This is a genomic window from Streptomyces sp. CC208A (assembly GCF_030010625.1).
Classification (GTDB): Bacteria; Actinomycetota; Actinomycetes; order Streptomycetales; family Streptomycetaceae; genus Streptomyces.
The window spans coordinates 1-56,582 of the sequence record NZ_JASCXN010000017.1 but is presented as its reverse complement, the minus strand read 5'-3'; the positions used below and the strand labels follow the sequence as shown (position 1 = coordinate 56,582).

Genomic DNA, 56,582 nt, shown 5'->3' with positions numbered 1-56,582 from the left:
CGAACCCCTCAGGGATGCCCTCCAGGACCGCCTCGCCGTCCCCGTCATGGTGGACAACGACGCCAACACCGCCGCCTGGGCCGAGTGGCGCTTCGGCGCAGGACGCGGCGAGGACCACCTCGTCATGATCACCCTCGGTACGGGGATCGGCGGCGCCATCCTGGAGGACGGCAGGGTCAAGCGGGGCAAGTACGGCGTCGCCGGCGAGTTCGGCCACATGCAGGTCGTCCCCGGCGGCCACCGCTGCCCCTGCGGCAACCGCGGCTGCTGGGAGCAGTACAGCTCCGGCAACGCCCTGGTCCGCGAGGCCCGCGAACTGGCCGCCGCCGACTCCCCGGTGGCGTACAACATCATCGAGCGGGTGAAGGGGAACGTCCCCGAGATCACCGGCCCCCTCATCACCGAACTGGCCCGCGAGGGCGACGCCATGTGCGTCGAACTCCTCCAGGACATCGGCCAGTGGCTCGGCGTCGGCATCGCCAACCTCGCCGCCGCCCTCGACCCCTCCTGCTTCGTCATCGGCGGCGGCGTCTCCGCCGCCGACGACCTGCTCATCGGACCCGCCCGGGACGCCTTCCGCCGCCACCTCACCGGCCGCGGCTACCGCCCCGAGGCCCGCATCACCCGCGCCCAGCTCGGCCCCGAGGCCGGCATGGTCGGCGCCGCCGACCTCGCCCGGCTCGTCGCCCGCCGCTTCCGCCGCGCCAACCGGCGCCGGGTGGAGCGCTACGAGCGGTACGAGCGCTACGCGCAGGCCTTCCGCGCCGGGACGCACGGGCGCGCCTCCCGCACCCCGGAGGACCCCGCGACGTGACCGTGCACCACCCACCCGCGACCCCGCCCGAGGAGCGCCGACCGGACAAGCTCCTGCCCGGGCAGCGGATGCCGGAGGACCGGGGCCGCATGCTCCGCCGCCGCTGGCTGACGGCGGTCATCATCGTCCTGCTCGTCGGCATCCCCGCCGGCTATCTGGTGATCTCCGCCGCGCAGAGCCGGGAGAGCGGCATCGACAAGGAGCGCGAGTCCTCCGTCGTCGGCCTCCAGGACAACTGGCCCTCGCTGATGAAGCGCCGGATCTTCGAGGTGCCCATCCCGGCGGGCGCCTCCGGCGTCGCCTACTACGAGACCAGCAACTGGAAGACCAGCCGGCTCTACGTCCGGTTCACCACCACGGCGACCGGCCTCGACACCTTCCTCGCCGAGTCGGGCACCGGCCGCTCCGCGCTCACCCCGGGCCGGATCACGGTCTCCGACCGGGACGCGGACATCGTCGGCTGGACCTTCCCCGACGGCCTGTCCTGGTCGGGCACGACCGTCGACCGCGAGGAACCCCGCCCGTCCACCGACATCACCGTCGACCTCACGGACCCGGCCTTCCCGCGCGTCTTCGCGGTCTCCACCACCAGCCCCTGAAACGGACCCCATGAACAGCTCCCCCCGCCCCACCGCCCCGGCCCTTCCCGCCGTCGCGTCCTTCGACGAGCTCGGCCTGCCCACCGGGGTACGGGAGCTGCTCACCGAGCAGGGGATCGAGACGCCCTTCCCGATCCAGGCGGCCACCCTGCCGAACGCCCTCGCCGGGCGGGACGCCCTGGGCCGGGCGCGGACCGGCTCGGGGAAGACGCTCGCCTTCGGGCTGCCGCTCCTCGTGCGGACCGCGGGCCGCCGGGCCGAGACCCGCAGGCCCCGGGCGCTCGTCCTCGTCCCCACGCGCGAGCTGGCCCAGCAGGTCACCGACGTGCTCACGCCGTACGCCCGGGTGCTGGGGCTGCGGACGGCCACCGTGGTCGGCGGCCTGCCGATCGGCCGGCAGGCCGCCGCGCTGCGCGAGGGCGCCGAGGTCGTGGTCGCCACCCCCGGCCGCCTCATGGACCTCGTCGAGCGCAAGGACGTCCGGCTGGACCGGGTGGAGACCACCGTCCTCGACGAGGCCGACCAGATGGCCGACATGGGCTTCACGGACCAGGTCACCGGGCTGCTCGACCTCGTACGCGACGGGGGCCAGCGCATGCTGTTCTCCGCCACCCTCGACGGTGACGTCGACCTCCTGGTCCGGCGCTACCTCCACGACCCGGTGGTCCACTCGGCCGACCCCTCGGCCGCCGCCGTCACCACCATGGAGCACCACGTCCTCCAGGTGCACGGCGCCGACAAGTTCGCCACCGCCACGGAGATCGCGGCCCGCGACGGGCGCGTGATCATGTTCCTGGCCACCAAGGCCTCCGTCGACCGCTTCACCGCGCACCTCCTGGGCAGCGGCGTACGGGCCGCGGCCCTGCACGGCGACAAGTCCCAGCCGGTCCGCACCCGCACCCTGGAGCGGTTCCGCACCGGCGAGGTGACGGTCCTGGTGGCCACGAACGTCGCCGCGCGCGGCATCCACGTCGACGACGTCGACCTCGTCGTGAACGTCGACCCGCCGGCCGACCACAAGGACTACCTCCACCGCGGCGGCCGCACCGCCCGCGCCGGCGGCTCCGGCAGCGTCGTCACCCTGGTCCTGCCCGACCAGCGCCGCGACGTCCTCCGCCTCATGGCGGACGCGGGACTCCGCCCCCAGGTCACCCAGGTCCGGTCCGGCGGGCCGGAACTCCGCCGCCTCACCGGCGCCAAGGCCCCCTCCGGCGTCCCCGTCGACGGCAGCGCGCCCAGCACCGAGCGCCCCAAGCGCGGCGGCGCGGTCTTCCGGGGCATCGGCACCGTCCCCGGCAGGCCCGGCCGCGCCAAGAACGAGTCCCGGCGCTCGGCCGAGGAACGAAAACTGGCCGAGGCCCGCAAGGCCGCCCGCGTCCGCCGGGGCCGCTGACCCTGGCGTGCCGGGGCGGGATCGGGGCCGGTGACCCCGGCGTACCGGCGCGGGTCCGGGGCCGCTGACTCGGCGTACCGAGGCGGGTTCGGGGCCGGTGACCCCGGCGCGCCGGCGCGGGATCGGGGCTGCCGACTCGGCGTACCGAGGCGGGTTCGGGGCCGGTACATCCGGCGCACCGGCCCGGGGCAGGGGCCGGTGACCCCCGGCGTACCGGCCCAGGCCAAGGGCCGGCGCCCCCCGGCGTACCGGTGGTGTCCGTCCCCTCTCCGCCACCCCGGCCGCCGGGGGCGTCAGGGGAGATGAGAGGCTCGGGCGAGTGAGTGAGACACTGACGAACACCCTGCAACACCGAGTCGACGGGCCCGAGGACGCGCCCGTCCTGGTCCTGGGCCCCTCGTTGGGCACCACCTTCCACAGGTTGTAAGGACCGTCCAGAGGCGTACAAGCGGTCCATCTCAGAGACGAAAAGCCAGGTCGAAGCCCTGTGTCCAGTGGCGTCCGCCCTATCGGTGAGACCTGTGTGAGAGCACGTGAGATCCAGAAGCCCTGCCGGGTCGACCTCGGCGGGGCTTCTGTGTTCGGATAGAAGACATCGTGGCGCCCCCAGGAGACACGGCAGGGAGAAGCCCCCGCGGGAGCGGCCCGGCCCGCACGGGGCTTAGGGACAGTCTCCTTGAAGTGGTGGTGAGCTGGTGGCGAGCAATGCTCAAGACCTGTGGATCAACGTCGGGTTGGACGCGAAGGGCGTACCTTCCCGATTGATCCTGTGATGGTCACCGAGTAGGCCCGCGTTCGCAGCGCGGGTCGGGAAGGCACGCCCGTGCTCAGCGTAGTCAATGCCGACGGCAGTACCCCGAACGGCTCCCTGATCGACGAGATCGTCCGTGAAGGGGCGAGGCGGATGCTCGCCGCCGCCCTGGAAGCCGAAGTCAACGCCTACATAGCCGAGTTGGCTGATCAACGCGACGGCCAGGGCCGTCGTCTGGTGGTGCGCAACGGCTATCACCAGCCCCGGTCGGTGACCACGGCCGCCGGGCCGGTGGAGGTGAAAGTCCCGCGGGTGAACGACAAGCGCATCGACGAGACCACCGGGGAGCGCAAGCGGTTCTCCTCGGCGATTCTGCCGCCGTGGTGCCGCAAGTCCCCGAAGATCAGCGAGGTGCTGCCGCTGCTCTATCTGCACGGCCTGTCCTCCGGCGACTTCGTGCCCGCGCTGGAGCAGTTCCTGGGCAGCTCAGCCGGTCTCTCGCCGGCCACCGTCACCCGCCTCACCACCCAGTGGCAGGCCGACCACAAGGCATTCGGGGAGCGTGACCTGGCCGGATCCGACTACGTCTACGTCTGGGCCGACGGCATCCACCTGCGCATCCGCCTGGCCGAGGCGAAGTCCTGCGTCCTGGTGCTGATGGGTGTGCGCGCGGACGGCACCAAGGAGCTGATCGCGATGGCCGACGGCTACCGCGAGTCCGCCGAGTCCTGGGCCGACCTGCTGCGTGACTGCGCCCGCCGCGGCATGCGCGCGCCCGTCCTCGCGGTCGGCGACGGCGCGCTCGGCTTCTGGAAGGCCCTCGCAGAGGTCTTCCCGGCCGCCCGGCATCAGAGGTGCTGGGTTCACAAAACAGCCAATGTGGTCAATGCCCTGCCGAAGTCGGCCCAGCCCGGGGCCCGCAAGGCCCTGCAGGACATCTACAACGCCGAGGACCGCGACCACGCGCTCAAGGCGGTCACCGCCTTCGAGCATGCCTACGGCACGAAGTGGCCCAAGGCGGTCAAGAAGATCAGCGACGACGTCGAGGAACTGCTGGCGTTCTACGACTTCCCCGCCGAGCACTGGATCCACCTGCGCACGACCAACCCGATCGAGTCGACGTTCGCGACGGTCCGGCTGCGGACCAAGGTCACCCGGGGAGCCGGCAGCGCGGCCGCCGCCCTCGCGATGGTCTTCAAGCTCGTCGAGTCCGCCCAGGCCCGCTGGCGGGCCGTGAACGCACCCCACCTCGTCGCCCTCGTTCGCGCCGGAGCCCGCTTCGAACGCGGCCACCTCGTCGAACGCCCCGAGGCTCACGCAGCCTGAACAACCTCAACCGATCCACAGGAATTGACAATTACTCGCTGGTGGCACCGGCGGAGGTGAAGCAGCTTGTGAGTGCACCACGAGAACGACCAGCACGCGGAAGTGCAACCCTGCAGCAGCGCCGAGTCTCGTCCGGCCAGCTGGTCGTTGGAACGTTCCTGGTCCTCTATGGCACCGCGCTGGCGTTGAACTTCCGCGACATGGCAGTGAAAGCGATCAAGGGCCGCGCGACCGCAGCCGACAATGAGCCAGGCCGCCCCATGGTCTTTCGGGTCGCCGGAGGGATCGGGGCCATCATCGGAGTGTCGATGGTCCTGCGGTTCGCCTTCGCCTAACTTGATCTTTAACCTGTGCGACGAGGTCGTGGGGTCGCTGACTTCTTGTTCCGGGACGTGGCGGTGTCGGTTTTGCGGACTGTGTGGACGTCGTGTCGTGGGGTGGGCCGGGTGTTCTTGTGGCCTGGTGGCCTGCCGGGGCCGGGGCGGGAGGGTTTCGGTGCGCTGGCCGGACAGGTGACTGTCGGGCGGATGTGCCGGAAGTCGCGGCGGACGCGGGCGGGCGTGAGGCGTTCGACAGGCTCGGGTTTCTCCCAGGGGCGACGCCGGTCGGCTGCGAGTGGCCGGGCCAGTCGCAGTTGGGTGTAGGCCGTGAGGATCAGCCAGGTCCAGCGGTCCGCCGCCTCGGGGGTACGGATCTTCGGACGGGTCCAGCCGAGAGTCTGCTTGAACAGACGGAAGGTGTGCTCGATGTCGAAGCGCCGCAGGTATGCCTGCCAGAGTCGGTCGCTGTCCGCTTCGGTGGCGTCGGTGCCTGACCACCACAGCCAGACCGGCTTCGGGGTGGCTCCGCTGGGCAGATGATCGATGTCCAGGCGGATCACGGTCCCCTCGACGATCGGGAGGGTGCCGTCGGCCGCGGCCCAGGAAGAACGGTGGGTGAGCTTGGGGGCTGCCTTGAGGCCACCAGGTGGGGAATTATGTGAACTTCCCCCTGGGGAATTACGAGAGCGTCCACAACTGTCGATCAGCCGTGTGTCGACCCATCGAAGCCTCGGTTGAGGCCAGGGCATCCCGCGAGGCACTTATCGCAGATGAGCCTCACTCCCGGCCGGAAATTGGGCCCAAGAGCAGCACGCAGCTCGGTAGATGTGCCGAGCTGCAGGCTGCCGAAGCGCGCGTCTCGGAACCTCGGGTTGGCTACGAGGGCCGCCGCCAGGATCTGGGCCTTCGTGATGAGGATGAGGCACTCACGGCCTTCGTACGACTCACCGGGGATGTGATCGCATTCGTCAGGATCAAGTCCACAAATCGAGCACTCCGACTCGTCCACGCGTGTCTCCACGCTAAACCCGACCCGAAGATGCCCAAGGTCGACTGGACACTCCCGGTAGTAGACGCCGTCGCGGTAGGCCATGGTGCAAGCCTTCGGATAAGTCCGCCTCAGAAACCCGCCTACCTTGTCCAGCAGCTCATGAGCTCGGTCGAAGAGGGCAAGGTCGTACCCTTCGGAACGGTCCATCACCCGCCGCAGCTCCCCCCTCAGCCGCCGCAGGATCTCTAGCGCAGCTGGATCGGGGTGGCGCGCAGCTTTGGCCTGCTCAAGGTCGACCTGGCACTGCTGGAAGACCTCGTTCTCATCCCTCGGGGAGCTGACGGCGCTCATCCTCAGAACCCCACCTCTCGATCCTGGTGATCGCTTCGAGGACCGAGTCGGCCGGGCCGTCCAGCACCAGCTTGGTGGTCAGGTCACCCTGCCGGGCTACCTCTGAGCTGCACTGTGTTTCGTGGAGTCCCTGATGCCAGGGTTACGATCCTGGCGAAGGAGATCCACGAGCACCATGCCTGCACCACGTAAGTACCCGGACGAACTCCGGGAGCGCGCGATCCGCGAGGTCCGCAGCACCGGCCGTCCGATCGCGCACGTTGCGAAGGACCTCGGCATCCACAAGGAGGCCCTGCGCGGCTGGGTCCGCCAGGCCGAGGCCGACCGGGGCGAACGCGACGACCGGCTGACCTCCGCCGAGCAGGACGAACTCAGGCAGCTTCGCAAAGAGAATGCCGAGTTGAGGCGGGCGAACGAGATCCTCAAGGCCGCGTCGGTGTTTTTTGCCCAGGAGATCGACCGTCCCCGGACGAGGCCGAGCAGGTGATAGACCACCTGCGCCAGAAGGGTCTCGGGGTCGATCCCGTCTGCCGGGTGCTCGAGCTGTCGCCGTCGACGTACTTCGCCCGCAAGAAGCGGCCGAAGTCGGCCCGCCGGCTCCGCGACGAGCAGCTCATGCCGCTGATCGAGGAGATCCACGCGGAGTCGGGCGGCACCTATGGCGCCCGCCGGATCACCCGCGCGCTTCGGCGCAAAGGCGTCGTCGTGGCCCGCTGCACGGTCGAGCGGCTGATGGCCGAACTGGGTCTGGAGGGCGTCATCCGTGGCCGGCGCCGTCGCACCACGGTGCCGGAGCCGTCGGCACCCCGGCCGCCGGACCTGGTCGACCGCGACTTCACCGCCTCGCGGCCCGATCAGCTGTGGGTGGCGGACATGACGTATGTCCGCACCTGGTCCGGGTGGGCGTATGTGGCGTTTGTCCTGGACGTGTACTCGCGGATGATCGTCGGCTGGCAGGTCGCGAACCACATGCGAACCGAGCTCCCTCTGGACGCACTGGAGATGGGGTTGTGGAGGCGGAGGATCAAGAAGGACTCCGGCCTCATCCATCACAGCGACCGCGGGCCCAATACGTGTCAATTCGGTATACCGACCGGCTCGCGGACATCGGCGCCTCCGCCTCCGTCGGGTCGGTCGCCGACTCGTATGACAACGCGATGGCCGAGGCCCTGAACGGCACCTTCAAGGCCGAACTCATCGAAATGCAGGGCCCCTGGAAGGACGTCGAGCAGGTCGAACGGGCGATCTTCCAATGGATCACCTGGTACAACGAAGAACGCCTTCACTCCGCGCTCGACTACGTTCCGCCCGCAGAGTACGAGGAAGCTTTCTGGCGAAGCCAGGAGCAGACCCTGCAGTCCGCCTGAACCAAGACCACCGGACTCTACGAAACTCGGGGCAGCTCACTCCACGTGCAGAACGGGGGACGGAACAGTCACCTCTTCGCCGGATGAATCGCCCCTCCTGAGGATCTTCGTCGTCGTGTAGGAGGAGACCAAGCCAGTCAGCGTTGCGATCAGGGTTTCTTTCCCGACGTCCCTGGCGAACTCGATGATCGGCAGCCAGAACTCGGCGGCGTCGTGGGTCAGGTAGGTGCGATCAGGCTTCTCGTCCTCGAACTCGACGGTCAAGCCGGCGGCGCGGAGGAGCTTCACCACCCTGATCGCTTCGTACGGGTAGTTCCCGGGGACATCCGAGCGGGACACGCTCGGCAGTCCGGCAACTCCACGCCTGATCAGCACGTCAGCCAAGGTCAACCACCTGAGTTTTCTGCTCAGTTGCCATGATCCCACAACTAGAGCGTGTCTCGCAGATTGGGATGCGAGACCGTCATCAGCCTGGGAGACACGCTCTAGGACCTGTCCGGCGGATCAGGGTCGGAGCCATAGGCGGATCGCCGCGATGGCGACGGTTCCGTGGAAGACGTAGGCCCTCTTGTCGTAGCGGGTGGGTGCGCCACGAGGCGCCATGGAGTCGAGTGAGGTGAGAGACCTTCACCGCCGGGTTGTCGCAGCAACCCGGTTGAAGCAGGGGGCAGTTCGCCTCGGGGGATGCCGAGGCGGGCGGTAAGCAGCCCCGACAACGTCGGGACGGGCTGGTACTGCCAGACGGCTCGGGTCCGGCAAGCGAGACGGGAAGGTGTACGCGAGGAACCAGTGCCTGACGCCCCGTAATTACGACACCGGCTCCAACCTGGCGGATGCGGGCCGGACGCAGTGCGCGACCACCGGTGTGTTCGGTGGTCGACTCCGAAGCCGACTCTACTCATCGGTGGGGAGGCCGCGCCGAAAGTCTGCGGCGTAAGCGTGGCGATGCTGCCGGGGTAGAGCTGGGCACCTCACCCGTCGATCGATTCCATGGTGAACGTGGGAACTGCCCGCGGTCGCCCTCAAGCCGGGCCGCCAGTCCGGACGGGGGCAGGCCCATCGCCGGCTGATGGCCGTGGGGCAGGACGGAGGCCCTGTAGTACTCGGAGGCCGGGAGAGCCGGTCACAGGGGGAAGGGGGCCAGCAAGTCGGCAGTAAGGATGCTGGAATGCCAGGAGGTTGTCGCCGGTGAATACCGACGAGCTGGAGTGGGCCTTGATGAAGGCCGAGCGCCGGGTACTGGGGATTCAGGCCAAGCTGCACCGTTGGGCTGCTGATGATTCTCATCGCAGGTTCGACGATCTGTTCAATCTCGTGGCCGATCCCGCGTTCCTGTTGGTGGCGTGGGACCGTGTCCGGGGCAACAGGGGCGCCCGCACGGCCGGAGTGGACGGGAAGACCGCCCGCTCCATCGAGGCCGGGCAGGGAGTCGAGGTATTCCTCGACAGGCTGCGGAGTCAGCTCAAAGACCGCAGCTTCCAGCCGGTTCCGGTCCGTGAGCGGATGATCCCCAAGGCGAACGGAAAGCTCCGTCGCCTTGGGATTCCGACCGTGGCGGACCGGGTGGTCCAGGCGTCCTTGAAACTGGTGCTGGAGCCGGTGTTCGAGGCGGATTTCCTCCCGTGTTCATACGGGTTTCGCCCGAACCGTCGGGCTCATGACGCGATCGCCGAGACACGCTATCTCGCCAGCCATGGCTATGAGTGGGTGGTGGAGGGCGACATCACGGCGTGCTTCGACGAGATCTCGCACCCGGCCCTCATGGAACGGGTGAGGAATCGGATCGGGGACAAGCGGGTGCTGTCCTTGGTGAAGGCGTTTCTCAAGTCCGGGATCCTGTCCCAGGACGGAGCCTTCACGGACACACGCACCGGAACCCCGCAGGGTGGGATCTTGTCGCCGCTGCTGGCCAACATCGCGCTCTCGGCCCTGGACGAGCACATTGCCCAGGGCCTCGGAGGACCAGGTAGTACCTCCGAGGATCGGCGCAGGAGACGGCGCCGGGGATTGCCCAACTACCGGCTGATCCGGTATGCGGACGACTTCCTCGTGCTCGTCTTCGGACGCCGTGAACACGCCGAGGAACTACGCGACGAGGTCGCGGAGGTGCTGAAGCCGATGGGCCTGCGTCTGTCGGTGGAGAAGACAAGGATCACACACATCGATGAGGGCCTTGATTTTCTCGGCTGGCGCATCCAGCGTCACCGGAAACGGGGCACTGACCGGCAGTACATCTACACCTATCCGGCGCGGAAGTCAGTGCGTTCCGCAACGGCGAAGGTGAAGGAACTGACCGGACGGCAGAACGTCGGCTTGTCGCTGGAGTCCTTGCTGCACCGGCTGAACCCGGTATTGCGGGGATGGTGCGCGTACTTCCGTCCAGGGGTGTCGAACGTCGCTTTCTGCTACCTCAGCCACTACACATGGATGAGGGTTACACGGTGGATTCGGCGCAAGCATCCCGGGATCACTTGGAAGCAGCTCCGTCGACGCTATTACGGCGGTGGTTGGTGGCCTGCCACGGAGGAAGTGGAACTGTTCAACCCGGCGAAGGTAAGCACGACGAGATACCGATACCGGGGAACACTCATCCCGACCCCGTGGCCCACTACGGCATGAGGAACTGAACACCCCGAAACGGGACTTGTGGAGAGCCCGGTGCCCGGAGACGGGCACGCCGGGTTCGGGAGGCGGCTCGGGGAAACCCACCGATGGAGACATCGGCAGGGCGCCCCGAGTCGACCTCACCGACGGCCCGAGAGTTCTTGAGCCGGTTGATCGTGCGCTCGACCTCGTTGCGGCGTTTGTAGATCTCACTGTTGAAGCCGGTGGGCCGGCCGCCTTTGCTGCCGCGTCGTTTGCGGTTGGCCCGCTGGTCCTTCGGTTCGGGGATGGTGTGTTTGATCTGGCGTCTTCGCAGGTAGCGGCGGTTGCGGCGTGAGCTGTATGCCTTGTCGCCGCCCAGGTGGTCCGGTCGGGTGCGTGGCCGTCCGCCCTGCGGGCGGGGAACGGCGATGCGTTCGAGGACGCCGATCATCTGCGGCGCGTCGCCCCACTGGCCGGGCGTGAGGAGGAAGGACAGGGGCCGGCATCCGCCTTCACCGGCGAGGTGGATCTTGCAGGTCAGGCCGCCCCGGGACCGTCCGAGTCCTTCGTCGGGGCGGTGGTGCCGGGGCGTTGTCCTTTTTTCGGGACGCGCGGCTTCTTCTTCCGGGCCCCGGCCGCGTGCTGGTGGGCCCGGCAGGACGTCGAGTCGACGCTGACCATGCTCCAGTCGATCCGGCCGGCGAGGTCGGCGTCGGCCTGGACGGCACGCAGGATCCGGTCCCAGGTGCCGTCCGCCGACCAGCGCCGGTGCCGTTCATAGATGGTCTTCCAGCTGCCGAAACGCTCGGGAAGGTCCCGCCACGGTATGCCGGTCCGGACCCTGAACAGAATGCCGTTGATCACCTTGCGGTGGTCGTTCCACCGCCCGCCACGTTGTCCGAACGCCGGCAAGTGCGGCTCCAGCCGAGCCCACTCCGCATTCGTCAGATCACCCCGCCCCATGCCGAGAACAACGAGTCATCCGTCCGACAGTCACATGATCCGCCGGACAGTTCCTAGTCCAACCGGGGTGTTCGCGCCGGGTCATGTCGGTGAACTGACCCATCGACTCCGGGGCTCGCTTATGTGTCAGCCTTGGCTGGCGGAGTGATGGTTGTACTCCGGTTCGCCGGTCTCGAGTACGCGGACGAGGGAGGCGGTGACAACTCGCGCCGTACGGCCGACCCGCAGCACGCGACACGGGAACTGGCCGTGACGCACCAGGTCGTAGCCCTTGGCGCGCGAGAACCCGAGCGCCTTGGATGCCTGCTCTATGCTCGCGGTTCCGCGCCAGGTGGCGCGGATCTGAGCAAGGGTGTAACGAGAAGCCTGCGACTCTTCATCATGTACCAGCATTTTGGTGACTTTCTCCTTGAGGGGCGTTGCTACTGGGCAGGGGCGCTCGGAGGGTCGGTGCGTCTATGTTGCTCCCGCGAACGTGTGGGCTTCCGCCGGAAATGAATCCGACCGCCCCGCTGTTGTGTCCACGTCGGAGTGGGAAGGTATGACGGGGGCGAATAAGTGAGGCTCTACAGCAGTGAGGGGCACTTGACGGAGATACCGTCTCGGCTTGCAGAGGTTGAAGCAGATGTCCAGGACGTCGTCGAGGCGAACATGGAGGCGCTTCTGGGGGTCCGGTTCCTGGCGTCCGAGTACAGCACGGGGCCGGTCCACGCCGGCCGGATCGACTCTCTCGGGCTCGACGAGAACGGTGCCCCCGTCGTCGTCGAGTACAAGCGCGGCACGGATCCGGGCGTCATCAACCAGGGGCTGTTCTACCTGAGCTGGCTCATGGACCACAGGGGCGAGTTCGAGTACCTGGTCCGCGACCGGCTCGGGACGACAGCCGCGGCCCAGGTGCTCTGGAGCGGCCCCCGGCTGATCTGCGTGGCCGGCGACTACACCCGCTACGACGTTCACGCCGTACGCGAGCACCGGCGCAGCATCGACCTGGTCCGCTACCGCTTCTTCGGCAGGGACCTGATCGGCCTTGAGACCGTGGCGGCGGCCACGGGGCGGCCGGCGCAGGGCAGGCCGAAGCGGCGCACGGGGCCGGCGCGGCCGGTGTGCGCGGGGCGTGAGCGGATCGCGGAGCTGGCTGCTGCGGCGGACGAGGTCCTCCTCGGCCTCGGCGACGGGATCACCAAGGTGCAGCGCAAGCAGTACTGCGCCTACCAGCGGCTGCGGAACTTCGCGAGCATCTGCCCACCTCAGCGGGCCAAGGTCCACGTGTACCTCTCGCTCGACCCGACCGAGATCGACCTCGTCCCCGACTTCACCAGGAACGTGAGGGGCCTGGGCCACCATGGCACGGGTGACCTGGAGGTACGGCTGCGGACCGAGAGAGACCTGGAGCGTGCCCAGGACCTGTTCCGCGCCAGCTACGCGGCGGCGTGAAGGCCAACGGCCGGGCAAAAGTGCAACGACCCTTACGGCCGTGTGCGCATCGTGCGGAGTTTCTGTCGTGAGGGTGCCTTTCGACGGGCGGGCAGGAAGTGGCGGTGGAGAAACCATCATCCATAAAATCCCCGGTTAGCCTAACCGGGGATTCTCGGCTACCTTTCGCCGCGCACGCCGGACGGAGGGCTGGGAAGGTTTACCAACCAGACGGCTTGGCGGTACCCATGGCGCGGGTGACGGTGATCTCGATGACGACCCGGTTGGGGTTGACCCGCGGAGGTTTGTAGCGCTCGGTGTACCGGCGCTCGGCCTCGGCGACGGATGCCGGGTCGTCCTTCACGATGGCCGTGCCCTCCAGGGTGCACCAGCGCCGCCCGTCGACCTGGCCCACGGCTACGGGAGCCCCAGGGCCGGCCGCGCGGATGTTGCGCACCTTCTTGCTGCCGCCGTCGCAGATGACGCGGGCGATCCGGGTCTCGGGGTCGTACGTGACGCCCACCGGCGCGAGGTGCGGGGTGCCGTCGGGGCGCTGAGTGGTCAGAAGGAACACCCGGCGCTCCTGCCAGAAGGCGTCACCGTCGGCGAGCGGCTGGGTGGTGGTCTTCAATGGCCATCTCCTTGATCCAGATCGTGCGGCGCAGTACGTCCCGGTGCGGAATGCTGCCTGCGGTCCGACGGTACGTGACGAGCCGATGAGTTCGACCGCTGAGGCAGGCACCAGGTACGCCCAGTGTTCCGGTTTCCGGACGGAGGACTGTTCGGCGCGGCGGATGCCGGTTCGAGAGGCGAGCGCAACGACTTCGCCCGCAACGCGGAATTGGAGGAAGCCGCCGACCGGTACTTGGATCACGCTCATGTCGGTGCCGATCTCGGCGAGGATGACCTGGGCGGTGACGGTCCCATCCCGGGGGATCTCATCCAGCCGCTCGGGCCGCTCTGCGGGACGGGTAGACCGGATCGACGCCCCGCTCGGCCACGGCCGCATGCCGGTGAGAGGCGCGAGCCGACGCTGGATGTGTCGCGATCTGCGGGATCCTCTTATGAGCGTCCGAGGGGAGGGATAGGGTTCGATCATGACGGTGCACCTGCTGGCTGACCGAGCTGCCGCCTTGAGGTCCGAGACACTGCGCTTCGCCCGGGGCGCGTACGGGCACGACCTGATGGGCCGGTTCCTTGATGACGGGCAGTCGTTCACGATGCCGGCGAGGTGGAGTGCACTGGACCAGCCTGAGCAGGTCCGCAGAATTCTGAGCGCTATGGACCGTCGAGTGGCCACTGGTGACACGTTCGCCATGAGCGCCCCGATCGTGGATGCGGTCAAGGCGGTCGCTCAGGACCGACAGGTTCGCCTGCCTCTCACCGAGGATCTGCTGCCCTCGCCGTCCGGCATGCTCGTGGCGGAGACGCCGCTGTGCGATCTCCAGCAGGGCTGGACCATGTCGTTCATCACCTGGGGCCCGCCCCTGGAAGGGTTCGGCCCCGGCGTACACCTCACCTGGTGGGGAGCGCCTCCGGAGGGACAGAGCGGCGAGACCATGCCGTGCATCCCCGACTTCGACCTGCACCTTCCGTTCGCGCCGCTCGTCGACGCACGCCTAGTGCACACCGACGTACCCTCCGCGTACCTGTACTCGCAGGTCCCGCTGCGCACGGTCGTCGCGTCCTGGTACGCCCTGTCCAGCACGGCCGTGGAGACCACAGAGCAGCGCCCCCAGCCGCTGCTGGGCCGGGCGCTCGCTGCGCAGAAGGCGAAGAGGCGTGGCGTACGGGTCGTGGAGGCTGCTGCCGCGACGCCGGTGGCGAAGGCGATCGTCGCGCAATCCACCGCCCTGTCCGCCACGCTGAGCGAGAAGTACGGCCCCGGCGAAGCAGGCGGTGTTCCCTCAGCCGCTCCTACCCCGGCGTCGGCCTCGCATGGGGTGTTCGACCGGGCCCTGGACGGCGACCTGGATCTGGATCTGCGTCACGTGGCCGCCAAGTACAGGGCGGCTTCGGACTACTGGCACCGCCTTGAGACGGGGATCGAGCAGGCATACCCGGGGATCATCGCCCGGCTGGAGGAGGACCGGGCGCGCCGGCACGGCGAGTGGCCGTCCTGGTGCTGGATGCCCAGCATCCTCGTGTCCGCCCGGCTCATGCAGTGGTACGACGCGCCGACCCGGCAGGCTGAGTGGGACGGCTCGCGGGTCGCGGCTGTCGGCGCGTACCTCAGCCATGGCCGACACGCCCTGCTTGGCGCGATCGATCTGCCGCCGGGCCTACCCACCGATCCCGCTCCGGTGGGCCTGGAGACGCGGATGCCCGCGCCCGGGGTGGGACTGATCCTCCGCGACGGCGATCGGCCCGATCATCATGTGATCGCCCATGTCGACTACCGCAAGGGCAGCCCCGAAGGCGAACTCGCCCTCCTGACGAACGACGGTAGGCATGGCGGGGGCTTCCGCGATCTGACCCGCCTCACCCTGTTCCTCACCGACACCACCATGACCGCTGCCGTCCGGGCCACTCAGGAGTACTACGACTGGGCGGCTGCCCAGAACGGTCGGCAGGACGTTCCCTCCTGGGACGATGCCGACTGCGTCGCGATGGCGGCCACGTTGGGCTACTACATGGCACCGCTCATGGCCGCGTGCACCCCGGACGTGACTCCCGTGGATGCGGCCGGGTTCACCGGGCGTACGGATCCGGCCTCGTGGCCGCCCGAGCCGGGGCTGCTGTCCGAGATGCGGCTCTGGCTGGTGCCTACACCGAAGCCGAGGTGACATTCGAGCACGGCCGCCCCACGACCGTTCCGGGCGACTACCAGCATGTTCGGGACGCTGTCCGGAGAGAATCCGGGGAAGCCCGGGATCATCCGTGTGGCGGTGGCTAGGGTCCTTCCTGGAACGTCGGGAACCGTGTCGCCTCGTGGGGCGGGGAGTCGGAGGAGGCGCCTTGCTGTTGCGCTGGGGGAGCCGGAAGAGAGCAGCGGTCGAGCGGGAGGTCGCGTGGAGGGCGTTGGTCGCCCTGAGCTGCCGCACTCCGATGGCGGCGGTCGGGATCCGGTGGACGGACTCGGCCTCCCTGGTCGGCGAGATCGTGGCGGACAGCGACGCGGTGGTCCGTACGCTCACGACTCTGGTGGAAAGCCTGCCGCCCACCGGAGACCTGTCCGAGCGCGCGCGGTACGCGCTCACGGCCGCCGCTGAGGTGGCGGACCTGCGTCCGGACTGGGTGGCGTACCGCAACCGTACGGCGGGCCTTTCCCCCGATGCCACGGACCCGCGTAGCGATATGTGCCGTACGTGGGTGCTGGACGACGACGTCCGGGCGTGGCCCCGGTACTCCGAGGCCCGGACCGCGGTGAACGCCGCCGTCGAGGCACTCCTTCCGCTCGGACAGGAGCTGGCCGCTCGCGGCGGGCCGCGATTCACGACGCGCAACGCCTCGCCCGTACACACCCATCCGGTCTGGTCCGGGCGCCTGTGAGCAGGTGGTTCGCGGTGAAGTGCGCGGGGGTCGTCCTTCCCGCCGTCCTGCTCTGCCTGGTCCTCGGACGGCTCACCACCTCCGCCCCGGGCACGGCGGTTGTCGTCACCGGCATCGGGGTGCTGGTGACCACGGCGGCAGCCGCGGTGGGGCTTCGGTACCTGGCCCGGGACCACGGGAGCACGCCGGCCCGGCGCAGCGGGTGATAGCTCCGACGACCGGGCCCGGCGCCGGCCTCAGCCCAGAAGACCGGCGAGCGGGCCTTGGGCCGCAAGGAGGAGCCCGGCGACGGAGCCGGCCTCGGTGATCCGGCCGGCGCGCACGGCTTCGATCGCGTCGGCAAGGTCCCACCAGGTCACGGTCATGCCGATCTCGGTGTCATCCCGGCAGACCGTGCCCGGCCGCAGGCCGGTGGCGAGGTAGAGGTGGGTGCGGGCGGCTGTGGTCGAAGGCAGGGGGTCGATCACCCCGAGACGGTCCAGCGCCTCGGCGACGTAGCCGGTTTCCTCCTCCAGCTCCCGGCGGGCCGCCTCCCGGGGCTCTTGTCCGTCGGTGCCGCCTCCGGGCAGATGCAGCACCCGCTCCGGCCGGAGATAGAAGTCGTCCTCGACGAGAAGAACACGCCGGCTGGACCCGTCGACGGCGACGATCCGCACGCCGTCCCGCGCCACGAGATGCTCGTAGACGCCCCTGGTCCCGTCCGGCCGCACGATGTCATCGCGCTGCAGCGTCATGAAGGGCCCCTCGTGCAGGACCTCGCTGCCCATCATTGTCCAGCCCACGCGTCAGTCCTCCTGCCCCGTCTGCCTGGCCGTCCGTTCCGCATCACGTTGAACCGGGCTACTGGTGAGGGGTTCCGCCCAGGGGGATCTCGGCGACCGGCTCGCAGGACATGCGCCATCCTCCTGTGTCCTTGTCGAGCGCCCAGATCACGTCCAGCAGGTACACCCGGTCGACGTACAGCGGAGCCCGTCGCGGTTCGAGTTCATTGCGCAGCACACTGTTGAGGGCGTCGGAGGACGCGCTGGCCCAGGCGTAGCCGCTGGACATGTGTGGTGCGCCGCCGGAGTGCTGAAGGGCGGCTTCGCCTCGGACGTCCCGGATCACCCTGCGGACCTGTTCGGTCAGGGCGACGATCTCCTCGCGCGGCGATATGTCGAGGACGACGCCCGCGACGTTGGCGATCGGCGGCCCCACTTCCGTGGTGAACGGTGCGACGTCGGCGAGCACGGTCCGCAGGGCGTCGGCCAGCTGGTCACGCGCCGCCTGGTCGTACGCGGACGAGGGGGCGTCGGCCAGCATCTCCACCGTCACGTGCAGCAAGCCCGCGTCGCTCTCGCTGCCCGTGTACTGCGGGTCGATCGGATAGCCGGCCATCAGCGGCCCAATCGACCGGACCATCCCGAGCAGCTCGTCGTCAACCCCCGCACGTGGCAACACGTACACATGCAGCACCCCCATGCCCGGCGTCCACGGAGACCCTTGGAAGCGCGGCTCGAACCTCTCGACCATGAAGACTCCTGTGCGTGGCGTGCCGCGGGCCGGGCACGGAACGGTGCTGACGGTTCATCCTGAACGCCCGTAGTCGCCGGCCGCAGCCGGACTGGGGAAGGTGTTCGTATGGTCGGCGTCTTTGGCCGGAAACCACTGTGCGGCCGTACGGTGCAGGCTTCTTTGCGGAGTCAGGAAGTGGTGCAGCGTGCGATCAGCTCAGGCAAGTCATTCTCGCTCAGGGCGAGATGGTGAACGGGCGCCGGGTCGTGCAGATGCCGGGTGACGACGACCTCGTAGACGCTCACGGGATCGCCGCCTCCATCCGGCTGGTACCAGTGCTGGAGCGTCCGCCAGGTGTACCGGGAGGGTTCCGGGGTGGCCTGCCAGTCCAGCTCCAGGTGGTGGTGCTCGTGTGCGGCGGCGATCACTGCGCGCAGGGATTCCGGGACGACTGACGGGTTCTCGGCCCGGTCCAGGAGGGTGGCGAGGTCGTCGGCGCAGGTCGCCGGCCGCTCGAACGCGTCCCGGTTGGTGTCATCGGGAAGGGGACCGGGATCGGGGCTGGCGTTGTGGTCGAGTTCCGGGACGGGGAGCGTCGGATCGGCGGCTAGAGCGGCTTGCTGGACGAGGCTCTCTGCCCATGGTGTGCACACCTCCAGTGCCGGGTCGGGCAGGCCCCTGGCGATGCCCCGGGTCAGGCCGCCCCAGCGGGGCTCGGCGACCGGCGGCACCCGGACGGAGGAGAAGGGCTGCTGCCACATGGAGGCGAGGGTGGGGGCTTTCGGGTCCCAGGTCCGGGTCAGCCACCGCCAGCACTCGGCCACTGGATCTCCGAGTGCGGCGGTGCGAGACAGATCGTGACCGGCCTGCGGCAGCACGGAGTTGACCAGCCTGCTGACGCGTGTGTCGTCGTGGAGCTGGTCCAGCACCGCGGGCCAAGACACCTTGTCGACGGGCTGGCCCTCGCCCAAGGAGAGGGCGTACAGCACGACGGCGATGATGTTGCGGATCGCCACGTCGTCCCAGCAGGACTCGTCCATCTCGCCCAACCCGTATGCGGAGGTCACATCGGTGGCGCGGCGCACTGCGTCGGCCCAATGGGTGCGCGACTGCGAGGAGGGGGACATAGGCATGCTCCAGCAAGGTTCGGACAGCGATGGGGCTCGCTGAGAAGGACGAAGGTGATCACCGCTCTGATACCGCTCGGAATGCCTGTCCAGTGGGTCTGTTGGGCCATCGTTCGCCAGGCTGGAGTCCGATGCCGATCCCTCCAGTGGCGAGCCACTTGGTCAGTGCGCGCCCGCCGGCGGCGTCCAGAACGGGATGATCCGCGATGTCGAGATCGGACGGCGGGTTCGGCCAGAGTCGGGTCGCCCAGCCGAGCGACTCGAACGGGTTCACGATGTCGATCAGCGGGTGGAAGACCAGCTGGAACGACACCATCCTGCCGTTCGGCAGTGAAAACCCCAGGGTCGTGGCTCCGCTCCTCCCTCCGCCACCGTCGGGCCGGTGGACGTCGGGCAAGAGCTGTCGGTCGAATTCCGGAAGGGCGACGGCGGCGCCGTCGGGGTCGATCACGGACATCCAGAGCGAGAGGTCATCGGGGAACCGGTCAGTGCTGCGCATCGTGGGCAGTGCCGCGCCGGGCAGCTCCAGCACACTGCCGCTCGTGGCGATGTCCAGGTGCCCGATCTCGGAGTTCACGGCGAGGGGGTGGGCATGCAGGAGCAAGGTCTTCACCACCCAGCGGGCGAAGGCCAACACCTCGGCACCCTCGATTCGTCGGAGGTCGTCGAGAACGGCCCTGACCTGCGGCTTGCCCGCATGCTCGAAGGTGCGGTCCAGCCATCCGTTGCAGTTTGCCGGACTGTTGATGCCGCACACCGGCAGCATGACGCGTGCCAGCCCATCGCGCTGTGTGTCGCCGTTGCGCTTGGGGATCGCCTTGCCGCCGACGTAGTAGGTGAAAGGTCCCTGGCCTCCCCAACGCTTGAAGAGCCATCGCGGAAGGACGTGTTCGCCTTGCGAGCTGACGGGAGACCCGCAGAACACGCAGTCACCTTTTGCCATGGCCGGAGGGTACTGCTAACGACGATCCGCGGCGACGGGTACACCGCCGCGCTGCGCCATGTCGCGAACCGGCTGCTGAGTGGCCTGCGCCACTGCCTGCTCACGAACGAGCGCTTCGACGAGGCCGCCGTGTTCCGCTTGTGACGGGGTTGGGTCCGGGCTGGCCGACGGGCCCTGGAACAACGCCTGATGAGAATCCCCGGGCCACGAGTCCATACGCGGGAACGGCGCCAGCGGCCTCTCCGCCAGCCCGGACCTACTGGTCCCGTTCCTCGGCCGGGGACGGCTTCCGGTGCCGGCCGCGTCCCTTGCCCATGGCGGGCCGGTCCCACTCGGCGGGCTTCTCCTGCGCGGGTGGCGGCGGGTACAGCAGGGCTTTCGCGGCGGCCAGGTTCTCGACGAGGCCGACCGCCGCCCACTCCGTGCCGGTCCACTCCTCGATCGCTCTTGGCGCATCGTGGTCTACGTGGGCGCCGCGGTATGGGCCACCGCCGAGCGGCACGGCGCGAAGCCTGCCCTTCGAGGCGGCCTGCCGCTCGGCACGCCGGCGCGCCCACTCCTCCAACGGTTCGTCGTCCTGCATGCGGGCATCGTGGCCGAGACGCGGTCCCGGTCGCTACCTGTTCACCCGCGCGGATGAATGAGCGAAGGTGGCCGGGCGGTAGCAGCACACGGGATGGCCGTGCCCGCTCATGGCCCTGCGCGGCTTCATCACCTGGCACCTGCTACGTCGACTGCGCGGGCGGCTGAAGGACAAGCCCGCCAGCCATCAGTAGATCCTGAACGTTCGGTCTCATCTCGTGGCGGCCGACGCCTTCCTGCTCTGGCTGGAAGACCGGGGCATGACCCTGAGCGGATGCACTCAGGCGGAGGTGGAGAAGTACCTGAACACCAAGCCCGTGCACGCGAAGCGATGTTCCGCGTTCGTCCGGTGGTCCGTACAGCGGCGGTACGCCACTGCCGGAATCACGGCTCCCGCGACCCGCTGGACCGGACCAGCCGGCCCCACGACGAGGACGAACGCTGGGAGGTCGCCCGGCGGCTCCTGAACGATACGAGTATCCCTGCCGCTGACCGCGTCGCGGGCCTCCTCGTCCTGCTGTACGCCCAGACGGCCAGCACCATCATCCGCCTGACCACAGACCGCGTCACACGCGACGACGACCACGTCCTCGTCCACCTCGGCGACCGACCCATCCGCCTGCCGGCGCCGCTGGACGCCCTCATGCTGGAACTCGTGGCCTCCCGAGCCAGCAACACCCTGATCCGGCACGAGGAAGACTGGCCTTTCCCGGGGCGGGCGGCAGGACGCCCCATCCACGAGTCGCAGATGCTCCGACGTCTCCGCGCCCACGGAGTCAAGGCCCGCCTGGGACGCAGCACCGCGTTGTTCGCGCTTGCCCAGCAGTTGCCTGCGGGGCAGCTGGCCAAGATGCTCGGCATTCACGTCGGTGTGGCCGTCGCCTGGCAGCACGCGAGCGGCGGCGACTGGATGGCATACGCCGCCGATGTCGCCGCCCGCTCGGCGATCCGCATCGGCTCACGGGCGACGGACGCCACGGATGCCCGGTGATCAGCTGAACGGGACCTCTTCGACGACGTCCCAGGTGTAATAGCCGAGGTCGGGACGCTGGTACTGATTGACGAGGTGGACACGGTCGATCGTGATGTCCACCCGCGGGGGCCGCAGCGCCCGCAAGGCCCGGTTGAGGTTCCCGTCCGGGAAGCCAGCCCGTGCATAGGTGAGCGACGCGTGGGCCCAAAAGCGCAGCTCAGGCGGCCTCAACGATACCCCTGGCACCTTTTCCATCGCCGTGCGGACGCGGCCGTTGAGCTCGGCCATCCCGTCTTCCGGGTAGACCGCGACGGTCACGGCGGTGACGCCGGGCCAGACCGGGCCGAGCTGGACCCTGAACGGGTCCATGCCGGCCAGCTCCCCGCGAAGGGTGCCCCGGAGCTGGTCCACCTGCCCGGTGCCGAGGGGGTGGTGGATGCCCTGAACTGTGGCGTGGAGCCAGTCCTCGGGGATGATGCCGAGCTTCTCGCCGTACTCGGAGAGCAGGTCGCGGTGGGCGCGTGCGTACTCGCGGAACTCCGGGTACTCGCCGAGGAGCACGAGGACGTGCGGGAAGGGCCCCCCGCCTTGCCAGATCTTCTTGGGGGTGAAGAAGTTCTCCAACGTCGGGCTCCGGATGCGGTGAGGCTGCCGTCCTGAACGGTAGCGGTTGGGTGAGTGGCGCGCGGGAGATTCTTGAAGTCCCCACGCTCTATGGGTGGTTCACAGTGTGCGGGCGTGCTGGAAGACGATGTCCGAGCCGTTCACGCAGCCCAGGGTCGGAATCAGCTTCAAGGCGCGGGTGAAGTCGTCCTGGGCGGCCACCGCGCTCGCGGCGCCGACGGCGCGCAGCGGGCGCCGGGCGCGGGCCGCCTGGGCGAGGCGCCCGGACAATGGGGCAGCCCGTAAGTCCGCATCCGTCTGGTGGGTCACGCGGTACCTCCTTGGAGCTCGGGTAGCAGACCGTGCTGGTCGAGGGCCTGCCAGGCGGTGTGCAGGACCGTGGCGCGGTCCTGGGCGGCGTTGATGCGGACCACCGGTCCAAGGGCCGGGAAGGCGCCGGGTTCGTCGGTGACCGTCTGGTACACCTCGCGCACCCGGGCCTGGACGTCGAGGACGTCCCAGTCCGCGCGGGTGGCGTCGCCGGAGCGGGCGGCGGCCCGCTCCATCACGGCCTCGGGGGTGATGTCGAGCACCAGGGTGAGATCGGGGACGACATCCAGGCTCTCGGTCAGGATGGCGTATGTCTCCTTCGGTGCCCGGTCGTGCTTGACCGCGAAGAAGGCGAGCTCGGACAGCAGCCACCGGTCGGCGATCACCGGCCGTACGGGCAGCGACGGGGTGATGAGGCGGGCGGTGGCCTGCTTGTCCGCGGCGAGCGCGGCCAGGTAGCGGTTCTGGTTGTCGGCGGTGGGCTGGTACTTGCCCTCGACCAGGTCGCAGGTGACGGCCGCGTCGAGGAAGTTGGTGGTCAGGGCAGTGAGCGGGGTGACGCGGTACAGGCCCTCGAAGAGCCGGAAGAGGCCCTTGCGCAGGGTGGTCTTGCCGGTGCCGTCCAGGCCCTCGACGACGACGAAGGGGTAGCGGTTCATCGGCTTACTCCACCTGCCCGGCGCCGGTGCCCCCGGCGTACTTCGTGAACCGGCCGCGCCACGGGATGGACGTGGCCACCAGGTCCACGAGCCGCAGCTCGCCCAGCTCCTTCAGGAGCGCCGGCAGCGTCGGCTCGGTGACGATGCCCTCGGTGACGGCCCGGCAGTACGCGAGACGGACCGCCTCATCGGCGGCGTCGTGGCGCAGGTGGTGCGCCAGGATCCGCTGGGCGGTGCCGAGGGCGACGACGCGTACGGCCTCCCGCAGTGTGTCCAGGCCGACCGTGTCGTCGATCGGGGTGAGGCGGGCGTGATGCACGCCGAGGTGCCGGATCGCGGCGAAGGCGCCGACCCACCACGCCGAGGCGGCGCTGACCGCCCGCACCGCCGCGCGGGGCGCGTCGTCCGGCAGGCCGTCGAGGAGCAGGGACTCGATGTGCCCGGCGGCGCCGGCCAGAGGGCTCGCCTCGGTGTCGGGCGTGCCGTGTTCGGCGGGCAGGCGCACCCAGCCGGTCAGGCCCGCGCCGTCGACCAGCGCCTCGGCCTGAGCGTCGCGCAGTTCGGCCGGGCGCGCGGTCAGGGCGCCGGCCGCCAGGCCGCTGGCCGCGGCGGCGGTCGTGCTGAGCTGGTCGCGCAGCTGCGGCAGGTGCAGGGCGAGGCGCTGGACGTGCAGGCCGTCGGCGAGCGCCTCCCACGACTCGTAGAGCGTCGGCGCGTCATGCGGTGGTGAGGGGGGCACCAGGTCTCCTTCGAACGAGAGGGATGCGGGATGCGCAGGCGTCGAGGCCACGGGCCGTGGCAGGCTACCGGCCTTTTGAGGCTGTTCTGGGTCGGTGACGCGCTCGTGCTGCTCGGGCTCGCCACCGGGAGCGGACAGGCAGGCCCAGGTCAGCGATCCGTCACGGTCTGGGCGGCGCCCCCAGCCCAGGCAGAGGGACTCGACGATCAGCAGGCCGCGGCCGTCCTCGGCATCCGGCGCGGGGCACAAGGCTTCGAGCCGTCGGTGCGGTTCTCGATCGAAGACCTCGACATAGAGCAGTGCGTGGTGGCGCCGCAGACACAGACGGATCCGGTCGGCGCAGGTGTGCCGCACGGCGTTGGTGAAGAGCTCGGAGACGACCAGTTCCGCGGCCTGGGCGGCGTCTTCGTCCACGGACCACTTGGTGGCGGTCCGGCGCAGGAACCGGCGGGCGCGTCTGGTCATCTCCGGCCTGCGCTCCAGCGTCACCTCGCAGGCCGTCTCCGGCTGCCGCCCGGAGGGGCATGCGGCAGCCGGCGCGGGACGCCGGGACACGGTGACGCTCATCTCGGCACTACCGGACTGAAGATCACGGAGGCGGGCATGTCGGGGTCCTTCGTCAGCGTGGGAGCGGGCGGCCCGCGGCCTCCGCGGGGCGACTTCCTCAAGGACACTGCTCCGCTGGCGCGGCGCCCAGGTCCTCCAACGGCCCACCGGCGTCCTGGAACCGGCCCTCGACCGGCCTTTTGGCGGCCTTCTGAACGGCCACCGGCCTTTTGATCAGGCCGGTGGCTCCCGTCAGATGCAGGCGGACACTACGGTGGGTGAAGACACGTCAGGACTCCCGCTGGGGGACGTATGAGCGAGGCAACACGCGGTAACCGCCACCTCAAACGGGCGAGACAGCGTGTCCACCTCACCCAGGAGCAGAACGCCGACAAGCTCACCAAGCTCGCCGCGACGATGTACGAGGCGGGCGAACTGACAAAACGTACATCCGTCAGCCCCCGGCAGTACCGCCGCTGGGAGAGCGCCACTCCGCCGTGGCCTCACCCCGACCACCGCAAACTCTTAGAACGCTTCTACGGCAGGTCGATCCACGAGCTGGGCTTCACCCCGCCAGGAGACGTCCCTCCGAGCACACTCACTGTCGCCGAGCCCGTGCCGGTCCTTCCTGCCGCCCGCACGGAAGTCGAGACCCACGACCTAGTGAACCGCCGCAAACTTCTCACCACCGGCGCCGCCGCGCTCGGGATGACCGCCACCGGGGCCGGCCTGCCCTGGCTCTCCCGCACCGCCGCAGCCGCCCCCGGAGACGGCGACCTCCGCGTCACAGGCGACGACGTGGACCTCCTGCGCGATGCCGCCCACGACCTCGACGCGATCGACCAGAGATTCGGGGGCGACCGTCTGTGGCGCGGTGCCCGCAACCAGCTGATGTGGCTGCACCATCTGATCGACGAGGGCATCTACACCGATCCCGTCGGCCAGGAGCTCCATGCCATCGCCGGCCAGCTCACCACCTCACTCGGCTGGTTCTGCTACGACGCCGACCGGCAGACCGAAGCCCGCGTCTACTTCTCCGAAGCCCTCAACACCGCCATGCTCTCCGGCGACGACGCGCTTGCCACCCGCACCCTGTCCAACATGGCCCGCCAGTCCGTCGACCTCGGTAAGGCCCGCGAAGCCATCCGCTTCGCCCGCATCGCCCAGGCCCACGCCACCGAGTGGTCCGCCCCTCCGCGCGTCGGTGCCCTGCTCGCCATCCGCGAAGCCCAGGGCCATGCCCGGCTCGGCGACGAGATCTCCGCCGGCAACGCCATCAAACGCGCCTGGCAGCACTTCGAACACGGCACCAGCCAGCGCGATCCCGATTGGACAGTCTTCCTCAACGAGGCCGAACTCACCTGCCTGGAAGGCATGTGCCGCCTCGACCTCGGCCAGCACCGGCAGGCCGTACGCATCCTGGACCAGTCCGCCCGCCTCCAGGACATCGAGCACTCCCGCAACCTCGGCATGTGCCTGGCCCGCCTCGCCTACGCCGCCCTCCAGGGCCGCGACCTCGACCACAGCGTCCACGCCGTCTCCGAGTCCCTGCGGTTGGTCGAAGGCGGCATGACCTCCACCCGCAACATGAAACAGCTCACCCTCGTCCGCAACGGCCTCAGCCTGCACCAGGCCCATGCCCCGGCCCGCGAGATGGTCGAGCGGCTCACCGAGTACACCGCCTGAACCAGGCCACCGAAGAAGGGAACCCTCCACCGTGGCGGACATCGACCTCGCCCTCCAGCACTACGACGGGGACGCGGCCAAGGCGGTCGTCGACGACCTCATCGACGCGTACGCGGAGATCTACAACGTGCCGCCGTACGCCGGCGACCCGTTCTTCTCCGTCGCCTCCTACGCCGACCGGCTGCACGCCGCGTTCACCATGCCGGGCTTCGAGACCGTCACCGCACGCCTCGACGGGGTCCTCGTCGGCTACGTCCACGGCGTGACCCTGCCCGCCGACAAGCCCTGGTGGATCTCCCTCGGCGACGCTCGTCCCGCCGACACCCAGGCGGCAGCCGAGGCCGGAGAGGTCTTCTGGCTCCGCGAACTCATGGTCCGCCCCGCCCACACCACCCGCGGCGTCGGCCGCCGGCTGCACGATGCCGTCATCGCCGGCCGCCGACAGCAGCCGTGGACCACCCTCACCTGCATCATCGACAACGAGCCCGCACACGGCGCCTACCTGCGCTGGGGCTACGAGATCCTGGGGCGGATCAAGCACGCCCCCGAGTCGCCCGTGTACGACGCGATGCTTCTCGCCCCAGCCTGACCACCCCATCACCCATCCCGCGCGCACGCGAGCTACTGGAACCCCGGGCCGTTCCGCTTCCCGCACACCAGGAGGCAGGCGCCCGCCCACGCTGACGTGAGCGGACCACCTGGACAAGAAGAAGGAGGAACAGCACGGTGGAGACTCTGATCGATGACGTGCGACATGAAGCCCAAGCCGCCCTGGACCGAGGCGACTTTGCGCGCTCTGCCCAGCTATTCGCCCAGTTCCTGGACCGTGCGGACGACGGAGACGCTGAGACTCTGGCCGCCCGGCAGCAGTACGCCCTCGCTCTCTACGGCCTGAGCGACCATCCGGCCGGCGAGGCCCAGCTCCGGCGCGTGGTGGAAGGCCGGGAACGGCTCCTCGGCCCGGACCACCCCTCCACGCTGACCGCCCTGGCCCGGCTCGCCGAGGCGCTCGGCCAGCAGCAGCGGTGGCTGGAGGCGCAGGCCCTCGCCCAAGAGGCGGTACGCCGCGGCACCCGCACCCTCGGTGCTCAGCACGAGGCGACTCTTTCCGGCCGCCTGGCGCTGGCCTGGATCCTGGCCCGTACCGGAGATGAGGACGCCGACGCCTTCGTCCGCGAGACGGCACACGCCATCGACTCCGTCCTGGGGCGCGATCACCGCGACAGTTGGGCGGCTCACCATCTCCGGATCGACCTGCTGAGGAGCCTGGACCGGCTCGAGGAAGCCGAGGCGGAGGCACGCGAGATCATTGCTATCCGAGAACAGCACCAGGGCGGCGACCATCCCCACACTCTGCGGGCCCACGCCGACCTCGCCCTGGTCCTGCACGCATCCGGCCACACCGCTGACGCTCTGACCATGATCGAGGCCGTCCTCAACCGGAGCACCCAGGCTCTGGGCCCGGAGCACCCGTTCACCAGCGCCTTCAGGTCGGATCGCGAGACGATCGCAGGGTAGTTGCCAGCCGGCAGTCGCCGTCAGCACATGTCAGATATGGGAGGGGAACGTGGAACGTTTCAGCTTGGTCTTGTGGGACATCGCAGCCCTGGTACTCGCCAGCAGCGCGATCGTCGCCGTCGTCGCGTACGTGCGACTCGCCGCCTCACGCAAACAGGACACACGGCTCGCCACGATCGACAAGCAATTCCAGTTGATGCTGGCCGGGGCGAGGGATGCCGAGCTGGGTCGCGTCATGACCGGCCCTCGGTTCGCCGACGCGACCGATGACCAGGTCAAGCAGCACTTCTGGATCAACGCCTGGATGTTGTCGATCGAGGCCCAGTGGCGGTCCGGCATGCTCACCCCTGCCCACCTCGCACTGTCGGCGGAGTACCTCCTGAGCAGCGAGGCCGGACGCCGGTATTGGGAGCGTGCCCGCGAAGCCCGCGGTCAGATCCTCGAAGGCGACCGGAAACTGGCCGAACTGCACGTGGTCTTCGAGGGTGCGTACGAAGTCGGCTTGACGAACCCCGTCGCACCTCGCCAGCGTTCCTAAGGCTTCTCGGCCCGGAGTCGCACCCGCCGCCTGATCCCGTGACTCGACGTGGAGACCATCTGAGAATCTGAAGGCCGGCACGTGGGCACGGCGGCTCTGACCACGCGCCGCCGCCTCCGGGACCGTCTGTCACTGTCGCTGTGAGTCGACGGAGACATGGAACAGATGGCCAGTGGGCAGCAGGGACCGGTAGCGGCGGCCTGGCCGGTGCAGGACATAGCCGGCGTCTGGCACCAGATCCTCCAGCAGGCGCTGCGCGGCAGCGTCGTCCAAGACCGTGGCGTACACCGAGTGGGTCCGGCTCAGGTCCTTGACCGTCAGCTCGTCCACATCAGGCTCGGCCCACTCGGCCCACTCGGCCAGCGACCGCAGCACCTCCGCAGTTCCCGAGGTGGTCGTGGCACGGTCTGGCAGATCGGGAACGCCGGGCAACTGCGGCGCGGCGTTGGTAACGGCGACGATGACAGTGCTCTCCCACGGCCCCTTCACCGAGACCCCGAAACGGCCGGCCAGTACTTCATGGACAGTTGGAACGGCCCTTATCCGGGCCGCGATCCGGTCCACCGCCAAGCGCTGGTCGGCCAGGGGCAGTTGATGCGGGGTAGCGAGGAGGACATACGGCGAATCTTCGTGCCGGGCGAAGGTGACGGAGAGCGGCGGGAGCGTCCCGACGACATCCAGGAGCCGAGCCACATCCTGAATCTGCTGCGAGAGATCCCCCATACGCACAGTCTGCCGTACGCGGTCCGGTCCGGGTCCCTTGCGTGGGCTGTGCGGTGCGCCGGCGGGTCGACTCGGTTGTGCTTCTGATCCTGCCGATCTCATATTCCGCGGCCCAGGGTGCCGATACCGTGATCCGGTGGACGACGACCTCCTGCAGCAGATAGAGAAGGCCCGATTCCCCTCACCATGGGCCGGCAGCATCGCCTGGGCGCAGGCCCTGATCCAGTGGCATTTCATCCTCTCGCCCAACACCTGGGTCGAGACGGAGGAAGACCTCGGCGCCGACCAGGACGAGCTGATCTCGACCGTGACCGCCGTGCTGGCGGCCGCGCTGCACGCCACGGCGATCGCACAGGGCCTGGATACACCCGACGGGGCCCGGCTGCTCCACGTTCCGCTCCAGTCTGCGGTCCAACTCGTCACCGCCCCAGACCTGGACGTCCTGCAACCGGCTGTCCCCAAGGACGACGTCATCTGGCCCCAGGCCCGCGAGCTCCTGGGGCGCCTCCTCACCGCCAAGGACCCGAACGGACTCGCCGTCCAGGATGCGGTCACTGCGCTGACGAACCGCGTGATCCGGGCGCACGCCGAGCACGGCGAGACGGTCGGTGACCGGCTGCGCACCACCCCCGATCTGCGGCAGGCGGTGGAACGTCTTACGTCCCTGCCGTATCCGGTGGACGAGAACGGCGCACCGCTCGCGGCGCAGCCGGCGGGCGGGCTCTCGCTCGAAGCACACCGCCGGGCGGCCGAATCGCTCAAGGCTCATCACCGGGTCCAGCAGATCATCGGAGATGTCCATCCAGCCCTGAGCCGTGAACTGCTGCTGGTACGGGCCGCGTTGCACGACCGGACGGTCCTCGCTTTCGCCGACTACGCCTCACCCGAGCAGAAGAAGAACGCACACACCACGGCGCAGGCCCTGCGGGAGCAGGATGCGAAAAGCGGCCTGTGGCGTGGCGAAATTCCGCCCACGGACAGCCGGTGGGACGACGCTCCGCAGCAGTACGTCCGCCAGGAATACACCACTTACATATCTCGCGCCGTGGCCGGGCGGCAGACTCCCGCGAGCTCCGGGCACGTGACATCTGTCCACATGGTCGAGGTATCCGCGCACCACACCCTGCCGGTGCAACTCAGGAATCACCCCTGCGGGCAGGGTCGGCACCGGCATGACTACCGCATCCGGATCGAGGTCCTCACGACGCCGGGACTCCTCACCGAGGACGCCTCCACGCGGCTGCGCACGACCGCTGCCGCCCTGGAGCGCGTGGAAGGCCCGTTGCAAGGCAAGGACCTGGACCGACTCGGCGGAGGCGTTAAGGCCGGAACGGACGAACGGTGGCTGGCCGGGTGGGTGCACCAGTGGGTGGGCACTCAGCTTCCCCCGGGCCTGACGGACTACCTCCTGGTCGAGGTCGAGGCCACTGACCTGGAGACGATCCCGGCCGTGCACCTTGGCAAGGCACGGTAAGACTCCGTCTCCGGGGGCGGATCGACTCATTCTCAGTCCGGCGTGTGAGGGGAGCACAGTGCTCAAGATCAGCCAATTATTCGGGCCCACCGTTCAAGGGGAAGGTAGTGCCGCGGGCCGGCACTGCCTGTTCGTGCGACTCTTCGACTGCAACCTGGAATGTACGTACTGCGACACCGCGTACACGTGGGCGGTCACCGCTGAGAAGGCGGCGAAGACCCGCAGTGGACGCCGCTACGACCGGGACGACCCGGCGTACGGCCTGAAGCTCATGGGGTCGGATGATGTCCTCACCAGTCTACGGAAGTTGTGGGACGTCCAGTCACGTCCGACCATCATCGTGGTCTCCGGCGGAGAGCCGATGATGCAGCAGCAGGCCCTGTTCCCCGTGCTGCAGCAGCTGCGCGACTGGGGCAACGAGGTGCACATTGAGACCGCCGGCACGATCCCGCCGACGGCCGCGTTCGACTCCGTCGTCACGCAGTACAACGTGTCGCCAAAGCTGGCGAACAGCGGGAACCGGCTGTCCAAGCGGTACAAGCCAGCGGTCCTCGCGGCACTTCACGCCACGGGCAAGGCATGGTTCAAATTCGTCATCACCGACGACCATCAGGCAGATCTCGCCGAGGTCGACCGCATCGTCGCGGACGTGCACGTCCCGGTGACGCGCGTGATGGTGATGCCGGAGGGGTCCGACGGTCGTAGGAACATCACCACGGCCCAGCAGATGGTGGACGCCGCCCTGACCCGTGGGTACGGCCTGTCATTCCGTACCCACGTCCTCTTGTGGAACGACGATCCGGACCGTTGAGCAGCCTCGAGGTGCAACACGGCGGACGTCCTGTCCCGATCGACACAACAGATTCCGTTGGAGGAAGGGAACCACACGGTGCTGCACCGCAACGAGCTATTCGTAAGTTCCGATACCCGACTGCACCATTAAAGGAGCCCAGCGGCGACGATCGGGCGCTGAACCGGGGCCTTCGGGCGCTGCGTCCGCCACGGGCCGAGATCCTGGTCGACCGGGTCCACCTGGTGGCCCAGTACCAGGACGTCGGCCTCGGCTACTACACGTGGACGATCACCGAAGAGTTCAGATTGGCGGCGTGAAAGGAGGAGGGGCATGACACGGATCGCGGAGCTTTCCCGGCAGTGGCAGGGGGAGGGCGGACCGGAGTTGTGGGATGCAGCGTGGGACAGGGCCCGCGAGCTCATCGCCACCCGCTCGCAGCGCTTCGGGCCGGTCCGCCAGACCGAGTGGGAGCTGGGCTATGCGGCCGACCAGGTCGGCGGTCTCGCCACGGCCCTGTACATCCTCGCCCTGGAGCAGCGCGTCGAGCCCGCCGCCGTCACCCGGCGGTCGGTCGAGGACCTGCTGCGGCGGCGGGACGGCGAGGACGACCTCGGCATCGCCCGCCGGTGGGAGGCGCACCTGGAGAACCTGGGCCACGACGTGGACGACGCCACCGACCCCGTCGCGGCGCGATGGCGAGTGCTGCGCACCGTCTATGAGCCCACCGAGGACCTGTACTGGAACGACGCCAACGTCCGCCGTGGCCCCGGCCTTCTCGAGGGCCTGCGGTACGTCCTGTCCGCCCACGTCGCACTCAACTTCTAGATCCCAGCCGGTGGAGGTGAGGTGTAGTACGGCGCTGGCGCGGTGCTCCACGTGACCTCGCCGGTGAGGCCACTGGCTTCCGTCTCCGCCCTGACCGTCTCTCGTCAGCCCTTTGCCAGGAACTCCCGCACTCCGCGGATCCGGGTGCTCAGCTGTTGCCGAGTAGCGTGGCTGTCGAGGCGTACGTCGAGAGCGCCGGGCAGGTTGCTGTCCGCCCGGCGGCCGGCGGGCAGAAGGGCGGGATCGAGTCCGTCCCGGCGGGCGACGAGGACGCCGAGGGCGAAGCGGCTGACGGCGTCGGGGCCGGCCAGGTGGAAGACGCCGGTCGTGTCGGTCAGCGCGAGCTCCCACAGGGCGGCCGCGAGGTCGGCGACATGGACGGGGCAGCGGATGTCGTCCGTGAACAGCGCTCCATCTCGTGTTCCGGAGGCGAGTTCGTGGACGACGCGCTCGTGGGAGGCCCCGCCGTCACCGATGATCAACGAAGTGCGGGCGACGACGGATGCCGGGTGGAAGAGGCGTACGGCGGTCTCGGCGGTGGCCTTCGCTGCCCCGTATGGGGTGATGGGGTCCGGGAGTGCTGCCTCGTCGTAGTGCGTGTCGGCTCCGGAAAAAATCGCGTCGCTGGACACGTGCACCAGACGGATCCCCCTGCTTGCTGCCGCCACGGCGAGGCGGATGGGGCCGTCGGCGGTGACCGCCCAGTCGGCGTTGCCGCTGGAGGCGTTGATCACCGCGCTCGGGGCCACGGCGTCGAGGACCGCGTCGAGGCGACCGGAGTCGCGCAGATCCAGCTGATGCCACGTAGTGCCGCCACCGTCGCCGGGGCGGGAGTTGAACGTCGCGACCGTGGCACGGCCCGCAGCGCTCGCCTGACGCACCAGCTCCGCCCCCAGGAACCCGCTGGCCCCGATGATCAGCACCGTCATGCCGCTACACGGTAGTGCAGGACGGCCCCTCTGGGCAGCCGATCACAGTGCACATTGAAACCCCAATAGGCAACACGAACGGAAGTCGGCCGCGCTCTGGCGGTGCGTACGCATCGAGTACACGCGTCGAGACTTTCCTTTCCGGGCGTTATCCAGAAGGTCGCGCGGAGGGTTCACGAACGGCTATTGTGGGCGTCCTGTCGCCCGTTCCTCGTGGGGGCCTGGCTCGTGCTCCGCACGGGTGTCTCGGTGTACCGAGCTGCCCTGTCCGGAGCGCGCAACCGGCGTGCCCCTCACAGGAAGGTGGATCGCATGTGTGATCTGTCGCGGCAGGAACCCTCATCAGGAGGCAGCCCCCGCAAGGGGCTTCAGAGGTTGAAGGCCATCTGCGCCATCGTGGCGCGCGTGGCGTCTGCTGTGGCCAGATGCGTGACCGTGCTGGCCGGCTGTGCGACCGTGCTGACCTTTCTGATGAGGTAGGGCGCCGTCCGGGGTCGTTCCAACCGACCCCGGACGGCAGTCCGGGGAGAGGCCGGTGCGGATGTTCTTGTCTGCGTCGGCCTCAACTTTTGTCGCGACCAGATTGCTAATCTGTGCCGCGGTATCTTTACTAATCTTCCCGCGCCGAAAGTTTGGCGTCGTAACTTCCGCCGTTACTTTGGCGCCGAAAGTGTGACGCAAATAAGTTGCCGCGTATTTGGCGTGTGCGTCAAGTTTTAAGCGTCGCCCCTAATCTAGCTTTCAGGCTTCCCTGAAGCTAGCTCGCCGGACGGTGCCGGCCACCTTATACCGCATCTGTGCAGGTCAGAGGTGTCGAGCGCTGGTGACGGGCGACCGGCGGCCCGGTTACCGACGGCGGGCGGGCTGGGCGGGCAGAGCTGCGGGGAGCCCGCGGGTGGGCGCCGGGAGCGGCCTCGGGCTCAGCCGTGTGGGTGACGGAAACAGGTTGGCGGCGGTCTCGGCGAGCTGGGCCAGAAGAGGGTGGGGAACGCCGGCGGAGAGGTGGATGGTCCATGCCGCCCGGTCGAGGTCCTCCCCGCCGTACAGCAGCCATCGGTCGGCTACGGCGTGCGGGGTGGACTCGAAGACGATGGTCCGGTCCGGTGCCGCCCACGTGGTGCGGGCGGGGTGGCGCGCCGGGTGCCAGGCAGCGTCGTGGAAGACGTCGTCCGGGTGGCCCGCGGTGGTGAGGGGCGGGGCGTCGAGGTACTGGAGCATCGCGCGGATGAGGGGGATCGGGGTGCCGGCGGTGACGGTGGCGTGCCAGAGGCGTTCGCCAACCGGGCCGTCGTACTCGGCGATCGTCCAGGCGACGTCGGTGCGGTGGCGCGCTTCGTGGTCGAACTCGACTCTTACGGTGAGGGATTCGTGGGAGGCGATGGTCGTCTCGTCGAAGGGTCGGTACCTCTCCCACTGGCGCTCCTGGTCGAAGAGGGCTGCGAGGACCGCCTCGTGCTCGCCGGGCTCCGCGACCGGCGGCTCGGCTGAGGGCGCGGGGGCGTGGTTGGCGGTGGTGGCCGGGGGCTTGCCAGCGAGGAGTTGGCGGACGGCCTGTTCGAGGTTGGTGAGCGGGGCGGGGCCGGGGCGGACCGCAACGGAGTAGAGCCGGTGGAACTCGGCGACGGCCTCCGCTTCAGTGTCGAAGGTGATGTCGGTCTCCTGACGGAGGTGGTTCTCGCCGTGGAGGTGGACGTGCCTCCGGACGCCTTCCTTGTAGGAGCCGACGGCGACGGTGGTGTGCCCGTCGTGGGCGTGCAGGTGGATGATCAGGCGGCCAGCGGCTATGTCGTCGTGGATGCGCTGGGCCTCGGTGCTCACCGCGCGGATCTCGTCGCGGGTGCACCAGGGATAGGGGTAGTTCCCCCAGGTCCACTCGGTGTCGATCTCCTCCTGGAGGGCCGGGTCGATCTCGGTGGTGTAGCCGTACTGCTGGAGGAGGTGTGCCGCCTGGGCGGTGTAGTGGGGTTCCTCGCGGTCGATGCGGGCCAGGACCATCGTGGCCGGGCCGGTGCTGCGGAAGCCGAGGTCGTGCAGGTCGGAGCGGGCGGCGTCGCTCGTCTGCCCGGACGTGGTGGCGATGACGGCGGGATGGTGGTCCGGGTGGAGAGTGAAGCGGATGTGGGCGTCGGCGGGGGCGTGCATCGGGGGGTCCTTCGGTGGTTAAGGGGTTCGCCCGGCGGCGGCCCGTACGGCGGCGGGGCGCGCAGGTGGCTGTGAGACGGCGGGGGCGCGGCGGGTTGGGGGACCGGCGCGTGTGGTGGGCGTGGCCCGCGGCTGGCGCGGAGCGGTCTGTCCGGTGGCGTGCTGCCAGCGGGTGCGGATGGCGCCGATGTCGGCGAGGGCCCGGCGGGCACCGGTGACGAGCTGGAACGGTGTGTTCGTCGGGTCGTCGGCGTACGCCTCGATACGGCGGCCGGCATGGTCGGCGGTGGCCAGGAGCGAGCGCTGCAGGGTGCGTTGGCCCCAGTGCTCGACGCAGCCGACCGGTTCGGCGAGAAGACGGAGCACGTCGCCCGGCTCGCTCCCGTTGTGCAGGAGACCGCGCTGCTGGGCTTCCCACAGGACGGTGACGGGGTCGATGGGCTCGTGGCGGCGCACGAGGGTGGTGAGGCACTGCCACAGGCCGGCGTGCAGGGGCCGGGCGAAGTCCTCGGGCAGCAGCCACCGTACGGACTCGACATCGGCTGGGCGGGCGGTGGCGGTCGCGAGCAGCAACTGCTCCTCCTCCGCCGCCTCGACGTGGTCGGGCACGATGGCGGGCAAGGAGGCGGGTGTGCGGGGCAGGACGCCGGCGCGTGGCGGGAAGCGGCTCGCGATGTCGTCCACGACCGCGGCGAGCGCGTCTGCCTCGGCGAGCACTGTCTGGACGGGGTGCGGCAGGGAAGTGTCGTGGACGGTCTGGACGAGGTGCGCGGCGGCGGCCCGCAGGCGGCGGCGGGCGTGTTCGGCCTCGACCATCCGCGCGTAGGCCGGGGCGTGCCGGGGCCAGGGGCAGACCTGGATGAGGGTGTGCAGGTAGGAGGCGGTCAGGCCGCGTGCCTGTTCCCGGCCCGCGGCGAGTACCTGGTTGAGCCATGTGGTGTTCTTCGTGTGCTCGACCGGGTCGGGCGGAGGCAGGGCGGTGATCGCGGAGAACAGGGCGGTGTGCGCGGCGGTGGAGAACGAGTCGGCGCGGATCCCGGTCACGTCGCCGAGATGCCGCGGGTCGAGGAGGAGAGCACCGAGGAGGGCCTGTTCGGCGTGGAACACCGGGTCCGGTGCCGGGATCGTGTCGAGGCCGTCCTCATCGGGGTCGAGGTCGGGGGTGTGGGGCATTAGGCGGCCAGGGTGAAGTCGTGGGGGTCGAGGGTGACGCCGAGGTGCGGGGCGAGGAGGTGGCCGGCCAGCAGCGGCGGGACCGCGTTGCCGATCTGCGAGAACTGCTGGCCCTTGTTCCCGGCCCACGGGTAGTCAGCGGGAAAGGTCTGCAGGACGCCGGCCTCGCGAGCGGTGATCCGGATCGGCTCCGGCACCGCTGGCGTCTCCCCGTCCTGCGCCGACGCCGGGACCGGTTCGGCGACCCACGTGCACTCGTTCGCGCGGTGCCCGAAGAACAGCGTCCCGGCCGGCTCGGAGAGCGCTCGCACGGTGGCGTTGGCCTGGTTGTTGCTGCGCAGCGACCAGGACCAGCGATACGCCTCGGAGGAGGATGTTGGCGCCGGGGCGGCGGCAGCACGGTTGTCACGGGTGCTGTGCCGCGCCGCCCATCCCGCGCCTTCGTGACGGGACTGCAGGACCGCCCCGTCCCCTCGCGGTATCCAGGTGCCGCGCTCCCTCGCGTCGGCGAGCGTTTTGCGGGAGCCCGACGGGAACGGCTCGGGACCGCCGCCGGGCCCGCCGCCGGCGCAGACGGTCGGGACGGGGCGGTCGGTCGCTCCCCAGCCGAGCGCCTCGGCCATCGACACCCAGCGGGCGCGGCCCGGCCCGAAGAGACTCTCCGGCTCGGCCACCTGGGCGTGGGTCGGCGCCGGGGGTTCGGCGCTGCGGACACGGGAGGCGAGCAGGATCGCCCGCCGCCGGGTCTGAGGCACCCCGTAATCCGCGGAGTTGAGGATTCCGCACCACACGGAGAACCCCCAGGTGCGCAGGATCGCCGCGTACTGACGCCATAGCGGCAGCACGTCGGGAACCTCCTCCATCGCCACCCACTCCGGCTCACCCACCGCGTTCAGGGCGTGGAGGTAGCGCATCGGCTCCGCCGCGAGCAGGGAGCGCTCGTCCCGGCAGACGGCCAGGAGCTTGGTGCGGGTGTCGAGCCCGGCGGCGAGGTCGGCGACCGCCCGGTGGACGAGCGGCTGGTCGACTAGGCCGAGCCGCTTGCCCGCCATGGACCACGCCTGGCACGGAGGCGAGGCGATGAACCCCCAGACCCTGCCGGCGAAGACGTGCACCGGGTACATCGCCACATCGGTACGGATCGTCAGCAGACCGGCCGCCGCCCGCGTCCGGCACGCCCACTCGTCCCACTCCAGCCCGACGTCCCGGACCCCGAAGCGGTGCAGAGGGACGCTCCAGCCGCCAGGCCCGGCGAACAGATCGAGCACGAGTCCCTTCGACGGAATCACGACGCGAGACCGAAGTCGTCCTGCTCGGCGTCGCCGCGGCAGCTCCAAGGGGAGCAGCCGTTCACCACGCCCAGCTCAGCGGTCTCGGCGTCGGCGTCGTCCAGGGCGGCGCGCTCGCCCCTCGTGACGTGGTCGATCGGCGCCTCTCCGAGCGGGACGCGGGAGCGGTGCAGGAACGCCTCGCCGAGCAGCTTGGTGCCGGCCGCGTTGGCGCGTGCGTTGCCCTTGCGGATCGCCGCGTCGAACTCGACGACGTCCGCCCACTCCGCAGGGGAGGTATCGCGGATTTTCCGCCACTGGGCATTACCGTGAAAAGGGCATCCCAGACAGCTTGATTTCGGGGTCTCGGTCAGACCGAGTGAGGTCAGGTAGCGGACGCAGTCGGAACGTGACCAGCCCATGTCGATCAGCGGATGCCGGTTTTTCATGTACTTCACGTCGGCATCCTTGGCCCGGTGGAACTCGTCCGTGGATATCCCGATCCACTGCTCGACGAAAACGTCCTTCGGGACCCGCACCGGGTAGGGGTGTCCGAGAATGTCGCGAATCTTCTTCTTGATCGGCTTTACCTTGTATTCCCCGGTGCACTGGCGCCGGGTCATCCCAGGCCGTCCGTCCTGGTTGAGGATGTAAAGGGGCATGGAAGCGAATCGGTGATCCGGGTCCAGGGCGTCGTCGCGAATATTCCCGGAGGACACCCGGAGGATGGGTATCCCGGCAGGCTTTGCTATCTCGCGTTCGATGCGGTCGAGATGGGCGTAGACGGATGCGGGCTCCCACCCGGTGTCGGCAAAAATCGCGTAATCAAGTTTCGGAAGGATGCCCTCGGCGGACAGGGCGAGCAAAGTGCTGGACTGAACTCCTGCGCCAAGGGACAGGGCGCGGAACTTCGGGTCGGCAGAAATAGGTATTCCTCGGGGATGGAGGTGCGGGGGAGGAGCAGCCCGGTCAGCGAGTGCGGACGCGGGAGGGCTGGTGTGCCGGAACGGGGTGGTGCACGGCGGCGGGCGAGCGCCGGGCCGCGAGGGCGGCGGCGGCTTCCTGGGCGTCGTGGACCGCGGCGAGGTAGTGGGGCAGGACGCGGTCGGTGATCCGCCACGCGGCGCGTGCCGGATCGAGGGGCCCGGCGACGGACGGCGGTGCGGGGACGCGGTCGGTGATGTCCTCGTACAGACCGCGGGGGACGACGGGGTAGACGATGGCCCGATGGCGGCGGTGGCGGGTGAGGTAGAGCTCCAGCCCGTCGTCGCGGAGCAGCGTGGCGCCGTGGCTGCGGAAGGCGATGGAGGGCCGGCTTTCGTACGGCGTCCAGACGCGGTGCGTCTGTCCGGCCTCGTCGAGGCCGTTGTCGTACTGGTGGAAGACGGCCTTCCACGTGCCGGGGAGCTGGTGGGCGAGCTGGAGTGCGAACAGGTGGAACGGGTGCAGGAGGGGCTCCTTTGGGAGTGAAGGTCGCCTTCGCGGCGAGGCGGGCGCCTGCGCGGACGAAGGCAGCGGGGCGGTAGGTGGCGAGCCGGGACGGCTCCCCGTGGCCGACGGGGCGAAGCCGGAGGCGGCGGCGTCCGCTGGACGCGCGGGAGGCCGACGGAGCGGCTTCTCTGTGGACAGGGGCGTTACCGTCGCCGACGGGCGGGCAGTGTGGTGCCCTTCGTCCCGACCGGTGCCGGCGCGGTGAGCACGAGGCCGTGGTTCCGGGCCGGAGGCGCGGATACGAGGGCTTGGACGCCGGCGGTCGTGAGCCGCACGCCGTACCGGCCTTGCTGGACGAGAGAAGTGAGGGCGATCAGCTGCTTGTCGACGAGCGCGTCGATGGTGGTCGCCCTTATATGCGCGGCCGGCGGAGCGACGACTTCTCGGGTGCCGCCGTCGGATGTGTGGAGGACGGCCTCACCGCGGGCGAGCAAGGCGAGACCCTTGCGCTGCGCTTCGCTGACCTTGACGGCGGGGGAGCCGGCGCCGAGACGCTCGCGCTCCGCCAGCTCCTGGGCGTAGAGGAAGCCGTCGTGCCGCAGCAGGGCGGTGCTGACGTCCTGGACGGCCACTGGTGTCCGGTACAGGTGCGCGCGGGACTGCTCCAGCAGACGGCCGGCCGCGGCGGTGTCGCCGTGGGCGAGCGCGGAGAGGGCGTCCGACGCCCGCGCGGCGGCGTTCGAGGTGGCCTCGGTCAGGCGGCGGAGGACGGCGATCGCCTCCTGGCCGTCGACGGTGGTCGCCGCGTCGGAGAGCGCCGCCTGGGCCAGGAGCTTGCCGGTGTGCAGCGAGGTCCGGTACAGAGCGCTGCCCGTACGGATGGTGTCCGCCAGCCGCTGCGGCGGCTCGCCCGGCTGTCGCTGGAGATCGTCGAGCAGGTCGCCGCACTTCAGCAGGTACTGGGTCAGGGCCCACAGGTCCTCGTCGATCGGGCCGGGAGTGAACGGGTGGGACAAGAAACGGGACTCCTTGAAGTGGGGGAGAAGGCGGGGGCGGGTGCTCGCGGGCGTCGTCGGCCCCATCGCCGGGCAAGGCGGCTCGGCAGGGGCGCCGTCACGGCGGTCCCCGGGTTCAGCGCCGTCGAGTTCGGGCGGGCTGTGCCGCGAGCGCGGCAGGCCGCTTCGAGGCGGGAACGGAGGGACGCCCGAGCCGCGAGGCGAGCGCCACACGGCCGGCGCCGGTCAGGTACAAGCGCACCAACAGGGACCTGCCCACCGGGCGGGGCGCCCGGGTGATCCAGCCCCGCGCCTCCAGGGAGCGGACCGTGGCCATGGACAACCGGTCGTAGCGCAGCCGGGCTTCTTCGACCGCTCGGGCCTCCACGCTGACGTAGCCCTGGGCGGTGGCCATGAGGCACAGGTACTGGGACGGCGACATCGAAGCGGCGGGCTCGGCGCCGTGCTGGGAACGCACCGCGCCCGCGAGATCGGCGGCGGCACCGACGAGGTCGGGTGCCCCCAGGGCGGTCAGGGTCCGGGCCGCGGCCACGTGTCGCCCCGCCTCGATGAGTGTGTCCTGGACGTGTTTTGTACGGCCGCCAGGACCTTGCGCCATTTCCTCGGTGGAGAGAGTAAGCAGGAGGCTCTCGGCGATCCGCAGGTCGTCGGCGGCCGTCGCGGCCTGCGTGGCGAGCAGCGTCAGCCGGATGTACACGTCGTCGGCGACCGGACTGAGGGGCAGGTGGATCCGCCCGACCGCCTTCTGGACGTCCTGGACGTATCAGGAGATGGCCCCCGCCTGCGTCGCGAGAGCCTCGGCGATCTCCCGCGAGAGATGCTCCCCGACGCGCAGGAGCTGCAGGTCGTCGTGGAAGCTGGCGAACTCCTCGGCCAGGGCGAGGAGAAGAGCGGGTGGTGGCACCTCTGGTGCCTCCGCGGCGGTCGTACCGTTGTGCTCGGCTGGCGTCATGGGCGCCGCCCCTTCTCGGCCCCGGAGCGCCGGGCGGGGGCCCCGGGGACGGAGGCGGGCACCAGGGGCGCGGGCAGCGGGCCGGAGGCGCGGGGCTGGGACCGCGACGGCGGGGAGGGACGGCGGACGGTGAAGACGGGCACCGGACCGTCGGCGGCCGAGACGCCGAGGATCCGGTCGCCCGGGCGGAGATGCTCGGGCGGTACCGCGATCAGGTCGTGCACCGTGCCGGGTTCGACGTGAGGGCTCCAGCCCAGGGCATGGAGGGTGGATTCCAGGGGAAGGCCGTGGTGGTCCATGACCTGGCGCAGGGTGCCGACGGGAATCTGCGTGTGTCGGGCCCAGTCCTCCAGCCCCATGCTGAGCCCGAACGCCCGGTGAGGAACGCCGCTGCCCAGCGTCGTACGGTTGTGCGGCTGTTCGGTGATGGCTTGCTCGGGCTCCCACCCCTCGGCGATACGGCGCCGCATCGTGGTCACGGTGCAGCCAGCGCGAGGGTCGACAGCCCAGCGAGAAAGGGGCTTGGTCTCGCCGAACGCTATGACCGGCAGGGTGAAGTCGGGGCCGTCGGAACCCTTGAGGAGAGCCTCCTCGAACGTCATCCCCGCTGCCGTAAGGCGCCTGTACAAGGTGTGGTACTTGATCCCCGCCTGCTCCGCCCATCCGCGAAGCGTCAAAGTCCTTCCCTGGTAGGTGTATTCCAGGACCGGCCTGTCGTGACGTTCGCGCGTGATCGCGTCCTCGGGCAGCCATCCCAGGGCGAGCCGTGTCCGCAGCGCCTCGCGGCTGACCGCGCAGCGCGGGTCATTGGCCCATGCGGACAGCGCCTTGGCCTCCCCGAACGCGGTGATCGGCCCGCGGGCCAGTTCCCAGTTGTAGCGGTCGGGACGGCGGTCCTTCGGCCCGGCGGCGTGCGGAGCCTCAGCGCCGGCCTGCGGAGGAGCCTGAGGGCAGCTGGTGGGGGCTCGGGCGGGGGTGGGTTCGTTCACGAAGAGGGCTTTCCTGCGGTCGCGCGGATGCGGACGTGTGGCCGTCCAGGGAGGTGAGGCCGGGCCGGGCGGAGCGCGGGCCCGAGTACGGAGGGGCACTGGGACCTTCGTGGCGGTCAGCGTGTGCTCGGCGAAGGCGTGGTCGCCGGGCCCGGAACCGTTCAGCGACGCCGCCCGCCCGCCTTGCCGATCACGGGCCCGGCGGCTGGCGCGGCAGGCTGCGGACCGCCGGGCTGCTGCGTGGCCAGGGCCAGTTCTCCGGCGGCGGTGACCGTGATGTCCTGGCCCGCGAACGCGGAGGACCGGGTGTCGATGCGGACCAGACGGTGCTCTTCGAGCACGCCGAAGGGCGTCGGGTGGACCGTGCTGCCGTCCTTGGCCTTGACGCTCATGCCCTTGCCGCGGCCCCTGTCGTAGCGGCGGGCTCCGCCGCGGGCCACCTTGTCGAGGACCGCGTACTGCGCAGCGGTCAGCTGCGGGAGCCGCGGCTGGTGCTCGGGGTGTTCCTTGAGACTACGGGTGATGTTGGAGGCGGTGTACCGGCAGCCGGTTGCGCAGAGGGCGAGCTGGCGGGCGGCCCGAGACAGGTTCTTGGCCAGGATGGACATGGCCTTGGCGTGCCGTGCCTGACGCTCGGCTGTGTCGTCGTTCCGAGGGCCGCCGTCGAACCCGGTGGCGTCGAGCGGGTTGGCGGCCACCGCTGCCGACAAGGCTGAGGCGGCGGTGGAGGCGGCCTCGAGGACAGAGAGGAGCGCGTTCAGGGAAGCGCGGCTGCCGGGGACCGCTGTGTACTGGCTGTTGTCGAGAACGGACAGCCGCACCAGGGTGCGGCCGACCAGCTCGTGGATGTCGAGGATCCTCGGGGTGAGTTGGTGCAGCGCGTCGCTCCCAGGCAGGGAGTCCAGTGCCGTGACGGTGGTGTGCAGCGCGGCGAAGTCGGCGCCGAGGGTGCGGAGGTGGTCGATCTGCAGGGGAATGTCAATCTTGCGCATGGTGAAGGTGGACTCCGTAGCATCGGGGTTCAGCGGGTTCGGCGCCGTGTCGACTGCGGGGCACGGTCGTACGGGACTAAGGGGGCCGGGCCGGGAGGGGCACGGACCCGGGTGCGGTGAGCAAGGCCCTGCGGTGGCAGCCCGGGGGCGGGCTACCGGGCCCGGGCCCGGCCGACGGGCGCGGAGGGGACACTGGGCACCTTCACGGCTGCCCCCGTGTGCTCGGCGGCAGCACGGTCGATCAGGAGCCGGTCCTCGGCACGGGCGGCGGCGGAGGCCAGACGCCGGGAGAGGTTCTGGGCGAGCACGCGGTAGGTGTCAGCCGCGTGGTCGAGTTCCGTGACCGCCTCGGCGAGGTCACGGCGGCTGGTCTGGGCCGTCCGGTCGCCGTCCTGGTAGAGCAGGGCGTCGGTGCGCCCGGTGATGCCGTAGGTGCACAAGGAAGCGGCGACGGAGATCCGCAGGGCGGCCTCGGAGAGGTACGCGAGGTTCTCGTGGCCGTCCTTCATGCCGGCGTACTGGCTGGTCGAGAGGGTGTCGAGCTGCTGCAGGCACCTGATTGCCAGGTGATGGGTGCGTACGGCGATCGGGGCGATCTCCCGTACGGGCCGGTTGATGTCTCCGGCCTGTACGCCTTCGATCTCGGTCCGGAGATCGGCGAGTTCCCCCGGGGTCTGTGCGAAGAGGCGGGTCTGTTCTGCGAGGTCGATGATCTTCACAGGGCTCCGGAGCGGGAGGGGACGAGCGCGTGGGGGCGGAGCTTCCTGCAGCGCGGGGGGTGGTTATGCGGCCTGGCCGAAGTCGCTCTGCTGCGGGGCGTGTTTGGCGACGGCTCGGGTGGTGATGGCCTTGGAGGCGCGGGCGGAGGCGGCGGCGAGCTCGTCGGCGCCGGGCTCGGCGTACCAGGGGCGCAGGTCGAGCATCGCCACGCGCATGCCGGTGGCCAGGCACAGGGCGCTGCCCTTGGGCAGGGCGCGGATGGCGTCGGCGGGCAGGATCCGCTCCTGCCGCATGCTGACCGAGGTCGACTTGCCGGACTCGGAGACCGAGGTGGAGGTGGTCTCCACGTCGTGGTCGCCGATCATCCGCGAGAGCTTGTCGGCGAAGTCCGGGTCGTCGATGCCGGAGCCGATCACCTTCACCGTGGACGCGGACCACATCGCGTCCATGCCCGCGTCGCCCCAGACTCGCTGGCCCTGGCGGTAGGACTGCAGGATGGTGATCGGGATGATCCCGCGCGACCCGAGGTGGGAGTACAGGTCGGGCAGGTCCGAGATCTTGCACACGTTGGCGGCCTCGTCGAGGATCGCGAGCATCGGCGGGTCGAGCCGGCCGCCGGCGCGTTCGGCCTGGGCGGTCGCCGCCCGCATCACGGAGTCCGCGCAGGCGGCGATCAGCGCGCTCGCGCCGCCTCCGCCGTCCTTCGACAACAGGAACAGGGAGTCGGTGGACGTCACGAACTCGGCCGGGCGGAACTCGGGCACGTCCTTCTGGGGGGTGACCCAGGCGGCGATCTCGGAGTTGAGCAGGGCGGCGGCGTACTGCCGGGCGGTCTCGTAGATGCCGTCGCGGGTCTCGGGCGGGCCTTCGACGGTGCCCTTGAGCTGGGAGGCGACCGCGGTGAACTTGTGGTCGCGCAGGATGTCGAGCGGGGTGCGGTCGGCGGGGAACGCCAGCCACTGCATCACGTCGGTGATCGGCCGCTCGTCGAGCGCGGCGGCGAGGAACAACTGGGACAGGATGTTGCTGCCGGCCTTGGACCAGAAGTCGCCCTGCTGGCTCGCGTCCACGGACGCGGCGAGGAAGTGCCCTGCCAGGCGCCCGGCGCCGTCCAGGGTCTTGGCGTCGGCGAGCGGGTTCCACCACATGGTCCGCTCGGCGTGGGCGATCTGCTGCGGGTCCATCGACCACACCCGCCCCACCCGGCACCGGGCGTCGTAGCACGCGGTATAGGCGTCGCCGGCGGCCTTGTTCGAGGTCAACAGCACCGGCCCGGGCGCGGCGAGGATGGACGGGATCGCGAGCGAGGTGGTCTTGCCGGAGCGCGGGGCCATGATGGCGACGGCGACGTCCTCGAAGCCCATACGGACCTCGTGCTTGGTGCCCTGGAGGTTGCCGAGGAGGATGCCGGCGTCGCGCGGCTCGATGTGCCTGGCGTTCTTCAGACTCGGCCGCAGCGAGCGCGCCTTGGACTCGATGGCCTTGGCGAGCAGCGGCTCGATGTCGCGGGCCTTCGCCATCCCGTCGACCTTCTTCTTCCGGCCGCCGGACCGGTTCTTGTACCTCAGCCACGCAGCTGCGCCCGCGGCGGCGAGCAGCAGCGTCACCAGGACGGGCAAGATGCGGGTGGCAAGGAGCAGAGACGTTTCTCCGACCTGCGGCCACAGCTGTTCGGGGCGCAGGAGGGCATCGGCAGGCCGGTAGGGCGCCCAGGGGCCGGTACCGGTGGCCCAGGCGACGAGGTTGCCGCCGAGCCAGGCGATGGAGGCGAGGGGGAGGCCGACGGCGAAGGCGCCGAGGAGGAACTTCAGGGCTATGCCGTAGCCGTCAGCGGAACTGTTGGTGGAGGGCGGCAAAGGGCTATGTGCTTCCGGGCAGGGGGCGGATGGTTCAGCGGCTGCGACCGCTCGCGGGCGGCGGCCACGGCGGGGAGCTCGGGCCTGCCGGCGGGGTCGCACGGCGAGCGGCGAGGGACTGGACACGTTCTTTGAGGGCGGAGGTGACGAGGACGGCGAGCACGTCTGTGGTCTGACGCGTGACGATGCTCGGATCGCGGGTCGGCAGACCGCGCGAGCCGTGGGTGCGCAGCACGGGGCGGGGGTCGGCGAGTGCGGTGGTGAACGCGGTGACCAGGTGGGCAGGGGTGTGCTCGCCGAAGCGGGCCTGCCACACCGGCCGGTTGCGGCCCAGCGTGGCCGTGACGAACCAGGCGCCTGGTTCCTCCGCGCTGCCAAGACGCTGGACGTGCACGGTGCCGTCGGGGGAGACGGATCCCGGCGCGCCGACGGCGGGGGCCCAGGCCATCTCCCGGAGCGGCTCGTACGGGTCGGATGGTGCGCTCGCGGCCGGGGCCGGACCGGTGAGGGCGTCGGTGACGGCGGCAATGAGTTCGACCGGCGTACGGGCGCCGAAGCTGGCGTACCAGGCGGGCCGGTCGGGGCCGGGGGCGTGCTGCAGGGTCCACCACTGCCCGTCGGGGTCGGGTTCGAGGTTAAGGATGGCCTTCTGGTCGGGGCTGGAGAGCAGGACGTGCGGCATCAGGGGGTCGTTGCCGTGGCTCCAGCCGCAGGCGCGGTGGAGGGGGACGGTGATCCAGGCCGGGTCGCCGCCGCCGGCGAGGTGGCGCGGGGTGATGAAGTCGACCTCGATGGTCTCGGGGGCTGGGGACATGCTCATCTCCGTATCGAAGTACGGCGGTCGGGGGCTCAGGCGAGGGCGTCAGGAGGTGCGTCGGGGCGCCGGCGGTGAGGCGGGAGGCGGGGCCGGCGGCGCAGGAGTGATGGCGCGGCGGGCGGCGAGGTGCTCGATCCGCTCGGGCAGCGCCCGGGCGACACGCTCGGCCGGCTGCTCCTGCCAGTGCAGGGTGATCCGGCGTCGGGAGAGACCGACGGTCTGCTCACGGGTGCGCAACACCGGCTCGGGATCGGAGAGTGCCCGCATGAACGCGGCCACGAGGACTCGGGGTGTGGCGCCGGCGAACCAGGCGTGCCACACGGGGTCGTCCTCGTCGACGCTGGCGGTGATGCGCCAGTTACTGCTGCCGGAGACGCTGTGGCGCTCGCCCCTCACGCGGCCGTCCGGCGAACGGAACGCCCCGTTGTGGATGGAGTCCCATCCGGCCTGCCACAACGGCTGGTAGGGCGCGGTTATCGCCCGCGCGTCGTAGCCAGGGTCGGTGAGCGCGTCGGTGACCGCGGCGATCAGCTCGACGGGCGTACCCCCGTCGAAAGCGGCGCTCCAGACCGACCCTGTGCGGCCGTCACGGTGCGAGAGGCGCCACCACGGCTCGTTCAGACGGGGCTCGAGGCGCAGCATCGACTTCTGGTCGGGGCTGGTCAGGACGACCCGGGGCATGAGCGGGTCGTGGCCGTGACTCCACCCGGCACCGGCGTGCAGGGCGGCGGTGACCCAGGCAGGGTCGCCGGGGCTGGCGAGGTAGCGGGGCGAAATGAGCGCCTGCTCGACCGCGATGCTCACCTGCTCCTCCCCGCCGGGCGGTGTGCCGGTGACGCCGTCGGGGCCGGTCCGGCGCCCGCGACCCGTGCGGGCGCCTTGAGAGCGACGGCGTGGATGTCGAGGAGGGCCCGGCCCTGGGTGGCCCAGGTGTTCAGGTAGTCCCACGCCTCCTCGTTGCGCTCGGCAAGGGAGTCGACGAACTCCTTCTGCGGCACCGGCGGCAAGTCCCGCCGGGCTTCGCGGACCTCGGCATGCCCGCGCCGGAGCGTCTCCAGCTTGTCCAGGGCGCGGGTGAGCTCGGCGAGCTGCCAGGCCCATCGGGGCTCGACATCGGCGGCGTTGAGGTGCTGGAGCTGGACGGCGGCGGTGGCGAGCAGCTCCCGGGCCGAGGAGCGGACCGGCTGGAAGGCGCGCCAGGTCTCGGCGTCGCGCTGGACCATGCGCCAGCCGTACGACGAGGTGTCGTACGGCCAGCCGCCGGAGTCGGCGTCGGTGTGCTGGTCGGAGTAGGCGTCCCAGGCGGCGAGGATCGCCTCGCTCTCGGTCATGTACACCTTCAGCCGGTGGAGCAGGAGGGCGTGGCGGTCGGACGGGGAAGGGGGTGGTGTGGTCAGGGTGTTTCCTTGGGTCGATGGCGGTGGTCAGCGGCTGCGGGCGGGAGGCGCGATTGCGGGTGTGTGCGGCGTCGGCTTGGCCGCGACCGGTGTCGTGGCGGGACGGGGCCGGCGGGCCTGGGCGAGACGCTCCTGGTGCGCGGCCACGATCTGTTCGCCGATCACGACCTCCCGGCCCACGGTCAGGTGCGGGCTTTCGTCGATGGCGAAGCGCGGGCGCGGCACGGGTGCCGGATCGGACAGGGCGGTGGCGAGGGCACCGAGCACATGGCCGGGCGGGATGTCCAACGAGGCCCGCCACAACCGCCCCTCGGGCCCGTACGGTCCCCGGTGGCGTGCGACCTCGATCTCCCAGCCGCAACGGCCCATGGAGGGCGAGATCCGCTGTTCGACCAGCACGGTGCGGTCGGGCGACACGATCCGGTGACTGCCGAGCACATCGGTGGTGTGCTCCCAGCCGCGTTTTGCGAGGACGGCCGCGAAGCCTTCCCGGGCGCTCCCCTCCGGTTCGGGGAGCAGGAGGGTGTCGGTGAGCGCGGCGACGATCTCCACTGGCGTGTCGCCGCTGAACGCGGCGTACCAGTGATCGGGGCCGAGCCCGCTGTGCACCGTCCACCAGGCGCGCGTGTACTGGGCGGAGGGCTTGAAGACCAGCTCGTGCTGCTGGTCGGGGCTCTGCATGCGGATCGCCGGGTGCAGCGGGTCGCAGGGCACGCTCCAGCCGGCAGCACACAGGGCGTGTGTGACGTGCCGGGGGTCGCCGGGGCCGGCGAGGTAGCGCGGGGAGACCGGCGAGCCGAGCTTGCTCGCGTATTCGTGGGCGAAGGCGTCCAGCTGACGCCGGGTGATCATGGTGGTGGCTCCGTCGGAGAGGTCTAGCAGCGGCTGCGGGCGGCGCCGCCGGCCGTGGCGTACGGGCGGGCCGTATCCGGCTTGCGGGTGCGGGGCCGGGCGGTGGCCCAGGAGTGGCGGGCCCAGGTCGCGGCGCGGGCGGCGGTGATGCGGGCCTGCTGCCAGGCGCCGAGCTCCGAGGGCCGCACCGACACCGACGTCGTCCGGATCCGCTTCGAGGGCGGCACGTGACCGCGGGGACGCATGACCGGCTGCGGGTCGGCGAGCGCCATGGAGAAGTGCTCGATCAGGTGCATGGGGGTTGTGGCCGAGAAGACCGCGTCCCAGGTCCGGCCGTGCTCGGTGCGGGCTCCGGCCCACCAGTGGGCCTGGCCGGGTCCGGTCTGGTGGAACTGCAGCCATGCGTTTCGGTCGGGGCTGACGGCGGTGAAATGCTGGGAGCGCTCGGTCTGCCAGTGCTGCTGCTGGAGCGGCGCCCAGGGGTTGGGGGCGTGGGCGGAGCGCTCGCGGGTGAGGGCGTCGGTGAATCCGGCGACGATCTCCACCGGAGTCTGACGCGTGAACGTGACCTGCCAGCCGGGCTCGGTCGCGGTGGGCTGGCCCTGGATGTGCCAGCCGCCCGGCCGGCCGTTCGGGTCGTAGACGACGCGGGCCAGGTGGTCGGAGCGGTCGAAGACGAGCGGCCCGCCTGTGGTCGAGCGGTCCGTCCAGCCGGAGGCGCGCAGGAACTCGGTCACGTGCCGCAGGTCGCCGCCGCCGGCCAGATGCCGGGGCTCGACGAGGTAGTGCTGCTCGGCGTGATCACTGTCGCCCCAGTTCGGGTGCTGCTTGGGGGTCACCGGTGCCTCCGTACGACGAGCGGTGCCGGTGCCGGGGGCCTGGCGGTTTCACCGGCGGAAGGGCCGGGGGCAGCGGAGGCGGTGAGGGTGTCGAGGTGTTCTTCGAGGTCGAGACCGATGTCGTGCAGTTCGTTGGCGGCGCGGCCCAGCGCGAGCCATACCTCGGGCGGCAGCAGCCCGCGTGTGGCCTGGTCCTGGGCGAAGCGGCTGGCGGTGGCGGCCAGATTGGCGAACGCGGCCAGGGCGCCGTGCTCGGGGTCGAAGACGTCGGCCAGGACGGCCACAGTGTCGGATGGTGTGCCTGGCTGAGTCAGGTAGTCGTTGAGGTGGTCGAGCCGGGTGGCGATGCTGCGGGCCTGGTAGGCGCCGTAGGTCGTGGGAGCGGGGCGTTGGTTCAGCATGGGCCTCCAGGAGGCGGCGGGAAGGAGTCCCGGAGCGGGGGCGAGGGTCAGCGCCGGGGACGGGTGGGGCCGACGGCCGGCGGTGGCGGGGGCTGGGAGGGCCCGGCGGTCCGGCTCTGGGAGGCGCGGTGGGCCTGCATGGCCTGGGCCCAGGCGGTCACGTCGAACTCGTCGGGGTCGATGTTGACGTTGTACCCGGCGACAAGGAGCGGGAGGATCGCGCGGGTGGCGAGCTGGCGCTGGGCCTCCTGACTCAGGCCCTCGGGGGTCTCGTGCCAGGTGTAGACAGGGCCGTCGGTCTCCTCCCTCAGGCGTTCCAGCCCGACGGCGTCGAGCAGGTCGAGGAGTTCTTCGGGCGCGTCGGCCCGGCTGACGATGTGGAGCCGGTCCGGGTGGCCGGTCTTGCGGTAGATCTCGGCATCGGTGCCGTTCTCATCGGCGGCGTTCAAGGCGTACTCCGTGCAAGAAGAGGGGGCGAGGCTGGTGGCTATCGGCGTGGGGCCGGCGGCTTGGCTGCTGTGCCTGCGGCGGGCGGGGGCGGTCCGAACGGTGGGGCGGGTGACGGGGTGCGGGCCGCTTGCGTGCGCAAGTCCTCGATCTCCCTGGCCTTCCTGGACAGCACGGTGGTGATGTCCATCAGACGTTGGACCGGTCCGCCGGCCAGGGGCTCTGCTGGTACCTGGTTGCCCCAGGACGTCCACACGGAGACCAGCACGTCTCGGAGCCGGGGCAGCACGCCGACCTCCGGCGCGGCGATCTCCGCCATCACCTCGGCCAGTACGTGCGGCTTCGACCGGCGAGCGGTTTCGGACAGCCGGGCGAGGTATCGGAGGGCGGCTTCCCGGTCTCCGTCCGGGGTGGTGAGGACGTTGAGCTCGGGCGCGAGGTAGACGCTGTAGCCGACGACAAGCAGTGCGTGGGCAGCGGCTGTCGCCCCGATGCGCTGCTGCTCGACGGGCATCGCGACCGGCTGGCGGTGGTAGTGGGTGCTGGGACCGGGGTGTTGGGTGAAGCCGCCGGTGGTCTGCAGGATGCCGGCCGCGCGCTGGTCTCCGCCGATCGCGAGGACCAGCCCGGTCCGCGGGTCGCGTGTGATGGTGACGTAGTCGGGGAGGAGGAACTTGGGCTCCTGCGCGGGGTCGTTCATCGGCTGCGGGTGGCGGACGGAGCGGTGCGGGCGGCCAGGGGCCGGGCCGCGGCGAGCGCGGGGCGGGCGGGGTGCCGCATGCCGATGCCGACGCCGAGTTCGGCGAGCCGTGCGCCGACGGCCCGGACGGACTGTGCCTGCACGGCGGTGTCGTCGCCCGGCAGGACGAGGAGGTTCGTGGCCGTGTCGTGGTGGAAGCCGTGCTCGGCGAGCAGCTTGGTGAGCGGGGCGGACTCGGGGACCGGGGTGGTCAGGGCGTCGTCGGCCCAGGTGAGCTCGATCTGTTCGGGCAGGGGCGAGGCGAGGGCGGCGGCGTTGCGGCGGGCGTGGGCGACGGCGTCGGCGTAGCGGGGGAGCAGGTGGAGCGTGACGGCCTCGGCGGCGTGGAAGGGGTCGGCGGGAACGGCGAGTCCGTCGGGCTCGCGGACACCGGCATACGCGGCAGCCGGCAGGCCGGCGGGGGCCATGGCGGCGACGAGGAAGCCTTCGGCCTGGTCGAGGCGGTCGATGACGAACAGGCGGGTGCCGTCATCGCGAGTGAGGACCGCGCAGTCGTAGACGCCGTAGGTGGCGATGGCGTGGGCGGTCTGGTCCATGTCCCACACCTCGGCGGCGAGGTGGCCGTAGTCGGTGCCGCCGTGGTCGGGGTGGTACTGGCTGGTCCACCGGCCGGGCAAGTCGCCGGCGAGGACGGTGGCGAAGGACGCGAGGTCGCTGGGGGCGGTGTCGTGCACGGGAGTCCTTGAGGCGTGGGTCAAAGGCGCCGGGCCGGCGGCGGGGCGGGCAGCCGGGGCGGCAGGGTGGTCAGGGGGCGGGGGAGGAATGCTTCGCGTTCGGGGGCGGCCACTTCGCTCGGGCAGGACCGGCGGGCGGGGTGGGCTTCGTGCCGGTCGGCGAGTTCGTTGCGCAGCCGGTGGACCTCGGTGGCGACGATCGCGAGGTGGTGGCCCGCCCGGTCGCGTACGACGGATGCCGTGTGCCGGTCGAAGCCCAGGTCGAGAGTCTCGAAGAACTCCGCAGTAGCGTCGAGGACTTGGAAGATTGCGGCCAGGACTCCGTCGTGGGCGGCGGTCAGCTCGGTCAGGATCGCGGCTGCGTCCTGGGCGGTCGCGGCCTTGCGGAGGTCGTCGGCGAGGGCGGCGACCTGGGCGCCGAGGGGCAGCTGGCGGGCGGTGTGCTGGTCGGTGTCGAACGGCTCATCGCAGGTCACCCAGTAGCCGGCGGAGAGGAGAGCGGACACCGCGGCGGTGGCCAGGGCGTCCCCGGCGGCCTGGTCGAGACCGGCAGGAGTCCGGTGGAAGTTCCCGAACGAGGAGGTCACGTGGATGAAGCCGGTGCGCTGCAGGATGCTGTGGGCTTCCGCGTCGCCTCCGTGGGCGAGGACTTCGGACGAGTGCGGATCGCGCCGCACGTCGATGTAGCGGTCGTCGGGCTCCAAGCGGTACTTCCCTATCACGTCATGGGCCGGGCTCCCGTTCTGGCCGCTGCGGGGCGGGCGGGGACACCCGGCGCGGGGGGTGTGGGTGCCGCGGCCTGCGGGCGGCTGAGGGTGGTGGCTGTGGTGGTGAGGTCCTGCTGGAAGTCGCGCAGGCGGCGGGCCGTCCACTCCAGTTGGTGCGCGGCTTCTCGGACGTGAGCCTGGGGATGCCCGACGAGGCGCTGGGCGAGGTGTTCGATGACGTCGCGAGCGCCGGCGAGCGGGCCGGAGGTCTCGTCGCCGACCTGCGTGAGCAGCATGGCCGCCCGCTCGGCGGAGTCCGCGACGCCTGGCGTGGCGGGCCGCCGGGGGGAGATGAGGCCGAGGTCGTCCTCGAGCCGCCGGGCCTCACGGGCCAGGCGGCCCAGCAGACCGGACGGAAGCGGCTGCCAGGAGCCGTCGGGGCGGATGAGGCTGGCGATCAGGTCGAGCCGCCTGGGCTGGGCCTGGACGGCGATCCACCGGCAGCCCTGCTCGTCGCCCGGGACCGCGATGCGGGCGGCCCGCGCGAATCGGTGCGCGATCTCCGACCACTCCGGCCTCGTCAGGTCCCGGTCGCCCGGGGCGAGGCGGACATCGATACGGAAGATGGCACTCCGGTCCTCCCCGGTGCTCTCGGCACCAGGACGTCCGAGCGAGGGTTCATCGAGGTACTCGGCCCAGTCCACCGAGGACCAGCGTTCTGGTTCACCGTCCGCTGACGACGTGTCCCATTCCGCCCCGTACGCCACCAGGTTGTTCGAGATGAACCTGTCGGAGGTGGAGATCGTACGGTCGCCGATGGTGGAGAGCACGGGCCCGGCTGCGTCGACACGTGCGTGCACACGGGGGATCACCGGCCGACCGCCTTGGCGTCGTCGGCGTGGAGGAGCTGGCCGAGGTCGGTGACCCGGTACCAGCCGAGGTCGACCGGTTGCTCGCCGAGCACCTTCGGCAGCAGGTGGTCCTCCAGGGCGCGCAGGTAGATCAGGCAGTCCGGGCACCTTTTGGAGAGGTGGACGAGGTAGCGGGGGTGGCCGGTGATGAACGTCTGCGCGCCGCCGTTGGGGTTGCGCAGCCGCCACCCGTCCTCGTCGGTGGGCGTGTGCCACGACGGGGTCACGACGGTCATCGCCTCGCCCCACAGTTCGCCGTCGGCGACACCCTTGATGACCACGACCTGGTCGCCGGGGGCGAAGTGGGCGTGGGTGATGTCCCGGTTGCCGGTGATCGTGTCGGCGGGCGCGAAGCCGGGGCGGGTGGGTTCGGGCATGGCAGAGTCCTTCCGCAGAAAACCGCAGGTGGCGGCTGAGGTCGTGACTCCATGTTCGGGAAAAAACCCGGTTTACCTAACCGGGAATTGTGCGCTATATATATGCGCCCTCATCCCGGCGGCGCGGCCTTCTGCCGGTGTCATCGGTAAGGGTTTTCGGTGCCGATGTCGTCGCTCGTGGCGGCGTCGAGCAGTTCCGGAAGGTCGTTGGCGTCGGCCTCGCGCTGGTCGATCCACCACCCGGCATGGCCGATCGTGCGGACCTTCTCCTCCAGCACCGCCCAGTCCTCCTCGGTCCAGTTCCCTTCGGTGACCAGCGCCGTGTACGCGGCGGTGACCAGAGCGAACCGGGAGCGCTCGCCCCAGGAAAGGGCCCGCTCGGACCCCTCCAGCGGCGGCATGCCGAACCGCTCGGCCCACTCGGTGGCCGCCGCCTGCTCCTCGGCGCGCCGGGCGGCGAGCCACTGCTCCTTCGCGACGGTGTCGGCGTCGCGCGCCGCCTTCCAGCAGGCGCTGCAGTCCCTGGCTTCGAGCCAGCGGGCGAACCCGGCCCGGCGGTCGGCAGCCCGGTCGGACAAGTTGTGGGTGACTTCGTGTCCACAGCTGTGGATGACGGTCCAGGAGGTCTTGACCCCCGGGGAATTCCGTTTGATGGACGTTGCGTTCGAGGTCGGGCTGCTGGTCTGGGGCTTCAAATTGGGTGCCTTTCGTTGGCGGTTGGGGTGGTGGTCTGCGTCGTCGCGGTGGGTCGTGCATCAGATGCACGGTTCATGCGGCGGACGGAGGTGGTTTGGGGTGCGTGGCGGTGGTCTCGGGGACGCTTCCGCCTTCTGCGTCGTCAGCGTGTCCTGCGGATGGCGTCTGTGGCCGCGGTGGCGATGGCGGCGGGAGCGCTGGAGGGCCGGGGAAGGTGGAGCAGGGTGGTCCCCGGCAGGTGGCGGGACTCCGCGGTGAGGGTGAGCTGGAGTACGGCGCAGCCGGCGGTCGTGAGCTGCTTGACGCGGGTGACGGCTTGAGCGGTTTCGTCGCTGTTGTACTGGGCGTCGGTGACGATCACGAGGAGGCGGCCGGCGCCGGGGTGGCTGAGTTCGAGGCCGTGGTCGAGTGCGTCGATGGCGTCGCCGAGGTTGTGGCTGCCGCCGTTGGCATTGAACGTCGTCACGCGCTCTGGCGCCCGGTGGGTGGGCCGGGTCAGTGCGGTCAGATCATGGTCGTAGGCGATGGTGGCGGTACGGGAGTCGGGGTCGGTCAGGGCTGCTGCGCGGGCCACGATCCAGGCAGCGGAGGCGACGGGCCCGCAGGCGGCACGCATGGAGCCGGAGACGTCCACCGCGATCCCCACGCGCAGGGGTGGCGTGGGTGAGTTGCGGCGCCGGGTGTGGGTGAACGGCTCTGCAGTGGGTATCGAGCCGGCGGCACGCTGGGCGTCACGGGCGAGGGCCTGGCGCATGTTGAGGCGGCCGGGCGGGGTGGGGCTGGTGATCCGCTCCTCGGTCCGCTCGCGGTAGGCGGCGGCGCGAAGGGCGCGGCTCAGACGGGCGGCGGCGCTCTGCTCGGCGGCGGTGGGCCGCCGGGTTCCGGTGACGGGGTTGCTGTAGGGGGCCGGTGTGCCGTCGGGGGTGACGGTGGCGCCGCGGGGGTTGAAGACCGACTTGGCGGTGGCGGCGGCCTTGCGTCGCTGGCCGGCCTGCTGGGCGCGGTCCTTGGCCTGTGCCCTGGACCGTGCGGCCACGGCGTTGTTCGCGGCTGCGTGTGCCGCGAGGTCGGCGGCGTCGTTGGCGGCCATGTTGTCCATGACGACCGTCACGGCACCGGACAGCAGATCGCTGAGGTTCTCCGGCACGGGCTGGGAGGGGGCGGCGGCGCCCAGGGCGTCGCACCAGTCCTGGGCGTGCGCCAGCATGGTCGTGGCGTCGTGGTCGGCACACCGGTGGGCTGCGGACCAGATACGGGTGAGGGTGGCCAGCAGGTCGGCGCCCAGCACCTTTTCGCACAGGTCGGCGACGGCCTGGGTCTCGCCGGCATCCAGGATGCCGGCGTCCCGGCGGCCGAGGATCAGGGCCGCGATGCCGGCGGCGTGCTCGATGCCCTGGAGGGTGGGGTGGGCGATGTCGGGCATGACCAGGGTTCGGGCACTGGTGCGCAGGTACGTGCGGTCCGTGGGCCGCCTGGTCAGGTGTGCGCCTTCGACGCGGCTCTCCTCCAGCAGGAGCGCGGCCTCGACGACGCGGGGGTTCGCTCCGGCAGGCGCCGTCCAGACGGAGTGGGCCGCGTGCGCGGCCTCGTGGACGAACACGCCCCAGGCGGCCGGGTAACGCTCCTCGTCGCCCACGACCCGCGGATGGATCTCGTGAGGCTTCAGCGGGGCGAACAGACCGGCGTCGAACTCGACCTCGCCCAGAGAGGGGAAGAACGCGGCCGGTGCGCCGCTGCGCGTGCCGGGGCGGCAGGTGACGAGGAGGTCCTGGCGGCCGGAGAGGGCGACCAGACGGTCGCCGAGTTCGGCTCCCACGCGAAGCCACGCGTCCGGGGAGGTGCGGGGTTGCGCGGGCGGGGCGCCATCGTCGTCCCATCGCGCGAGGTCGGCGTCGTCATCCGGCGTAGTGGCCGGGACCTGGACGTGGCGGTGGGCGCTCATCGCGAGCGGCCCCGGTGCGCGGAGACGGCGCTGCCCGGGGGCTGCCGGACGGCCGAGGCGGGGAGCTGCTTGCCGAGGGTGAGAGGCGCGATCGTCTTGACGCCGACAGCCTTGATGACGGCGTCGGCGACGGCGTCGCGATCCTCCACCGGAGCGATGCCGACCAGGTTCGCGAGCGCGGCTTTCGTGCCGAGGACAGCCTCGGTCCGCTGGTAGCTCAGCAGCTCCCGCAGCTGGGGGGCCCAGCCCAGCTCGCCGAGTTCGACCTGGCGGGAGAGGTGTCGGGCGACCCGGACCACCCGGGCGTCGATCTTCAAGGCCAGGGCGAGGTCGTAGTCCGTGCCGATCTGGATCTGCACGCTGAACCGGCTCGCG

At 70.4% G+C, this 56,582-nt stretch carries 60 protein-coding genes and 4 pseudogenes (1 of these 64 running past the window's edge); 21 read left to right on the top strand and 43 right to left on the bottom strand.

Annotation, left to right across the window (positions count from 1 at the left end):
• The 5 genes from QK442_RS19520 to QK442_RS19500 form a co-directional block, all read left to right on the top strand.
• Positions 1-814, top strand: partial view of an ROK family glucokinase gene (locus QK442_RS19520; RefSeq protein ID WP_282695252.1) — the 3' portion only. It extends 350 nt beyond the left edge of the window; 814 of the gene's 1,164 nt are visible here — the last part of the coding sequence; the start codon falls outside the window, past its left edge; the stop codon is at positions 812-814.
• A 68-nt stretch (positions 815-882) separates the two neighbouring features.
• On the top strand, positions 883-1,413 hold the full coding sequence (locus tag QK442_RS19515; protein WP_282695331.1) for a hypothetical protein: 531 nt from the start codon (positions 883-885) through the stop codon (positions 1,411-1,413).
• 10 nt (positions 1,414-1,423) lie between these two features.
• Positions 1,424-2,806: a DEAD/DEAH box helicase gene (locus tag QK442_RS19510; RefSeq protein WP_282695251.1), complete on the top strand. Its 1,383-nt coding sequence runs from the start codon at positions 1,424-1,426 to the stop codon at positions 2,804-2,806.
• Positions 2,807-3,629: 823 nt separating this feature from the next.
• Positions 3,630-4,883 (top strand): IS256 family transposase, encoded by a 1,254-nt coding sequence (locus QK442_RS19505; RefSeq protein ID WP_282695250.1) that lies wholly within the window; start codon positions 3,630-3,632, stop codon positions 4,881-4,883.
• Positions 4,884-4,924: 41 nt separating this feature from the next.
• Entirely contained in the window at positions 4,925-5,218 is a 294-nt protein-coding gene (locus QK442_RS19500) for a hypothetical protein (protein ID WP_282695249.1), read from the top strand.
• Positions 5,219-5,226: 8 nt separating this feature from the next.
• Here the strand turns inward: QK442_RS19500 and QK442_RS19495 are convergent.
• Positions 5,227-5,829 (bottom strand): annotated as a pseudogene (locus QK442_RS19495) (transposase); the annotation flags it as partial.
• Positions 5,830-5,906: 77 nt separating this feature from the next.
• Positions 5,907-6,545 carry a hypothetical protein gene (locus QK442_RS19490; protein WP_282695248.1) on the bottom strand — a complete coding sequence of 213 codons (639 nt, stop codon included), beginning with the start codon at positions 6,543-6,545 and terminating at the stop codon, positions 5,907-5,909.
• Positions 6,546-6,720: 175 nt separating this feature from the next.
• On the opposite strand from QK442_RS19490, the pseudogene QK442_RS19485 reads away from it, so the two are divergent.
• Positions 6,721-7,912, top strand: a pseudogene (locus QK442_RS19485) (IS3 family transposase).
• 36 nt (positions 7,913-7,948) lie between these two features.
• Here the strand turns inward: QK442_RS19485 and QK442_RS19480 are convergent.
• Positions 7,949-8,296, bottom strand: coding sequence for a hypothetical protein (locus QK442_RS19480; protein ID WP_282695247.1), 348 nt, complete (start codon positions 8,294-8,296; stop codon positions 7,949-7,951).
• 804 nt (positions 8,297-9,100) lie between these two features.
• Between QK442_RS19480 and ltrA the strand changes: the two genes are divergently transcribed.
• Positions 9,101-10,531, top strand: a complete 1,431-nt coding sequence (ltrA, locus tag QK442_RS19475; protein WP_282695246.1) for a group II intron reverse transcriptase/maturase — start codon at positions 9,101-9,103, stop codon at positions 10,529-10,531.
• Between the two features lie 130 nt (positions 10,532-10,661).
• Here the strand turns inward: ltrA and QK442_RS19470 are convergent.
• Positions 10,662-11,461 (bottom strand): annotated as a pseudogene (locus QK442_RS19470) (IS5 family transposase); the annotation flags it as partial.
• 126 nt (positions 11,462-11,587) lie between these two features.
• A complete protein-coding gene (locus tag QK442_RS19465; protein WP_282695245.1) occupies positions 11,588-11,854 on the bottom strand; it encodes a DNA-binding protein in 267 nt (88 codons plus the stop codon).
• Between the two features lie 165 nt (positions 11,855-12,019).
• On the opposite strand from QK442_RS19465, the gene QK442_RS19460 reads away from it, so the two are divergent.
• Positions 12,020-12,895 carry a DUF5655 domain-containing protein gene (locus QK442_RS19460; RefSeq protein WP_282695244.1) on the top strand — a complete coding sequence of 292 codons (876 nt, stop codon included), beginning with the start codon at positions 12,020-12,022 and terminating at the stop codon, positions 12,893-12,895.
• A gap of 199 nt (positions 12,896-13,094) precedes the next feature.
• Here QK442_RS19460 and QK442_RS19455 read toward each other — a convergent pair whose 3' ends face one another.
• Positions 13,095-13,505 (bottom strand): TIGR03618 family F420-dependent PPOX class oxidoreductase, encoded by a 411-nt coding sequence (locus QK442_RS19455; RefSeq protein WP_282695243.1) that lies wholly within the window; start codon positions 13,503-13,505, stop codon positions 13,095-13,097.
• 466 nt (positions 13,506-13,971) lie between these two features.
• Here QK442_RS19455 and QK442_RS19450 point away from each other — a divergent pair, with 466 nt between their 5' ends.
• From QK442_RS19450 to QK442_RS19440, 3 genes are all read left to right on the top strand, one after another.
• Complete coding sequence (locus tag QK442_RS19450) at positions 13,972-15,660, top strand: hypothetical protein (protein WP_282695242.1); 1,689 nt, start codon at positions 13,972-13,974, stop codon at positions 15,658-15,660.
• A gap of 235 nt (positions 15,661-15,895) precedes the next feature.
• Complete coding sequence (locus QK442_RS19445) at positions 15,896-16,366, top strand: hypothetical protein (RefSeq protein WP_282695241.1); 471 nt, start codon at positions 15,896-15,898, stop codon at positions 16,364-16,366.
• Positions 16,363-16,572, top strand: coding sequence for a hypothetical protein (locus QK442_RS19440; RefSeq protein WP_282695240.1), 210 nt, complete (start codon positions 16,363-16,365; stop codon positions 16,570-16,572). The genes QK442_RS19445 and QK442_RS19440 overlap by 4 nt, the downstream gene beginning before the upstream one ends.
• A gap of 30 nt (positions 16,573-16,602) precedes the next feature.
• On the opposite strand, the gene QK442_RS19435 is transcribed toward QK442_RS19440, so the two are convergent.
• The 5 genes from QK442_RS19435 to QK442_RS19415 all read right to left on the bottom strand — a co-directional run bounded on the left by QK442_RS19435 (position 16,603) and on the right by QK442_RS19415 (position 20,513).
• Complete coding sequence (locus tag QK442_RS19435) at positions 16,603-17,148, bottom strand: NUDIX domain-containing protein (RefSeq protein ID WP_282695239.1); 546 nt, start codon at positions 17,146-17,148, stop codon at positions 16,603-16,605.
• Between the two features lie 58 nt (positions 17,149-17,206).
• A complete protein-coding gene (locus QK442_RS19430) occupies positions 17,207-17,878 on the bottom strand; it encodes a 2'-5' RNA ligase family protein (protein ID WP_282695238.1) in 672 nt (223 codons plus the stop codon).
• A 170-nt stretch (positions 17,879-18,048) separates the two neighbouring features.
• Positions 18,049-18,993 carry a hypothetical protein gene (locus tag QK442_RS19425; protein ID WP_282695237.1) on the bottom strand — a complete coding sequence of 315 codons (945 nt, stop codon included), beginning with the start codon at positions 18,991-18,993 and terminating at the stop codon, positions 18,049-18,051.
• A 52-nt stretch (positions 18,994-19,045) separates the two neighbouring features.
• Positions 19,046-19,930 (bottom strand): hypothetical protein, encoded by an 885-nt coding sequence (locus QK442_RS19420; protein ID WP_282695236.1) that lies wholly within the window; start codon positions 19,928-19,930, stop codon positions 19,046-19,048.
• A 256-nt stretch (positions 19,931-20,186) separates the two neighbouring features.
• Positions 20,187-20,513, bottom strand: a complete 327-nt coding sequence (locus tag QK442_RS19415; RefSeq protein ID WP_282695235.1) for a DUF6087 family protein — start codon at positions 20,511-20,513, stop codon at positions 20,187-20,189.
• Between the two features lie 348 nt (positions 20,514-20,861).
• Between QK442_RS19415 and QK442_RS19410 the strand changes: the two genes are divergently transcribed.
• A complete protein-coding gene (locus tag QK442_RS19410; protein ID WP_282695234.1) occupies positions 20,862-21,503 on the top strand; it encodes a hypothetical protein in 642 nt (213 codons plus the stop codon).
• On the opposite strand, the gene QK442_RS19405 is transcribed toward QK442_RS19410, so the two are convergent.
• From QK442_RS19405 to QK442_RS19390, 4 genes are all read right to left on the bottom strand, one after another.
• Positions 21,504-22,109 carry a hypothetical protein gene (locus QK442_RS19405; RefSeq protein WP_282695233.1) on the bottom strand — a complete coding sequence of 202 codons (606 nt, stop codon included), beginning with the start codon at positions 22,107-22,109 and terminating at the stop codon, positions 21,504-21,506.
• Between the two features lie 99 nt (positions 22,110-22,208).
• Complete coding sequence (locus QK442_RS19400; RefSeq protein WP_282695232.1) at positions 22,209-22,418, bottom strand: hypothetical protein; 210 nt, start codon at positions 22,416-22,418, stop codon at positions 22,209-22,211.
• Complete coding sequence (locus QK442_RS19395) at positions 22,415-23,077, bottom strand: dTMP kinase (RefSeq protein ID WP_282695231.1); 663 nt, start codon at positions 23,075-23,077, stop codon at positions 22,415-22,417. The genes QK442_RS19400 and QK442_RS19395 overlap by 4 nt, the downstream gene beginning before the upstream one ends.
• Before the next feature lie 4 nt (positions 23,078-23,081).
• Positions 23,082-24,383, bottom strand: a complete 1,302-nt coding sequence (locus QK442_RS19390; RefSeq protein ID WP_282695230.1) for an ATP-binding protein — start codon at positions 24,381-24,383, stop codon at positions 23,082-23,084.
• Between the two features lie 291 nt (positions 24,384-24,674).
• Between QK442_RS19390 and QK442_RS19385 the strand changes: the two genes are divergently transcribed.
• From QK442_RS19385 to QK442_RS19370, 4 genes are all read left to right on the top strand, one after another.
• On the top strand, positions 24,675-26,048 hold the full coding sequence (locus QK442_RS19385; protein WP_282695229.1) for a hypothetical protein: 1,374 nt from the start codon (positions 24,675-24,677) through the stop codon (positions 26,046-26,048).
• A 31-nt stretch (positions 26,049-26,079) separates the two neighbouring features.
• Positions 26,080-26,637: a GNAT family N-acetyltransferase gene (locus QK442_RS19380; protein ID WP_282695228.1), complete on the top strand. Its 558-nt coding sequence runs from the start codon at positions 26,080-26,082 to the stop codon at positions 26,635-26,637.
• Between the two features lie 158 nt (positions 26,638-26,795).
• Entirely contained in the window at positions 26,796-27,566 is a 771-nt protein-coding gene (locus QK442_RS19375; protein WP_282695227.1) for a tetratricopeptide repeat protein, read from the top strand.
• 49 nt (positions 27,567-27,615) lie between these two features.
• Positions 27,616-28,104 carry a DUF6082 family protein gene (locus QK442_RS19370; RefSeq protein ID WP_282695226.1) on the top strand — a complete coding sequence of 163 codons (489 nt, stop codon included), beginning with the start codon at positions 27,616-27,618 and terminating at the stop codon, positions 28,102-28,104.
• Positions 28,105-28,233: 129 nt separating this feature from the next.
• Here QK442_RS19370 and QK442_RS19365 read toward each other — a convergent pair whose 3' ends face one another.
• The gene (locus QK442_RS19365; RefSeq protein ID WP_282695225.1) at positions 28,234-28,827 is read right to left on the bottom strand and encodes a hypothetical protein; all 594 of its coding nucleotides are present in this window, start codon (positions 28,825-28,827) and stop codon (positions 28,234-28,236) included.
• A gap of 136 nt (positions 28,828-28,963) precedes the next feature.
• On the opposite strand from QK442_RS19365, the gene QK442_RS19360 reads away from it, so the two are divergent.
• Genes QK442_RS19360 through QK442_RS19345 form a run of 4 tightly spaced genes read left to right on the top strand, consistent with a single transcriptional unit; the run spans position 28,964 to position 31,919 of the window.
• Positions 28,964-30,301 (top strand): hypothetical protein, encoded by a 1,338-nt coding sequence (locus QK442_RS19360; protein ID WP_282695224.1) that lies wholly within the window; start codon positions 28,964-28,966, stop codon positions 30,299-30,301.
• Between the two features lie 58 nt (positions 30,302-30,359).
• Entirely contained in the window at positions 30,360-31,112 is a 753-nt protein-coding gene (locus QK442_RS19355; RefSeq protein ID WP_282695223.1) for a 7-carboxy-7-deazaguanine synthase QueE, read from the top strand.
• Positions 31,109-31,411, top strand: a complete 303-nt coding sequence (locus tag QK442_RS19350; RefSeq protein WP_282695222.1) for a hypothetical protein — start codon at positions 31,109-31,111, stop codon at positions 31,409-31,411. Before QK442_RS19355 ends, QK442_RS19350 begins: the two co-directional genes overlap by 4 nt.
• A gap of 13 nt (positions 31,412-31,424) precedes the next feature.
• Positions 31,425-31,919, top strand: coding sequence for a hypothetical protein (locus tag QK442_RS19345; RefSeq protein WP_282695221.1), 495 nt, complete (start codon positions 31,425-31,427; stop codon positions 31,917-31,919).
• Between the two features lie 104 nt (positions 31,920-32,023).
• Here QK442_RS19345 and QK442_RS19340 read toward each other — a convergent pair whose 3' ends face one another.
• The 5 genes from QK442_RS19340 to QK442_RS19320 all read right to left on the bottom strand — a co-directional run bounded on the left by QK442_RS19340 (position 32,024) and on the right by QK442_RS19320 (position 38,297).
• The gene (locus QK442_RS19340) at positions 32,024-32,848 is read right to left on the bottom strand and encodes a sugar nucleotide-binding protein (RefSeq protein ID WP_282695220.1); all 825 of its coding nucleotides are present in this window, start codon (positions 32,846-32,848) and stop codon (positions 32,024-32,026) included.
• Positions 32,849-33,694: 846 nt separating this feature from the next.
• A complete protein-coding gene (locus QK442_RS19335) occupies positions 33,695-34,990 on the bottom strand; it encodes a DUF317 domain-containing protein (protein WP_282695219.1) in 1,296 nt (431 codons plus the stop codon).
• 18 nt (positions 34,991-35,008) lie between these two features.
• Entirely contained in the window at positions 35,009-36,163 is a 1,155-nt protein-coding gene (locus QK442_RS19330; RefSeq protein WP_282695218.1) for a DnaB-like helicase N-terminal domain-containing protein, read from the bottom strand.
• Entirely contained in the window at positions 36,163-37,422 is a 1,260-nt protein-coding gene (locus QK442_RS19325) for a DNA cytosine methyltransferase (protein ID WP_282695330.1), read from the bottom strand. The genes QK442_RS19330 and QK442_RS19325 overlap by 1 nt, the downstream gene beginning before the upstream one ends.
• Positions 37,423-37,448: 26 nt before the next feature.
• Positions 37,449-38,297, bottom strand: coding sequence for a hypothetical protein (locus tag QK442_RS19320; protein ID WP_282695217.1), 849 nt, complete (start codon positions 38,295-38,297; stop codon positions 37,449-37,451).
• Between the two features lie 205 nt (positions 38,298-38,502).
• On the opposite strand from QK442_RS19320, the gene QK442_RS19315 reads away from it, so the two are divergent.
• Positions 38,503-38,901, top strand: coding sequence for a hypothetical protein (locus tag QK442_RS19315; RefSeq protein ID WP_282695216.1), 399 nt, complete (start codon positions 38,503-38,505; stop codon positions 38,899-38,901).
• Positions 38,902-39,065: 164 nt separating this feature from the next.
• On the opposite strand, the gene QK442_RS19310 is transcribed toward QK442_RS19315, so the two are convergent.
• From QK442_RS19310 to QK442_RS19205, 22 genes and pseudogenes are all read right to left on the bottom strand, one after another.
• Positions 39,066-39,878 carry a hypothetical protein gene (locus QK442_RS19310; protein WP_282695215.1) on the bottom strand — a complete coding sequence of 271 codons (813 nt, stop codon included), beginning with the start codon at positions 39,876-39,878 and terminating at the stop codon, positions 39,066-39,068.
• Between the two features lie 115 nt (positions 39,879-39,993).
• Complete coding sequence (locus QK442_RS19305) at positions 39,994-40,575, bottom strand: hypothetical protein (protein WP_282695214.1); 582 nt, start codon at positions 40,573-40,575, stop codon at positions 39,994-39,996.
• A 66-nt stretch (positions 40,576-40,641) separates the two neighbouring features.
• Positions 40,642-40,830, bottom strand: a complete 189-nt coding sequence (locus QK442_RS19300; RefSeq protein ID WP_282695213.1) for a hypothetical protein — start codon at positions 40,828-40,830, stop codon at positions 40,642-40,644.
• On the bottom strand, positions 40,827-41,819 hold the full coding sequence (locus QK442_RS19295; protein WP_282695212.1) for a hypothetical protein: 993 nt from the start codon (positions 41,817-41,819) through the stop codon (positions 40,827-40,829). The genes QK442_RS19300 and QK442_RS19295 overlap by 4 nt, the downstream gene beginning before the upstream one ends.
• Before the next feature lie 161 nt (positions 41,820-41,980).
• Positions 41,981-42,811 carry a hypothetical protein gene (locus tag QK442_RS19290; RefSeq protein ID WP_282695211.1) on the bottom strand — a complete coding sequence of 277 codons (831 nt, stop codon included), beginning with the start codon at positions 42,809-42,811 and terminating at the stop codon, positions 41,981-41,983.
• 152 nt (positions 42,812-42,963) lie between these two features.
• Positions 42,964-43,530, bottom strand: a complete 567-nt coding sequence (locus tag QK442_RS19285; RefSeq protein ID WP_282695210.1) for a hypothetical protein — start codon at positions 43,528-43,530, stop codon at positions 42,964-42,966.
• Between the two features lie 63 nt (positions 43,531-43,593).
• Positions 43,594-45,387, bottom strand: a complete 1,794-nt coding sequence (locus QK442_RS19280) for a type IV secretory system conjugative DNA transfer family protein (protein WP_282695209.1) — start codon at positions 45,385-45,387, stop codon at positions 43,594-43,596.
• Positions 45,388-45,421: 34 nt separating this feature from the next.
• Positions 45,422-46,201, bottom strand: a complete 780-nt coding sequence (locus tag QK442_RS19275) for a DUF317 domain-containing protein (RefSeq protein WP_282695329.1) — start codon at positions 46,199-46,201, stop codon at positions 45,422-45,424.
• A gap of 48 nt (positions 46,202-46,249) precedes the next feature.
• Positions 46,250-47,008, bottom strand: a complete 759-nt coding sequence (locus QK442_RS19270) for a DUF317 domain-containing protein (protein ID WP_282695208.1) — start codon at positions 47,006-47,008, stop codon at positions 46,250-46,252.
• Positions 47,005-47,535, bottom strand: a complete 531-nt coding sequence (locus QK442_RS19265) for a hypothetical protein (protein WP_282695207.1) — start codon at positions 47,533-47,535, stop codon at positions 47,005-47,007. The genes QK442_RS19270 and QK442_RS19265 overlap by 4 nt, the downstream gene beginning before the upstream one ends.
• 93 nt (positions 47,536-47,628) lie before the next feature.
• Positions 47,629-48,453 carry a DUF317 domain-containing protein gene (locus QK442_RS19260; RefSeq protein WP_282695206.1) on the bottom strand — a complete coding sequence of 275 codons (825 nt, stop codon included), beginning with the start codon at positions 48,451-48,453 and terminating at the stop codon, positions 47,629-47,631.
• A 23-nt stretch (positions 48,454-48,476) separates the two neighbouring features.
• Positions 48,477-49,292: a DUF317 domain-containing protein gene (locus QK442_RS19255; protein ID WP_282695205.1), complete on the bottom strand. Its 816-nt coding sequence runs from the start codon at positions 49,290-49,292 to the stop codon at positions 48,477-48,479.
• Positions 49,289-49,693 (bottom strand): hypothetical protein, encoded by a 405-nt coding sequence (locus QK442_RS19250; RefSeq protein WP_282695204.1) that lies wholly within the window; start codon positions 49,691-49,693, stop codon positions 49,289-49,291. Before QK442_RS19250 ends, QK442_RS19255 begins: the two co-directional genes overlap by 4 nt.
• 47 nt (positions 49,694-49,740) lie before the next feature.
• Complete coding sequence (locus QK442_RS19245) at positions 49,741-50,142, bottom strand: hypothetical protein (protein ID WP_282695203.1); 402 nt, start codon at positions 50,140-50,142, stop codon at positions 49,741-49,743.
• Positions 50,143-50,180: 38 nt separating this feature from the next.
• Positions 50,181-50,840 carry a hypothetical protein gene (locus QK442_RS19240; RefSeq protein WP_282695202.1) on the bottom strand — a complete coding sequence of 220 codons (660 nt, stop codon included), beginning with the start codon at positions 50,838-50,840 and terminating at the stop codon, positions 50,181-50,183.
• Entirely contained in the window at positions 50,837-51,574 is a 738-nt protein-coding gene (locus QK442_RS19235; protein WP_282695201.1) for a hypothetical protein, read from the bottom strand. Before QK442_RS19235 ends, QK442_RS19240 begins: the two co-directional genes overlap by 4 nt.
• Positions 51,575-51,594: 20 nt before the next feature.
• Complete coding sequence (locus QK442_RS19230; RefSeq protein ID WP_282695200.1) at positions 51,595-52,278, bottom strand: hypothetical protein; 684 nt, start codon at positions 52,276-52,278, stop codon at positions 51,595-51,597.
• Positions 52,279-52,292: 14 nt separating this feature from the next.
• Positions 52,293-53,141: a relaxase/mobilization nuclease gene (locus QK442_RS19225; protein ID WP_282695199.1), complete on the bottom strand. Its 849-nt coding sequence runs from the start codon at positions 53,139-53,141 to the stop codon at positions 52,293-52,295.
• 8 nt (positions 53,142-53,149) lie between these two features.
• Positions 53,150-53,569, bottom strand: a complete 420-nt coding sequence (locus tag QK442_RS19220) for a hypothetical protein (RefSeq protein ID WP_282695198.1) — start codon at positions 53,567-53,569, stop codon at positions 53,150-53,152.
• A gap of 140 nt (positions 53,570-53,709) precedes the next feature.
• The gene (locus QK442_RS19215; protein WP_282695328.1) at positions 53,710-54,180 is read right to left on the bottom strand and encodes a hypothetical protein; all 471 of its coding nucleotides are present in this window, start codon (positions 54,178-54,180) and stop codon (positions 53,710-53,712) included.
• Positions 54,181-54,407: 227 nt separating this feature from the next.
• Positions 54,408-56,207 (bottom strand): hypothetical protein, encoded by a 1,800-nt coding sequence (locus tag QK442_RS19210; protein ID WP_282695197.1) that lies wholly within the window; start codon positions 56,205-56,207, stop codon positions 54,408-54,410.
• Positions 56,204-56,582: pseudogene (locus QK442_RS19205) on the bottom strand (hypothetical protein); the annotation flags it as partial. The gene QK442_RS19210 and the pseudogene QK442_RS19205, both read right to left, overlap by 4 nt.

Bases quoted from the DNA above. Each gene is read 5' to 3' on its own strand.
- QK442_RS19250 (WP_282695204.1), bottom strand. From the start codon at position 49,693: ATGCTGAACCAACGCCCCGCTCCCACGACCTACGGCGCCTACCAGGCC.
- QK442_RS19490 (WP_282695248.1), bottom strand. From the start codon at position 6,545: ATGAGCGCCGTCAGCTCCCCGAGGGATGAGAACGAGGTCTTCCAGCAG.
- QK442_RS19220 (WP_282695198.1), bottom strand. From the start codon at position 53,569: ATGCCCGAACCCACCCGCCCCGGCTTCGCGCCCGCCGACACGATCACC.
- QK442_RS19240 (WP_282695202.1), bottom strand. From the start codon at position 50,840: ATGAACGACCCCGCGCAGGAGCCCAAGTTCCTCCTCCCCGACTACGTC.
- QK442_RS19395 (WP_282695231.1), bottom strand. From the start codon at position 23,077: ATGAACCGCTACCCCTTCGTCGTCGTCGAGGGCCTGGACGGCACCGGC.
- QK442_RS19335 (WP_282695219.1), bottom strand. From the start codon at position 34,990: ATGCACGCCCCCGCCGACGCCCACATCCGCTTCACTCTCCACCCGGAC.
- QK442_RS19345 (WP_282695221.1), top strand. From the start codon at position 31,425: ATGACACGGATCGCGGAGCTTTCCCGGCAGTGGCAGGGGGAGGGCGGA.
- QK442_RS19430 (WP_282695238.1), bottom strand. From the start codon at position 17,878: ATGGTCGAGAGGTTCGAGCCGCGCTTCCAAGGGTCTCCGTGGACGCCG.
- QK442_RS19450 (WP_282695242.1), top strand. From the start codon at position 13,972: ATGACGGTGCACCTGCTGGCTGACCGAGCTGCCGCCTTGAGGTCCGAG.
- QK442_RS19210 (WP_282695197.1), bottom strand. From the start codon at position 56,207: ATGAGCGCCCACCGCCACGTCCAGGTCCCGGCCACTACGCCGGATGAC.
- QK442_RS19385 (WP_282695229.1), top strand. From the start codon at position 24,675: ATGAGCGAGGCAACACGCGGTAACCGCCACCTCAAACGGGCGAGACAG.
- QK442_RS19425 (WP_282695237.1), bottom strand. From the start codon at position 18,993: ATGCCTATGTCCCCCTCCTCGCAGTCGCGCACCCATTGGGCCGACGCA.
- QK442_RS19510 (WP_282695251.1), top strand. From the start codon at position 1,424: ATGAACAGCTCCCCCCGCCCCACCGCCCCGGCCCTTCCCGCCGTCGCG.
- QK442_RS19515 (WP_282695331.1), top strand. From the start codon at position 883: ATGCCGGAGGACCGGGGCCGCATGCTCCGCCGCCGCTGGCTGACGGCG.
- QK442_RS19260 (WP_282695206.1), bottom strand. From the start codon at position 48,453: ATGATCACCCGGCGTCAGCTGGACGCCTTCGCCCACGAATACGCGAGC.
- QK442_RS19300 (WP_282695213.1), bottom strand. From the start codon at position 40,830: ATGACGCCAGCCGAGCACAACGGTACGACCGCCGCGGAGGCACCAGAG.
- QK442_RS19465 (WP_282695245.1), bottom strand. From the start codon at position 11,854: ATGCTGGTACATGATGAAGAGTCGCAGGCTTCTCGTTACACCCTTGCT.
- QK442_RS19265 (WP_282695207.1), bottom strand. From the start codon at position 47,535: ATGACCGAGAGCGAGGCGATCCTCGCCGCCTGGGACGCCTACTCCGAC.
- QK442_RS19365 (WP_282695225.1), bottom strand. From the start codon at position 28,827: ATGGGGGATCTCTCGCAGCAGATTCAGGATGTGGCTCGGCTCCTGGAT.
- QK442_RS19330 (WP_282695218.1), bottom strand. From the start codon at position 36,163: ATGCCCCACACCCCCGACCTCGACCCCGATGAGGACGGCCTCGACACG.
- QK442_RS19290 (WP_282695211.1), bottom strand. From the start codon at position 42,811: ATGCGCAAGATTGACATTCCCCTGCAGATCGACCACCTCCGCACCCTC.
- QK442_RS19390 (WP_282695230.1), bottom strand. From the start codon at position 24,383: ATGAGCGTCACCGTGTCCCGGCGTCCCGCGCCGGCTGCCGCATGCCCC.
- QK442_RS19275 (WP_282695329.1), bottom strand. From the start codon at position 46,201: ATGTCCCCAGCCCCCGAGACCATCGAGGTCGACTTCATCACCCCGCGC.
- QK442_RS19340 (WP_282695220.1), bottom strand. From the start codon at position 32,848: ATGACGGTGCTGATCATCGGGGCCAGCGGGTTCCTGGGGGCGGAGCTG.
- QK442_RS19415 (WP_282695235.1), bottom strand. From the start codon at position 20,513: ATGCAGGACGACGAACCGTTGGAGGAGTGGGCGCGCCGGCGTGCCGAG.
- QK442_RS19420 (WP_282695236.1), bottom strand. From the start codon at position 19,930: ATGGCAAAAGGTGACTGCGTGTTCTGCGGGTCTCCCGTCAGCTCGCAA.